Below are 56,348 nucleotides of genomic sequence, written 5' to 3'. Positions count from 1 at the left end.
CGACACGGTGCTGCAGGTACACCCGCAGCAGCTCCTTGAGGCCGAGGGTGCGCGGCTGACCGTCGACGAGCGCGACGTTGTTGATCGAGAACGACTCCTCGAGCGGGGTGAAGCGGAACAGCTGCTCGAGCACCGCGGCCGGGTCGAAACCGGTCTTCACGGTGACGACCAGCCGCAGACCGTTCTTGCGATCGGTCAGATCCTGCACATCGCTGATGCCCTGCAGTTTCTTCGCGCCTACCGCGTCTTTGAGCTTCTCGATGACGCGCTCGGGCCCGACCTGGTAGGGCAGCTCGGTGATGACGATGCCGGTCTTGCGCGGCCCGAGCGGTTCGATCGAGGTCTTCGCGCGCAGTCGGAAGGCCCCACGGCCCGACTCGTACGCGTCCTTGACGCCGTCGAGGCCCATCAGGATCCCACCCGACGGGAAGTCGGGGCCGGGCACGAACTCCCTCAGCTCGGCGGTGGTCGCCTCGGGGTTCTCGAGCAGGTGGGTGGCCGCCGCGACGACCTCGATGAGGTTGTGCGGGGCCATGTTCGTCGCCATGCCGACGGCGATGCCGCTGGCGCCGTTGACGAGCAGGTTGGGGAAGGCCGCCGAGAGCACGGCGGGCTGCTGGAACTGGCCGTCGTAGTTGGGCACGAAGTCGACGACGTCCTCGTCGAGGTTCTCGGTCATCGCCAGAGCGGATGCCGCCAGCCGCGCCTCGGTGTATCGGGATGCCGCCGGGCCGTCATCGAGCGAGCCGAAGTTGCCGTGGCCGTCGACGAGCGGCACGCGCAGCGCGAAGTCCTGGGCGAGGCGCACCAGGGCGTCGTAGATGGCGGAGTCGCCGTGCGGGTGCAGCTTTCCCATCACCTCGCCCACGACGCGGGCGCTCTTGACGTGGCCGCGATCGGGGCGCAGCCCCATCTCGGCCATCTGGTACAGGATGCGACGCTGCACGGGCTTCAGTCCGTCACGGGCGTCGGGCAGTGCGCGGGAGTAGATCACCGAGTAGGCGTACTCGAGGAACGAGCCCTGCATCTCCTGCGACAGGTCGATGTCCTGGATGCGCTCCTGGACGGGCTCGGATGACGAGGGCTTTGGCATGGACTTCCTGCAGGTCGCTCGGTGCGGACTCGCGACGGCGCTCGGGCGCGGCGCGTCGGGCCACCTGTGCGAGACTGACCCGGATGCCTCTCATCCTACCGACCAGCCTTGATTCGACGCGGAGCATCAGCGGGGTGGCGCCACAGCTTCTCGCCTCGCTGCGCGGCGGAACCGCCGACCTCCGCACGGTGCGCTCTGTCGTGCTGGTGGTCGTGGACGGGCTGGGCGCGCCGGCACTGCGCGCGCACGCCGGACACGCGCGCACACTGTCGTCGGCCATGGCGAAGAAGGACGTCGCGGGATCCGTGTTCCCCACCACCACGGCAGCCGCGCTGACCAGCCTGCTCACCGGGGCCGCTCCCGGAACGCACGGCCTAGTCGGCTACCGTGTGCGCGATCCGGAGTCCGACAGGCTGGTGAACCTGCTCAGCGGGTGGGAGGCCGCAGGCTGCGACCCCGTGCAGTGGCAGAGCAGCCCGACGGTCTTCGAGCAGGCCGCGGCCGCCGGGCATCCGGCGTTCGCCGTCGGGATCCCGGCCTACGCCGGCAGCGGATTCTCCCGAGCGACGCTGCGCGGCGCCGACTTCCGGTCGGCGCGCGGAGCGGCCGAGCGGGTGGAGCTGGCCTGGGAGCTCGCGGATGCTCACGACGGGGCCCTCGTGTACTGCTACCTGCCCGAGGTCGACAAGGCGGGCCATCGCCACGGCGTCGACTCGGCCGAGTGGGTCGCCGCCCTGGAGGATGTCGATGCCGCACTCGCGCGGCGGATCCCCGACGGGGTGGGGGTGCTGGTCACCGCCGATCACGGGATGATCGACGTGCCGCACCACCGGCAGCTCGTGCTGGATGCGGCGGGGGGCTGGCACGACGGCATCCGGCACATCGGCGGCGAACCGCGGATGCTGCACGTCTACACCGAGCCCGACGCTGACCAGGCCGGTCTGCTCTCGCGCTGGCGACGGGACCTGGGCGGTGCGGCCGACGTGGTCAGCCGCACCGAGGCGATCGATGCCGGACTGTTCGGACCGGTGGAGTCGGATGCCGTGCGCGAGCGCATCGGCGACCTGCTGGTGATCGCGCGAGGCAACGTCGCCCTCTACGACGCCGAGGCCGACGACCAGCGCGGGCGCGGCATGGTGGGCCAGCACGGTGCACTGACGCCGGAGGAGTGGCGCGTGCCGTTCATCAGACTCGGTGCCTTCCGGCGCTGAGGTGGTCGGGTCCCCGAGCCTGTCGAAGGGTCACTCGTCGGTGCGCGCTCCGAACACGATCTCGTCCCAGGAGGGCATCGCGTTGCGGCGCTTCCGGCGCCCGCTGGGCTGCTCGGCTGCCGGCTCCGGCTTCGCCTCGGACGGCTTGGCGTCGGACGCCTCGTCTGCGGGCTCGGCGAGCGCATCGAACAGAGCCAGCGGCGACGCGTCGTCATCGTCACCGCCGTCGAACAGCGGTGCGGACTCGCGCTGGCCGCGACGGCGGCGCAGCGCCTCGAGCAGGTCGGCGGTCTCGGAGCTGGTGCGGTGCTCCTCGGGGGCGCGGCGGGCGGCGGCATCCTGAACAGCGGCGCTGGAGTGCTCGGCGACCGGAGCCTCCTCGCTCTCCTCGGGCGGGGGCAGCAGACGCGGGCCGAAGGCGCCCGAGTCGAAGCGGCTCTCGTCCTTGTACGGCGAGACGCGCTCTGCCTCCACCGCGCGAAGGCGCGGGATGAGACCCTCGGGAAGCGAACCCTGCCGGGACAGCTGCGCGGCGTCGGCGTTGATCGGGGAGAGCGTGCTGCGGCGCGGGTCGAACGCCCAGCGCGCATCGTGCGCGACCTCGTTCGCCGTGAACTCGAGCTTGACCGTCCAGCCGGCCTCGTCCTTCCAGCTCGCCCAGCGCTCGTCGGACGCGGCCAGGTCGGAGAGCTTGGCGCGCACGGCGGAGCCGAAGGTGGGCTGGGCATCGGGCTCCACCTCGCTGCCGATCAGCACCGGCACGGCGAGAGCCTGGTTGACGATGTGCTCGCGTTCGGCGAGGACGGGGCCCTCGAAGCGCGCCACATCGGACTCGCTCACGCCGAGCAGCGCGGCGACCTCGACCGCAGTCAGGCCCGCGCGGATCTGCGCCTGGATGTCTCGCGGGCTCGCGGCCAGACGCGCCGGAGCGGGTTCGGCCTCGCGGGTCGCTCGACGCACTTCGCGATGCAGGACGTCGTCGATGGGCAGCGCGAAGCGCTGCCCGGACTCGGTCGCGAGGACGAGGACTCCCGCTTCCGTTCCGATGATGGTGACGTTTTCCATGCTGATGCCCCTCTGATGGGTGTGCATTCATGGTGTCACGCGCACGCTGATCGAGTGGGGAATACGGCGGGCGTGCCGCGAGTTTTCCCGACCGGGCCGACAGGCATTTGCTTATCGGCGCGCAGTCGTGCAAACTATGGCCCGCCGATCACCCGATATCGGATCCCCCCACCCCCCAGATCACACGCACCACGGAAGTGGAGAATCACCGCATGGCAACCGATTACGACGCCCCGCGCAAGAGCGAAGACGACTCCGAGTCGATCGAAGCCCTCAAGGAGCGCGTGCCGAACACCCAGTCCGGCGCCGGCGACGTCGAGGACTCGGACAACCCGACGGGGTTCGAGCTCCCCGGCGCCGACCTCTCCGACATGGAACTCGATGTCGTCGTGCTGCCCGCGCAGCAGGACGAGTTCACCTGCATGAGCTGCTTCCTCGTGAAGCACCGCTCGCAGCTCGACCACGACGGCGCGGACGGCCCGATCTGCAAGGAATGCGCCGCCTGATCACCGACACGCACGCGCCCCGGCCTGATGGCTCGGGGCGCGTTCTGCATTCCGGCGCGTCAGCGACGCTGTGCGCGCGCCGTCCTGATCGCCGCGGCGAGACGGTCGGGGGTGCGGGACGAGATCGTCCAGCTGTTCACCGGGTCGCCCGGATCGGTGATCGGCACGATCACGACGCCGTCGATGCCGCCGCGCAGCAGGTTCCAGCCGTCTCTCGCGATCTGATGCGTGCGCCGGGCCCTGGCCTCCTGGCCGGAGAACTCGCCGGGCTCGCCCAGCCAGGCCGCGTCGATGTGTGCGCGCCCCGCATGCAGCACGCCGTCGACCACGCGGATGGTGGGGGACAGGGCGATGCTCACGACCACCAGCACGAGCGAGACGGCCGCTCCGACGATCAGCGCGAGGCTCGGGTCGAGCGGTGTCAGCACGAGCGACACCATCGGCCCGGCGAGGGCGATGGTGATCAGCAGCGCCAGCCCGGGGGTCAGTCGCTCGCGGTACGTCTCGCGCGTAGCGGGGTGAAGGTTCTGCATTAGCCTCATGGGGTGACTCATTCCGTTGCCGTCCCCATTATCTCGGCGAACGTCCCGTTCTACGCGCACCCCGGAGATGCCGGGGCCGATCTGGTGTCGACCGAGGCGGTCCGGCTCGAGCCCGGTGAGCGGGCGCTGATCGGCACGGGCGTGCGCATCGCGCTGCCCGAGGGGTACGCGGCCTTCGTCGTGCCACGCAGCGGACTCGCCGCCAGGCACGGCATCACCGTGGTCAACTCGCCCGGCACCGTCGACGCGGGCTACCGGGGCGAGATCAAGGTCAGCCTGCTGAACACCGACAGCAGAGAAGCGTACGATGTGGCGGTCGGCGACCGCATCGCGCAGCTCATCGTGATGCCCGTCGTGCAGGCGCGTTTCGAACCCGTCGACGACCTGCCCGACAGCGTCCGCGGTGGCGGCGGATTCGGGTCGACCGGCTACACCCAGGGAAAGAGCGAATGACTGAAGAGATCGAACCCACGCTGAAGTCCGCACCGGCCGACCGGGCGACCGCCGGCCCGTTCGACGACAGCGAGGCGAACCCCGTGCGGCCGTACATCGACCTCGGCGGCATCAAGGTGCTGCCCCGGGAGGGTCTGAACCTGCGTCTCGAGGTCGAGGAGCAGAGCAAGCGGATCGTCGCGGTCGGCCTCGACTACGCCGGCTCGTCGCTGCAGGTGCAGCCGTTCGCGGCGCCGCGCTCGCGCGGGCTGTGGGATGAGACCCGCGTGCAGCTGCGCGACCAGATCCGCACGCAGGGCGGGCGGGTCGAAGAGCGCGAGGGCACGCTGGGCAAGGAGCTGCTCGCCGAGGTGCCTGCCACGGCGGCTGAGGGATCCGGCATGCGGCTGGCGAGATTCGTCGGCGTCGACGGACCGCGCTGGTTCCTGCGCGGAGTCATCGGCGGCGACGCCGCGTCCGACCCCGCCGCGGCCGAGCAGGTCGAAGATCTGTTCCGCTCGATCGTCGTCGTGCGAGGCGTGACGCCGATGCCGCCGCGTGACCTGATCCCGCTGAAGATGCCCTCCACGCCGGGATCGGCGTGACACCGGCCGACGACCGGGACGATTCGCCCGCCCCCGGGCATCCGGCATCCGAGCCGATCGGCTCCGCCGAGCCGACGGCGGCCGACGTGATCGGTGCCGCTCTCGGCGGTGCCGCGCGCCGGGCGGGTCTCAGCACGGAGACCGACGAGGGCGCCCACCGGGTCGTCTGGAGTGCGATGGGCGGCTGGCGCGGGATCGTCGAGTCGGTGCTGCCCAGCCTCGCGTTCGTGATCCTGTTCACTCTGCGCCCGGAGCCCCTGCTGCTCTCCCTCGGCGTGTCGGTCGGGATCGCCGCCGTGTTCACCGTCATCCGCCTCGTGCAGAAGTCGCCGCCCGCTGCGGCGTTCGGGGGCCTGGTGGCCGCGGGGGCGGCGGCGGGTCTGGCGCTGTGGACCGGACGCGGGGCCGACAACTTCGTGCCCGGTCTGATCACGAACGCGGTATACGGCACGGTGATGATCGTCGCGGCCCTCGTCGGCTGGTCGATCATCGGACTCGCGGTCGGCTTCCTGATGGGCGAGGGCACCGCGTGGCGCGGTGACCGTCGCAAGCGCCGCGCGTTCTTCTGGCTGGGGCTGGCCTGGGGCGCGCTGTTCCTGCTGCGACTGTCTGTTCAGCTGCCGCTGTACCTCACGGATCAGGTGACCCTGCTCGGCACGCTCAAGCTGGTCATGGGCCTGCCGCTCTTCGCGCCCATGGTCGCGGTGACATGGCTCGTCGTCCGCGCGCTCTACCGGCGCGCCGAGTAGCGGCGGACCGACGTCCGTTCTGGTAGATTTATCTTGACGTCAAGATAAATTGCTCATTTCCTCGAGTGGTCGTCCGACGCACACTGGTAAGGCAGGCCTTGCTAGCCGTCGCGATCACTCGGCGAGCAAGATGGAAGCGCCTGTCGCTCCCATCCGATCAGAAGGAGACGGATTCGTGTCCACGGTGAACAGCTTCGGTGCCAAGAGCACCCTGACAGTCGGCAGCACCGACTACGAGATCTTCCGCATCGACACGGTGCCTGGTCATGAGAAGCTCCCCTTCGCTCTGAAGGTGCTCCTCGAGAACCAGCTGCGCACCGAGGACGGCGCCAACGTCACGAAGGCGCAGATCGAGGCGCTCGGATCGTGGGACCCCGCAGCGGAGCCCGACACCGAGATCCAGTTCACGCCCGCCCGCGTGGTCATGCAGGACTTCACGGGTGTGCCCTGCATCGTCGACCTCGCCACCATGCGCGAGGCCGTCACGGCGCTCGGCGGCGACCCGAACCGCATCAACCCGCTCTCTCCCGCAGAGATGGTGATCGACCACTCCGTCATCGCCGACCTGTTCGGGCGTCCGGACGCGATCGAGCGCAACGTCGAGATCGAGTACCAGCGCAACGGCGAGCGCTACCAGTTCCTGCGCTGGGGCCAGACCGCGTTCGACGACTTCAAGGTCGTGCCCCCGGGGACGGGAATCGTGCACCAGGTGAACATCGAGCACCTGGCCAAGGTCATCTACGACCGCACCGTCGACGGCGTGCTGCGTGCATACCCGGACACGTGCGTCGGCACCGACTCGCACACCACCATGGTCAATGGTCTGGGCGTGCTCGGCTGGGGCGTCGGCGGCATCGAGGCCGAGGCCGCCATGCTCGGTCAGCCCGTGTCGATGCTCATCCCGCGGGTCGTCGGCTTCAAGCTGACCGGCGAGATCCCCGCCGGTGTCACCGCCACCGACGTGGTGCTGACGATCACCGACATGCTCCGCCAGCACGGCGTGGTCGGCAAGTTCGTCGAGTTCTACGGTGCCGGTGTCGCATCCGTCCCGCTCGCGAACCGCGCCACGATCGGCAACATGTCGCCCGAGTTCGGGTCGACCGCCGCGATGTTCCCCATCGACGACGTGACCCTCGACTACCTGCGCCTCACCGGCCGCGACGAGCACGCCGTCGACCTCGTCGAGCAGTACGCCAAGGTTCAGGGTCTGTGGCACGACGCCGACAAGGAGCCCTCGTACTCCGAGTACATGGAGCTCGACCTCTCGACGGTCGTCCCCTCGATCGCCGGACCCAAGCGCCCGCAGGACAGGATCCTGCTCTCCGAGGCGAAGCAGCAGTTCGAGAAGGACATCGTCAACTACGCGGAAGCCACCACCAGCGACGACATCGTCGACCTCGAGTCGAAGCACTCGTTCCCGGCATCCGACCCCGGTCAGGTTCCCGGCGAGGAATCGCCGACCACGCGCCCGGTGCACATCAACAGCGGCGCTCCGGCGAACGTCTCGCGCCCGGTGCCGGTCACCACGCCCGAGGGGCAGAAGTACATCCTCGACAACGGCGCCGTGACGCTCGCCGCGATCACCTCGTGCACCAACACGTCGAACCCGTCGGTGATGATCGCGGCCGGTCTTCTCGCCCGCAAGGCGCGGGAGAAGGGGCTGAAGCAGAAGCCGTGGGTCAAGACCACGCTCGGCCCCGGCTCGAAGGTCGTCACCGACTACTACGAGAAGTCCGGTCTCGACAAGGACCTCGAGGGTCTCGGCTTCTACACCGTCGGCTACGGCTGCACGATCTGCATCGGAAACTCCGGTCCGCTGATCGAAGAGGTGTCCGAGGCGATCAACGAGCACGACCTCGCGGTGACCGCGGTGCTCTCGGGCAACCGCAACTTCGAGGGCCGGATCAGCCCCGACGTGAAGATGAACTACCTCGCGAGCCCGCCGCTGGTGGTCGCGTACGCGATCGCCGGTTCGATGCACTTCGACTTCGAGACCGACCCGCTCGGCAAGGACGAGGCCGGCAACGACGTCTTCCTGAAGGACATCTGGCCGGCCCCCGAAGAGGTGCAGGAGATCATCGACTCGTCGATCTCGCGCGACCAGTTCATCAAGCAGTACGCCACCGTGTTCGACGGTGACGAGCGCTGGAAGAACCTGCCGACGCCGACCGGTCCGATCTTCGAGTGGGACGACGCGTCGACCTACGTGCGCAAGGCGCCGTACTTCGACGGCATGGAGCTGACCCCGGCCCCGGTCACCGACATCACCGGCGCGCGCGTGCTGGCGACGCTGGGCGACTCGGTCACCACCGATCACATCTCGCCGGCGGGCAACATCAAGGCGGGCACGCCGGCCGCGCAGTACCTCACCGAGCACGGTGTCGAGCAGCGCGACTTCAACTCCTACGGATCGCGTCGAGGCAACCACGAGGTGATGATCCGCGGCACGTTCGCGAACATCCGCCTCAAGAACGCGCTCGTCAAGGCCGTCAACGACGGGCAGCAGATCGAGGGCGGGTTCACCCGCGACTTCACCCAGGAGGGTGGTCCGCAGGCGTACATCTACGACGCGTCGCAGAACTACCAGGATCAGGGCATCCCGCTGGTGATCTTCGGCGGCAAGGAGTACGGTTCGGGCTCGTCGCGCGACTGGGCGGCCAAGGGCACCAACCTTCTCGGCGTCAAGGCGGTCATCACCGAGAGCTTCGAGCGCATCCACCGCTCCAACCTCATCGGCATGGGCGTCGTCCCGCTGCAGTTCCCGGCGGGCGAGACCTGGGAGTCCCTCGGGCTCGACGGCACCGAGGTCATCTCGATCGAGGGCCTGACCGCGCTCAACGAGGGCACCACGCCGAAGACGGTCAAGGTCACCGCCACCCCGAGCGAGTTCTCGGCCGAGGGGCGCGAGCCCATCACCTTCGACGCGGTCGTCCGCATCGACACACCCGGTGAGGCCGACTACTACCGCAACGGCGGCATCCTGCAGTACGTGCTGCGTTCGCTGGTCTGACGCGCGCCGACAGGGGTCCGGATGCTTCGGCATCCGGACCCCTGTCGCATCCGGAACGGCTCGGGACGCGTCGGCATCCGATGCCCGCGTCTGAACCCGAGATAGAATATCCGGATGTGCACGCCGTCCCCGGCGGGCGCCCGACATCGCGGAAGGACGTCCATGCCGATCCTGCCGAGCATCACCGGCCCCCGAGATCTCGATCGACTCTCCAGCGGGGAACTGGTCGAGCTGGCGGACGAGATCCGGGCCTTCCTCGTCGAGAACGTCGCTCGCACCGGCGGTCACCTCGGGCCGAACCTCGGCGTCGTCGAGCTCACGATCGCCCTGCACCGGGTGTTCTCCTCGCCCGATGACCCGATCATCTTCGACACCGGTCACCAGTCGTACGTGCACAAGCTGCTCACCGGGCGCCAGGACTTCTCGAGCCTGCGCTCCCGCGGCGGACTCGCCGGGTACCCGCAGCGTTCCGAGAGCGTGCACGATGTCGTCGAGTCGTCGCACGCGTCGAGCTCGCTGAGCTGGGCGGACGGGATCTCGCGGGCGCTCACCGCCACGGGACGGGCCGATCGGCACGTCGTGGCGGTCGTCGGCGACGGCGCACTCACCGGCGGGATGACCTGGGAGGCGCTGAACAACATCAGCGACGACAACGAGCGCAACCTCGTCATCGTCGTGAACGACAACGGCCGCTCCTACGCGCCGACGATCGGCGGAATGTCGCGCTATCTGAACCGGGTGCGCACCGCGGGCGTGTACCGCGAGATGCACCGAAAGTCCGACCGGCTGTTCCGCGCGTTCGGTCCGCTCGGGCGCGCGGTGTTCCGCGGCGTGCGCGGCGGCACTCACGGGTTCCTCTCGCGCTTCACGAACAACGTGGCGCTGTACTCCAACCTCGACATCAAGTACCTGGGGCCGGTGGACGGGCACGACGTCGACGCGCTCATCGAGACGCTGCGCTACGCCAAGGACTACGGCGCCCCGGTCATCGTGCACGCGATCACCGAGAAGGGCCGCGGCTACCAGCCCGCTCTCGACGACGTGGCCGATCAGTTCCACGCCGTCGGACGCATCGACCCGAAGACCGGCGGCGCGCTGTCGTCGTCGTCCGGCACGTCGTGGACCTCGGTCTTCTCGGACGCGCTCGTCGAGATCGGCGGTCGCGACGACAAGGTCATCGCGATGACCGCGGCGATGCTGCGTCCGACGGGCCTCGCCGCCTTCGCCGAGCGGTTCCCCGATCGGGTGTACGACGTCGGCATCGCCGAGCAGCACGCCGTCGCGTCCGCCGCAGGGCTCGCGTTCGGAGGCCTGCATCCCGTCGTCGCGATCTACGCCACCTTCATGAACCGCGCCTTCGACCAGGTGCTGATGGATGTCGCGCTGCACCGCGCCGGGGTCACGTTCGTGCTCGACCGCGCCGGTGTGACCGGCCCGGACGGGCCCAGCCACAACGGCGTGTGGGATCTGGCGATGCTGCAGATGGTGCCCGGCATCCGGATCGCCGCCCCACGCGACGCCGTGCGCCTGAGCGAATGCCTCGCCGAGGCGGTCACCGTCGACGACGCGCCCACGGTGATCCGCTACCCCAAGGGCGACGTGCCCGACCCGATCACGGCCATCGAGCGCCTCGCCGACGGCACCGACGTGCTCGCCCGCAGCGACGAGGAGGACGTGCTCATCGTCGCGATCGGCTCGTTCGCCGAGATCGCCGTGAAGATCTCCGAGCGGCTGCGCGAGCGAGGGATCGGCGTCACCGTGATCGACCCGCGCTGGGCGGTGCCCGTGCAGCCCGCGGTCGTGACACTGGCCGCGCGGCACCGTCTCGTGATCACCCTGGAGGACGGCATCCGCGTCGGCGGCATCGGCACGCGCGTGCGTCAGGTGCTGCGCGAGGCCGGGATCGACACGGGGGTCGACGAACTGGGCCTGCCGGACGAGTTCCTCGACCACGCGTCCCGCGAGCAGATCCTCGAGGATGCCGGTCTGACGATCGACAAGATCGCGGCCGACATCGTCGCGCAGGTGGGCGGAACACGCATCCCGGTCGCGAAGGCTCCCGGACAGACCGGGGCCATCGACCTCCCACTCATCCAGAAGCGCTGAGCTCGTCGAGCGTCCTCTCGACGATCTCGGTGACCGGCGAGAGCAGCGCAGCCCGCCGCGACGGCACGAGTCCCACGCGCAGCCGGCGCTCGAGCACGTCGTCGGCGCTGAGCGCGCCCTCTTCCCGCACGGCGTCGACCACATCCCGCTCGGTCGCCGCCACGCCGTCGATGAGGGGCGGCCCGGGGAGGCGCTCGGGCAGCGCCACGAGTCGCAGGGCCGCGGTGCGGGACGGGGCGGCATCGAGCCGGGCCAGACCGACCGCCAGATCGACGGCATCCTCGGCCATGCGTCGGTAGGTGGTCAGCTTTCCGCCCAGCACGCTCACGAACCCCTCGCCCGACTCGCTCACAAGATGCCGGCGGGAGACGTCTGCGGTGGCGGCATCCCCGCTGTCGACCAGCGGACGAAGACCGGCGAACGCCCCGAGAACCCGCTCGCGCGGCACGGGCGTGTCGAGCACGCGGTTCAGCGTGTCGAGCAGGAACGTGATCTCGGCATCGGTCGGCGCGGCGACATCCGGCACCGCACCGGGGGCGTCCTCGTCGGTCAGCCCGACGTAGACGAGCCCGTCGGCCTGCGGCAGGGCGAACACGTAACGGCTGATCGAGCCGGGATGCGGGATGGCGAGGGCGGCGGTGGGATGCCCGAGATCGGCGGCGTCGAGCACGATGTGCGTGCCGCGACTGGGCCGTACCCGGATCGCGTCGTCGAGTGAGCCCGCCCAGACACCGGTGGCGTTGATCACGGCGCGAGCGCGCAGGTGCAGACTCTCTCCGGTGAGCAGATCCTCGACATCGGCTCCGCGCGCGTGCAGCGCGCGGGCGCGCACCCGGGTGAGGATACTCGCGCCGAGCGCGGCCGCGGTGCGCGCGACGGTGACGACGAGGCGGGCATCGTCGTCGAGCTGTCCGTCGTACCCGACCATGCCGCCGCGAAGGCGATCCGCTGCCAGCGCCGGCACGAGGCGGCGGGCGTGGCGGGCGGACACGACATGCGGGGCGGGCAGGACGGTGCGAGGCGTGCGTGCGTGCACGCGCAGCGCGTCGCCGATCGCCATGCCCACGGCCCCTGCGCCGCGCTGCCGGAGGTCGACGCCGGGCGCGAACGGCATCAGCTGGGGGAGCGGGTGGGTGAGGTGCGGTGCGATGGCGGTCATCAGCAGGTGGCGCTCCATCGCACTCTCCCGGGCCGTCGCGATGTCTCCGGTCGCGAGGTACCGCAGACCGCCGTGCACGAGCTTCGAGCTGAACCGGCTGGTGCCGAAGGCGAGATCCTGCGCCTCGATCAGCACGACGCTCAGCCCTCGCGCCGCGGCATCGAGCGCCGCGCCGGCCCCCGTGATGCCCCCGCCGACGACGAGCACGTCGGCCGTGGTCTCGGCAGCCGCGGTGAGCTCGATCCGCCGTCGGGACGCGTTCAGAGCCGCGGTCGGTGCTCTCATGGCCGCAGCATCCCGTCGACGGCGGCGCGCAGCTCGTCGTCCCAGGCGTCGTCGCTGATCAGGTCGGCGACGGTGCCGTGCGACAGGATCGCGGACTGCGTCATGACCAGCAGCATCACGGCGATGTGTGCCGGATCGCCGGGTCGCACGGATCCGGCTGACTGCGCGGCGGAGACGGAAGCGGACAGCCAGCCGAGGATTGCGCGCTGGCTGGCACCGAACCGGTGCAGGGTGTACCGCGTGAAGATCTCCGGCTCGCGCTCGAGCAGCGCGGCGTACAGGGCATCCGATCGGAATGCGCGGGTGAACTCCTGCACGGCGGTGACCAGGGAGGGTCGGTCGGCGGCGATCGGGATGCCGTCGAGCAGGCGCAGCATGCGCCGCAGCAGCGTCGAGCGCACCACCTCGTCGGCGCTGGCCCAGCTGCGATACACAGTGGGGCGGCTGATCCCGGCGGTGCGCGCGAGTTCGGCGATCGCGAGCCCCCGCACGCCGCGCTGCGCGATCAGTCGCTCAGCGGCGTCGAGGATGCGATGCTGCATGGCGTCCCAGCCGGCCGGGTGACCGGCGGCCTTCAGCAGTTGACGATCTTCCATGATCTGTCACACTGTAACGCATGAGGTCCACGAGCGACACCGCTGTCGAGCCGCCCGAGATGCGCTGGAACGGGTGGGGCGACCCCGACGGTGCCGTCGGACTGCCCCGCGCGGTGCGCGCGCTGCTGCCTCTTCTGCTGGGCCGCGTGCCGCGGCCCGAGCCTGCGCCGGAGCTCGACGCGGTGCAGGTGGCACCCTCGCGCCTCTCCGACGACGACCTGGCGGCCCTGGCCGGTGTCGTCGGCGACGGCGGGGTCCGCACCGACGCCGAGTCCCGGGTGCGGCGCTCCGGCGGAAGATCCACGCCCGATCTGCTACACCGACGCGCCTCTCACCAGCAGGCGCCCGACGCGGTCGCGCGTCCCGCGACGCACGCCGAGGTCGCCGCGGTGCTGCGCGTCGCGCACGAGCGCGGTATCGCGGTCGTGCCGTTCGGCGGCGGGACGAGCGTGGTCGGCGGGGTCGACCCGGACGCCGGCCGTCACCACGCCGTGATCGCACTGGATCTCGCGCGGCTGCGCGGATTGGTCCACGTCGACGCGGTCAGCCGCGAAGCCGTGCTTCTCGCCGGCACGCGCGGCCCCGAAGCGGAGCGTCTGCTCGCAGAGCACGGCCTCGAGCTCGGGCACTATCCGCAGAGCTTCCGCTATGCCAGCATCGGCGGATTCGCTGCAGCGCGCTCGTCGGGCCAGAACTCCGCCGGGTACGGGCGATTCGACACCATGGTCACCGGACTGCGCATGGCGACGCCCACCGGAGACCTCGATCTCGGCCGCGCCCCCGGGTCGGCAGCCGGCCCCGACCTGACCCGACTGATGCTCGGCTCGGAGGGCGCATTCGGGGTGATCACCGAGGTGCGCGTGCGCGTGCACCCGACACCGGCAGATCGGATCGTCGAGTCGTGGACGTTCCCCGACTTCACCACCGGCGCGAACGCCCTGCGCGAGGTCGTGCAGCGCGGCGGCACGCCCACCGTCATCCGGCTCTCCGATGAGGCGGAGACCGGCGTGAGCCTCGCCCAGGTGGGACGCATCGGCAAGGTGCTCGCCAAGGGGGCGAGCGCGGTGACCGTGTTCGAAGGGGAGGATGCCGAGCACAGGCGAGCGCGCACCGCCGAGCTGCTCGCCGCAGCCGGCGGCACGAGCACCGGGCGCAGTGCTGCCGAGGAGTGGGCGAGAACGCGCTTCGACGGGCCGTACCTGCGTGACGCGCTGCTCGACGCGGGCGTGTTCTGCGAGACGCTCGAGACAGCGACCACCTGGGCGAATCTGCACCGGCTGCGCGCCGCGGTGACATCGGCTCTCAAGGACGGGTTCGCGGATGCCGGCGCCAAGAGCTTCGTGATGTGCCACATCTCGCACGTGTACCCGACAGGCGCCTCGCTGTACTTCACCGTGCTCGCCGGTGTCCGAGGCGACCAGCTGCGCACCTGGGACGCCGTCAAACGGCGCGTGGGCGACACGATCATGGCATCCGGCGGCACGATCACCCATCACCACGCGATCGGCCGCGATCACGCCGCCTGGCTGCCGCAGGAGATCGGCGAGACGGGCATCCGCATCCTTCGCGCGGTCAAACGCGAACTCGACCCGCACGGCGTCATGAACCCCAATGCGCTGATCCCCGAGGAACCATCCCGTGAATGAGCCCGTGCGCCTCGCGCTCATCGTGAACCCTCAGGCGGGCAAGGGCCACGGGGCGCGCGTCGGTGCCGAGGCCGAGGGAGCGCTGCGGGCGGCCGGAGCCGAGGTGACCGTCTTCACGGGACGATCCGCCGAGCAGACCCGCTCCCTCGCCCGCGGGGCGGTGCGCGCGGCGCCCGACGGGATCGTCGTCGTCGGCGGTGACGGCACACTGACCGGCATCGTCGACGTGCTCACCGAGACCGGACATCCGATCACGCTCGTGCCGGCCGGCACCGGGAACGACCTCGCCCGAGCGCTCGGCATCCCCACCGACGATCCGCGGAAGGCCGCACTCGTCGCGCTGAACGGGTCGGTTCGCACCATCGACCTCGGCACGATCGAGTCCCAGGGCGAGACGAGGGTGTTCCTCACCGTGGCGGCTCTCGGATTCGATGCGAAGGTGAGCGAGCGCACGAACACGCTGCGCTATCCGAGCGGTCGACTGCGCTACTACCTCGCGGTGATCGTCGAGCTCGTGCGGCTGCGTCCGATGGTGTTCCGGATATCCGTCGACGGAGGCGAGGAGCGCGTGCTGCCCGGCACCCTGCTGGCCGTCGGCAACACCCGCAGCTACGGTGGCGGCATGCCGATCTGCGCCGACGCCCGGGCGGACGACGGTCGGCTCGACGTCGTGCATGTCGCCCCGCTCACGCGCGCCCGGCTGATCCGCCTCTTCCCGCTGCTGCTGCGCGGGAGCCACCTGGGTCGCCCCGAGGTCTGGCGACTGCAGGCCACCTCGGTGCGGGTGTCCGCCCCCGACCTTGTCGTCTACGCCGACGGCGAGCGCGTCGGCGCCGGCGAATGCACCATCGGCGTCCGCCCGGCCGCCGTCACGATGATGACCCCGAGGGAGTGAGCGCATGCCGTACGACGAGGATGTCGTGATCGTGGGATCGGGCTTCGGCGGATCCGTTGCCGCCCTGCGGTTGGCGGAGAAGGGCTATCGGGTCCGCGTGTTCGAGTCCGGCCGACGGTTCGAGGACGACGAGTTCGCGAAGACGTCGTGGGACGTGCGTCGCTACCTGTGGGCGCCGAGGCTCGGGTGCTTCGGTGTGCAGCGCATCCATCGTCTGCCGCACGTCATGGTGCTCGCCGGGGCGGGCGTCGGCGGCGGGTCGCTCAACTACGCGAACACCCTCTACGAGCCGCCGCAGACGTGCTTCGCCGACCGGAACTGGCCCGCCGGCACCGACTGGCGAGGCGAGCTCGCGCCGCACTACGCGACGGCGAAACGCATGCTGGGCGTCGTCGACGAGTACCCGCACACCGGCCCGGTCGAGCGCATCATGGCCGGTGCAGCGGACGATCTCGGGGTCGGGGGCACGTTCCGTCGCGCTCCGGTCGGGGTCTTCCTGGGCACGCCCGGGGTGCGGGTGCCGGATCCGTTCTTCGACGGCGAAGGGCCGGATCGCACCGGATGCACGCTGTGCGGCAACTGCATGATCGGCTGCCGGGTCGGCGCGAAGAACACTCTTCCGAAGAACTACCTCGCCCTCGCCGAAAGGCGCGGTGCGCGGATCGATGCGCTGCGCACCGTGGTCGAGGTACGCGAGGATCCGCGCGGCGGCTATCTCGTCACCACCGAGCGCACGGGTGCGTGGCTGCGCCGCAGGCGGCAGACCGTCCGCGCCGAGCAGGTGGTGCTCGCGGCCGGCACGTGGGGCACGCAGCAGCTGCTGCACCGCATGCGGGCGTCGTCGGCGCTGCCGCGCATCTCGGACGCCGTCGGCCGGCTCACCCGCACCAATTCGGAAGCGCTCGACGGCGCGGTGGCGACCAGGGTGCCGCCAGCTGCGGGTTACGCCCATGGCGTGGCCATCACCACCTCGTTCCACGTCGACGAGCGCACGCACGTCGAGAACGTGCGCTACGGTCCCGGCTCGAATCTGATGGGCCTGCTCGCGACGGTGCTCGTCTCCGGCGACCGCTCCCTCGGTCGCAGGATCGGGTCGCTGGTCTCCGAGCTCGTCAGGCATCCGGTGCGCCAGCTCCGCCTCGCAGGCCTGCACCGGTGGAGCGAGCGGGGGATCATCGCGCTGGTGATGCAGACCGAGGACAACTCGCTCACCCTGTCGCTGCGCCGCCGGTTCGGCCGCGACGTGCTGACCAGCCGGCAGGGACACGGCGCGCCGAACCCGTCGCATCTGCCGCAGGCGCATCGGGCCGTGGCGGCCATCGCCGGGCGGATGCAACAGGAGACGGGTGTGCGAACCGAGCCGCGCGGATCGTGGCCGGAGGTGTTCGGCATCCCGCTGACCGCGCACTTCCTCGGCGGCGCCGTCATCAGCGACTCACCCGACCGGGGCGTCGTGGATCCGTGGAACCGCGTCTGGGGGCATCCGGGCGTCCATGTCGTCGACGGGGCGGCCGTTCCGGCGAATCCCGGCGTGAACCCGTCCCTGACGATCACCGCGATCGCGGAGCGGGCCTTCGCGCACTGGCCGCGTCGCGGCGAGGCGGACCAGCGGCCCGCACAGGTCGGCTGAGCGCAGCCCCCGAACGCAGACAGGGGCCGCACCCGAAGGTGCGACCCCTGTACGAACCAGCGTCAGCGGTGTGCGATGCCGCGGATCGGCGGGTTGTGGAACGTGCCGCCGAAGACGCGCTCCGACGCACCCTCGCGGTCGAGGTACGGCGAGGCGCCGCCGTCGATGAACGGCCAGCCGGCACCGAGGATCAGGCAGAGGTCGATGTCCTCCACCTCGGGCACGACGCCCTCATCGAGCATGAGGCGGATCTCCTGCGCCAGGCCGTCCTGCACACGCTGCAGGATGGTGGCCGCGGATGCCGGAGAGCTGCCGACGTGACCCTTGAGCACCTTCTCGGCGCCCTTGGTCCAGCCGGTGACCCGTCCGCCCTTGTCCTTATCGACGACGGCATCCAGCTCGGCGAGAGCGTGGAAGTTCTCGTTCGCGTAGAAGCGGTCGGGGAAGTGGCGCACCATGGTGTCCTGCACGTGGGCGGCGACCTTCCAGCCGACCAGGTCGATCAGCTGGAACGGTCCCATCGGCAGGCCGAGCGGGCCGAATGCGCTCTCGACGTCGGCGATGGGTGTGCCCTCGTAGACCGCGCGTGCCGCCTCGCCCATGACCTTCGCCAGCAGGCGGTTCACGACGAAGCCGGGAGCATCCGCGGTCAGGACGGCGTTCTTGCCCAGGCCCTTCGCGACGACGAACGCCGTCGACAGGGCTGCCTCTGCGGTGTGCGGCGTCTTCACGATCTCGATCAGCGGCATGACCGCGACCGGGTTGAAGAAGTGGAAGCCGACCAGACGCTCGGGGTGCGCGAGCGTCGAGCCGATCTCCTCGACCGACAGCGATGAGGTGTTGGTCGCGAGGATCGCGTCGTCGGCGATGATCTTCTCGATCTCGCCGAAGACCTGCTGCTTGACGCCGACCTCCTCGAACACGGCCTCGATGACGAAGTCGCAGTCGGCGTAGAGCGACTTGTCGGTCGTGCCGGTGACGAGCGAGCGCAGCTTGTTGGCGGTGTCGCCGTCGAGGCGGCCCTTCTGCTCGAGCTTACCGATCTCGTCATGGATGTACGCCACGCCCTTGTCGACGCGCGCCTGGTCGAGGTCGGTGATCAGCACCGGCACCTGCAGCCTGCGCACGAACAGCAGCGCGAACTGGCTGGCCATCAGGCCCGCACCGATGATGCCGACCTTGGTCACCTTCTTCGCGAGCGTCTTGTCGGGAGCGCCGACGGGGCGCTTGGCACGCTTCTGCACGAGGTCGAAGGCGTACATCGACGCGGCGAACTGATCACCGGCGACGAGATCGGCCAGAGCCTCGTCCTCACGGGCGAAGCCCTCGGCCTTCGTGCCGCTCTTCGCCTTGTCGAGCAGGTCGAGAGCGACGTAGGGCGAGCGGGGCACGGTGCCGATCTTCGATTCGAGCATGCCGCGGGCCGTCTTGATCGCGATCGGCCACTTGACCGTGCGCTCGATCCTGCCCGGCTCGTTCCTGCGCTCGACCTTCTTGCCGCCGAGCACCGCGTCGGCCCAGGCCAGTGAGCTCTCGAGGAACGTGGAGGCGGGGAAGACGGCATCCATCAGACCCAGCTCGAACGCCTGCTGCGGCTTGAGCATGCGGTTCTGCTTGAGCGGGTTGGAGACGACCACCTCGAGGGCCTTCTCGATGCCGATGAGGTTCGGCACGAGGTAGGCGCCGCCCCAGCCGGGGATGAGACCGAGGAAGACCTCGGGCAGTGCGAGCGCCGCGGCGGACGCATCCACCGTGCGGTAGGTGGAGTTCAAGGCGATCTCCATGCCGCCGCCGAGCGCGAGCCCGTTGACGAACGCGAACGATGGCACACCGAGCTCGGACAGCGAGCCGAGCACCTTGTGCCCGAGCTGCGCGATCAGGCGTGCGTTGTCCTTGGATCCCACCCGGCTGATGTCGGACAGGTCGGCGCCGGCGGCGAGGATGTACTGCTTGCCGGTGATGCCGACCGCCTGGATCTCGCCGGCGGCCGCGCGGGCCTTCAGCGTGTCGAGCGTCTCACCCAGCTCGATGAGCGTGGCGGGACCCAGCGTGTTGGGCCGGGTGTGGTCGCGACCGTTGTCGAGGGTGATGAGGGCGAGCACCTTGCCCGAGGCGAGACGGATGTCCCGAACGGGGGAGTGCGTGACGACCTCGCCGTCGGCGAGGACGGAGAGCGGCGTGAAATCGACGCCGGCGTACTGCTCGGTGATCGTGTCGGCCATCGCGGTCACTTCCTCTTCTTGCCGTCGTAGAACGGGTTCTCCCAGATGACCGAGCCGCCCTGGCCCAGGCCGACGCACATGGCGGTCAGGCCGTAGCGCACGTCGGGTCGCTCGGCGAACTGCGCGGCGAGCTGGATCATCAGTCGGACTCCGGATGCCGCGAGCGGGTGTCCGAGCGCGATCGCGCCCCCCCACTGGTTGACGCGCGGGTCGTCGTCGGCGATCCCGAAGTGGTCGAGCAGTGAGATGACCTGGATCGCGAACGCCTCGTTCAGTTCGAACAGTCCGATGTCGGAGATGTCGAGACCGGCCTTCTTCAGCGCCTTCTCGGTCGACGGGATCGGGCCGATGCCCATGATCTCGGGCTGCACGCCGGCGAAGGCGAACGAGACCATCTTCATCTTCGGTGTGAGTCCGAACTCCTTCACGGCGCCGCCGCCGGCCAGCAGCGACATCGTCGCTCCGTCGGTGAGCGGCGAGGAGGTGCCCGCGGTGACGCGTCCGTGCGGACGGAACGGCGTCTTCAGCGCGGCGAGGTCCTCCATCGTGGTCTGCGGGCGACGGCCCTCGTCCTCGGTGGCCAGGCCCCAGGCGCCGTCGGCGCCCTTGATCGCGACCGACACGAGGTCGGGCTGGATCTTGCCCGCGTCGTAGGCGGCCTGCACCTTGTGCTGGCTGAGCATGCCGAAGCGGTCGGAGCGCTCTTTGGTGAGGTGCGGGAAGCGGTCGAAGATGCGCTCGGCGGTGACACCCATGTTGAGCGCGCCCGGGTCGACCATCTTCTCGGCGACGAAGCGCGGGTTCGGGTCGGCGTTGCCGCCGATCGGGTGGTGGCCCATGTGCTCCACGCCGCCGGCCAGGGCGAAGTCGTACATGCCGACGCCGATGGACGCTGCCATCGTGGTGACGCTGGTCATCGCGCCGGCGCACATGCGCTCGACGGCGAGACCGGGGACGGTCTGCGGAAGGCCGGCGAGGATGGCGACCGACCGGCCGAGGGTGAGACCCTGGTCGCCGGTCTGCGAGGTCGCGGCGATCGCGACGTCGTCGATGCGGTCGGCCGGCACGGCGGCGTTGCGCTCCATCAGCCCGATGGTCGCCTTGACGGCGAGGTCATCAGCGCGGGTGTTCCAGTACATGCCCTTTTCGCCGGCGCGCCCGAAGGGGGTGCGCACTCCATCGACGAAGTAGACGTCCGAGATCTCGGCCACTCTGCCTCCATAGGTTGGGGTTCTCGTCCAGCCTAGGAGCGCGGTTCGAGCGCCCGGAATCGGTTGGATCGAACCTACGAAGCGTTCGGGAACCCCTCGACAGCCGTTTGCGGCCCCTCTACAAACGCATCAACGATCTTCTGTGCGGTATGCGCAACCTGCCAGGGGCGAGCGCCGAGCTCGAGCAGCACGGCGCCGACCGACTCCGCGCTGAGGTCGGCGGGCGGCTGCCAGGCGACCCGGCGCAGGTGCTCGGGGGTGAGCAGGTTCTCGGTCGGCATGTGCAGCTCTTCGGCGAGGGCCTCGACCACGGGACGGGCAGCCTTCAGCCGCAGGTCGGCGTCGGGATTGCGGTCCGCCCAGGAGCGGGGCGGCGGCAGGGCATCGCTCGGCACGCGCTCGCGAGGCAGATCCTCGGTGGTGCGACCTCGCTCGATCGCCGCCCACCAGCGATCGATCTGGGTCCGGCTCGCACGCCCGGTGAACTCCTTGAGCCCGGCGAGCTCCTGCTTCGACCGCGGCGCGGCCAGCAGGGCGGCGAGCAGCGACCGATCGGGCACGAGCCGACCGGGCGAGACGTCGACCTGCTCGGCGTACTGCTCGCGCGCCGTCCACAGCTCACGGGCCACAGCCAGCTGACGGGCGCCGCGCACCTTGTGCAGGCCGCTCAGCCGTCGCCATGGCTCTTCGCGGGGCGGTTTCGGCGAGCGGTGCAGCGTCGCGGCGAACTCCTCCGCGGCGATCTCGGACTTGCCGGCGGCCTCGAGCTCGTCGACGAGCACATCGCGCACGTCGACGAGGTGCAGGACGTCGAGCGCCGCGTACTCCAGCCACGGGCCGGGCAGCGGCCGGGTCGACCAGTCGGCGGCGGAATGCGCCTTCGCGAGGGTGATGCCCAGGGTGTGCTCGACGACCGCCGCGAGCCCGAAGCCGTCGCTGCCCAGCAGTCGCGAGGCGAGCTCGGTGTCGAAGATCCGCGCGGGCTCGAGATCCAGCTCGCGCAGGGACGGCAGATCCTGGCTGGCGGCGTGGAACACCCATTCGGCGTCGCCGATGGCATCCTGAAGCGGCTGGAAGCCGTCGATCGCGGGCGGATCGAACAGGAACACCCCCGCGTCGCGGCGGAACACCTGCACCAGATACGCGCGCTGGGAGTAGCGGAATCCGGACGCCCGCTCCACGTCGACGGCCACCGGGCCCGAGCCCTGCGCGAGCGTCTCGACCGCCTTCTCGAACTCCGCCCGGTCGTCGATCACGGAGAATTCAGCCACGTGCGCCCTTTCTCGCGCCGAACACGGCGACGTCCTCTGATCCGGGCGGGAGCCCCGCGAGCATCCCGACCAGCTCCGCCCATGCTTCCACATGCGGACGCAGCGGGGCATCCGGGGTCCACGACGCGCGAAGCTCGATCTGCGCCCCGTCGCCTTCGGCGGCCAGAGCGCCGAACCCCTTCGAGAGCATCTTCGTCGAGGTGCCCGACGCCGAGTGATATGCGGCCTCGCGTGAATCGAGCGCGTCCACCAGCCACGACCAGGCGACGTCAGCCAGCAGCGGGTCGGTGCCGATCTCGGGCTCGAGCGGAGCCTGCGCGAACGCCACGATGCGCCAGGCGCCGCCCCAGGCATCCGGTTCGTCCGGATCATGCAGCAGCACGAAGCGGCCGGTGCCGTACACCGAGTCACCGTGATCGTCGGGTCGCACGTCGGCCGCGAGGGCCAGGGCGAAGGGCGCGAGCCCGGCGGGTGACGGGATCTCCCGCACGACGATGTCGGTGCGGAACGCCGTCTCACGAAGCTCTGCCGCCGCTGCATCGAACAGCGCTGCGGCATCCGGGTGTGCGCTCACGTGGACAGGCTAGAGTCGGGAGGCGATGAAGAGTCTCAGGCACGCCGTAGCCTTCGCCGTCCCCGCTGCCATCGCCGCCGGAGCCGCGGCAGGCGCAGCCGCCGTCCTCGCGACGGCCCGTCGCGTGGTGATGCCCTCGGTGCGTCGCAACGACACGCAGATCCTCGCCGTCGACACCGGCGCGCAGACCATCGAGCTCTCGCGCACGCCCGACACCGAGCTGCCCGGCCGGTACGGCCTGTTCACCACCGGCACCTACGGCTACGTCAAGCTCGGGGCGGTGCTCAGCGCAGACGCCGCGAGCGTGCGCCGCAAGCTGCTGACGCAGATCGAGCCGGGCGCCCGCGTCGACCGCGACGCCGCGTTCAGCGGCTGGTACCACGTCTCACCGAGCGAGCTGCACCTGCCCTGGGAGAGCGTGCTCATCGGATCGCCCGCCGGTCCCTGCCCTGCGTGGCTGTTCCCGGCCGACTCCTCGACGTGGGTGATCCAGGTGCACGGACGCGGCACGGTCCGCTCGGAGTGCCTGCGCGCTGTGCCCGTCATGAACACGCTGGGGCTGCCGACCCTGGTCGTGTCGTACCGCAACGACGGCGAGGCGCCGCCCACGCGCGGCGGCAGCTACGCGCTCGGCGCGTCGGAGTGGCGCGACGTCGACGGTGCGATCGGCTACGCGCTGCGGCAGGGCGCGCAGCGCGTCGTGCTGATGGGCTGGTCGATGGGCGGGGCCATCGCGCTGCAGACGGCCGTCTCGTCCGAGCATCGGGATGCCATCGCCGGCGTCATCCTCGAGTCGCCGGTCGTCGACTGGCGCACGGTGCTGCGCTTCCAGGCGCGCGAGGCGGGACTGCGCGAACCGCTGCCCGGGCTCGCGATGGGAGCGCTGGGGAACACGTTCCTCGCCCGGCTCAGCGGAGCCGAGGCGGCGATACCGTTCGACCGACTCGACATGGTCGCCCGCGCCTCCGAGCTCGCCGCCCCGATCCTCATCCTGCACAGCGACGACGACGGGTTCGTGCCGGCGGACGCCTCGCACGCCCTGGCCGAGGCCCGACCCGACCTCGTGACGATGCCCGAGTTCCACGTCGCGCGGCACACCAAGATCTGGAACTACGACGAGGACGGCTGGTCGGCGGCGATCACCGAGTGGATGACGGCGCAGAACCTCGTCTGACCTCCCGCGTCGTGCCGAGCTCGTGTCGTCAGCGCTTGGCTTCGACCTGACGCTTCGCGCGCATCAGCATCCCGGTCATACCGCCGATCCGCAGCGGCGAGACGAGACGCGTCAAGCCGATGCTCTGCGGGTAGTCGTTGGGCACCGCGAGCACCTCGTCGGGTGTGAGGCCCGTCAGGCCCTGCGCGAGGATGCTCGCGAAGCCGCGTGTCGTCGGGGCCTCCGGCGGCGCCGTCGCGTGCATGGTGACGACGCCGTCGGTGACCTCGACGTAGATGTAGACGGGGGACTGGCACTCGGCCACACGCTCGGTCATCTCGGGATGGGCCGCGATCTCGTCGGAGACGGGAGGCAGGCCGTTCGCGAATTCGAGCAGCAGCTCGAGCCGGTCGGGCTCGGGCAGCTCGAGGAACTCGTCGCGGAACTCGGCGAGGGTGGCGGGGACGTGCGTGTCAGTCATCCCTGCCATCATCCCATCCCGACGCGGGACAGGACGCTCAGAGCGTGCCGGGCTCGCTGCCGCTGACGATCGGCACGCGCACGGCGCTGCCCCACTCCGTCCACGAGCCGTCGTAGTTGCGGACCTTCTCGATCCCGAGAAGGTGCTTCAGCACGAACCAGGTGTGGCTGGAGCGCTCACCGATGCGGCAGTAGGCGATGACGTCGTCGGCGTCCTGGATGCCGGCCTCGTCGCGGTAGATCGCCTCGAGCTCGGCGCGGGGCTTGAAGCCGCCGTCCTCGGCGACCGCACGCCCCCACGGCACGCTCTGCGCGGTGGGGATGTGACCGGCGCGCAGGCTGCCCTCCTCCGGATAGGCGGGCGCCGTGGTCCGCTCGCCGTTGTACTCCTCGGGCGAGCGCACATCGATCAGCGGGCCCGTGCCGATGAACGCCAGCACGTCGTCCTTGTAAGCGCGCAGCTGCGAGTCGTCGCGCTCGACGACGGGGTACTCGGTGGCCGGGCGCACGGTCTTGTCGGTGGTGATCTCGCGTCCCTCGGCGATCCAGAGGTCGCGGCCGCCGTCGAGCAGACGCACGTCCTCGTGGCCGAACAGCGAGAACACCCACAGCGCGTAGGCGGCCCACCAGTTGTTCTTGTCGCCGTAGATCACCACGGTGTCATCGCGCGCGATGCCCTTGCGGCTCAGCAGCTCGGCGAAGCCCTCGCCGTCGACGTAGTCGCGCACGACCGGGTCGTTCAGCTCGGTGTGCCAGTCGATCTTCACCGCACCGGGGATGTGCCCGGTCTCGTAGAGCAGCACGTCCTCGTCGGATTCCACGACCACCAGGCCGGGGGTGCCGAGCCGGGCGGCGAGCCATTCTGTCGTCACGAGGCGGCCGGGGGCGGCGTACTCGGCGAACTTGGGCGATGACGTGTCGTGATCGACGGCCACGGATGCTCCTCAGGGGTCGGACTCGGGTGGGTATGCGACGGCGTAAAGTTGAGCCGTCCCCTATGACGATAGATCCCCTGGCGCGCACCCGCATCCGGATCGTAAGACTATGACCTCAGGAACGTGATGACCCAGCAGATCAGCACGGGCGTCGTGCACCTCACCGAGCGCACGCCCGTCGTGACCGGAACCGAGATGCTGGCGAGCCTCGTCCCTCCTCCCCAGTTCGACGAGGCGACCTTCGACAGCTACCGCGCGGACGACCGCTACCCGTCGCAGGAGGCGACCAAGCAGCTGCTGCAGCGCTTCGCCGGCAAGGCGGACGCGCCGACGAAGAAGGTGGGCCTATTCCGCCGGGCGCCGAAGGAGACGCCGATGAAGCCCGGCGTGTATCTCGACGGCGGGTTCGGCGTCGGGAAGACTCACCTGCTGGCATCCGTCTACCACGCTCTGCCCGCCCGCCGGAAGTACTTCGGCTCGTTCATCGAATACACGGCCCTCGTCGGTGCGCTCGGGTACAAGAACACGGTCGATCTGCTGCGCGGCGCCGACCTGCTGTGCATCGACGAGTTCGAACTCGACGATCCCGGCGACACCATGGTGATGACGCGGCTGCTGGGCGAGCTCGTGGCGTCGGGCACGAAGCTGGCGGCGACCTCGAACACCCCGCCCAATGCGCTGGGCGAGGGCCGCTTCGCCGCCCAGGACTTCCTGCGCGAGATCCACGCGATGTCCGAGAGCTTCGAGACGCTGCGCATCGACGGCGTCGACTACCGGCAGCGCGCACTCGACGGCAGCGCGGTCGTCTCCGACGACGAGCGCTACACGCAGGTCATCGAGACCGCCTCGGCGTCCGGCGCCGCATCCGACGACGAGTTCGCCGCGCTCATCCGGCACCTGGCGCAGGTGCATCCGTCTCGCTACATCCGCCTGATCGACGGGCTCTCACTGGTCGGGCTGCGCGACGTGCGCACGCTGACCGACCAGTCCGAGGCGCTGCGCTTCGTCGCGTTCGTCGACCGGGTGTACGACGAGCAGCTGCCGATCGTCGCCACGGGCGTGCCGCTGGATCAGGTCTTCGCCGACGAGATGCTCGCCGGCGGCTACCGCAAGAAGTACCTGCGCGCGATCTCGCGTCTGAACGCGCTGACCCACTCCGCCGCCTGACGACGTCGGGTAACACGATCGTCACATCCCCCGCCGGGGTGTAACACCCCGGCAACACAGCGCGCCGTCGCCGGAAACATCGCCCGCGCAGACTGACCTCGTTCGTTCTACGGAGGAGGTTTCGACATGGATGCCACAGGCAACGTCTCGTGGGTGATTACCGCGACCGCGCTCGTGCTGCTGATGACGCCGGGGGTGGCGTTCTTCTACGGCGGCCTCGTGCGGGCGAAGAGCGTCGTCAGCATGATGATGATGAGCTTCGGCGCGATCGGCCTGATCGCGGTGCTCTGGGTGCTGTACGGGTACTCGATGAGCACCGTGTCGTCGCCGTCGCACTTCGCCGGGGATCCGTTCGCGGATCTCGGGCTGGCAGCGGCCGCCTCGGCACCGGATGCCAACGTCGCCCTGCTCGGCGTCGCCTACGGCGCGACGTTCGCGATCATCACCGTCGCGCTCATCTCGGGGGCGATCGCGGATCGCGCACGGTTCGGACCGTGGCTGATCTTCGTGGGTGTCTTCGGCACGATCGGGTACTTCCCGATCGCGGCCTGGGTGTGGGGCGGCGGGTGGATCATGCACCTGGGCACCATCTTGTTCGGTCAGGACAGCGGTGTCGCCGTGATCGACTACGCCGGCGGCACGGCGGTGCACATCAACGCGGGCGCCGCAGCCCTCGCCTTGGCGCTCGTGCTCGGCAAGCGGATCGGGTTCGGGCGTGAGCTGAGCAAGCCGCACAACGTGCCGCTGACGCTGCTCGGCGCGGCGCTGCTGTGGTTCGGCTGGTTCGGCTTCAACGCGGGAGCCGAATGGCTCTCGGACGACATGGGCGGCGTCGGCCTGATCGCGATCAACACGCTCGGGGCCGCTGCCGCCGGCATCCTCGGCTGGGTGCTCGTCGAGAAGCTGCGGGTCGGCAAGCCGACCTCGGTCGGCGCGGTGTCGGGCCTGGTCGCCGGCCTCGTCGCGATCACGCCGTCGTGCGCCGATCTCACCCCGGGCTGGGCGCTGCTGCTGGGGGCTCTCGCGGGTGCATGCTGCGCGCTGGCCGTCGAGCTGAAGTTCCGTCTCGGCTTCGACGACTCGCTGGACGTCGTCGGTCTGCACCTGGTCGGCGGCCTGCTGGGCACGCTCTACCTCGGCTTCTTCGCGACCGGACAGGGCCTGTTCACGGGGGGCGATGCGCGACTGCTGGCCGTGCAGGCGATCGCCGCCGGGGGAGTGATGCTGTACTCGTTCGTCATCGCGTACACGATCGGGTTCGTCATCGAGAAGACCATCGGGTTCCGCGTCACGCAGGACGACGAGGTCGCCGGCGTCGACCTCGCGGTGCACGGCGAGGCGGGCTACGCGCTCGCGCGATGACCGGCGGCTAGGGTGAGCGGGTGAGCTCGAGCAGCAGGTTCCTCTCGGTCATCGTCGACATCCTCGGCAGGGCGCTGTCACGCAGCGGCGGGGGCGGGCACCAGACCCGCCCCCGCCCGCGTGCCACGCTCCGCCGCGACGGTGCCGGCGGCGGGCAGCACACGACCGCCGATGCGGGACGGATGCCCGGATCCGAGACCGTCCGGATCGATCCCGACCGTGTCCGCGACGTGAGCGTCGGCTACTCGCCGTCGCGAAACGGCCTGCCCGACTCCGGGGAGATCATCTGGACCTGGGTGCCGTACGAGGAGGACGACGGACGAGGAAAAGACCGCCCTGTGCTCGTGATCGGCCGGCAGAGCGCCGACCGGGTGTACGCGGTGCGGATGACGAGCACCCGACATGATCGCGATCGCGACTTCATCTCGATCGGCTCGGGCGGCTGGGATTCGCGGGGGCGCGAATCGTGGGTCGACATCGAGCAGCTGTACAGCGTGCACGACGACGGGATGCGTCGGGAGGCCGCCGTCCTCGACGCCGGTCGCTACGGCCGCGTGGCGCACGCCCTCATCGGCCGCTACGGGTGGGCACGCGCCTGACCGCGGGTGAGTCCCTGACACCCCCGCCCGCGGCTTCCGTCGGATCACCCCAGCGCGGCGGCGAGCGCCTCGGGGGCGGTCGGATGCCGGAACTCGAACCCGGTGCGGGTGAGCGCGTCGGGTACGGCGTCGGCATCCGCCAGCAGCAGGGAGTCGGCGGCTGCGCGACCGAGGCCCAGGCGCAGCGCCCACGCCGGTGCGGGGACGAGATACGGCCGACGCATGAGGGATGCCAGGGAGCGCCCGATCCCGCTTGCGGTCGCGCGATGCGGCCCGGTGAGGTTCACGGGGCCGTGGATGTCGGAGTCGATCACGTGCCGGATCGCGCGGATCTCGTCGTCCAGGGAGATCCACGGCCACACCTGCCGGCCGGAGCCGAGTGGGCCGCCGAGCCCGAAGCGCGTGAGCGCGATCATGGGCTTCAGCACGGCATCCGGATGCAGGATCGGCGCGGTGCGCAGCAGCGCGACTCGCGTGACTGCCGCCGCACGCATGGCCTCCCGCTCCCATTCCGCGCAGAGGTCGGCGAGGAAGGTCTCGCCGGGCGCGGCCGTCTCGTCGAGACGCGTGCCGGGCTGGTCGCCGTAATAGCCGACGGCGGATGCCGACAGCAGAGCCGGAGCGTCGGTCTTCAGGGCGAGCAGCGCATCGGCGAGCACCGAGGTCGGTTCCATACGCGACTTTCGCAGCGTGTCGCGGTAACGCGCGCCCCACGGCAGCCGGCCGATGCTGGCGCCGTTGAGGTTGACGACCGCCGCCGCGCCCGCCAGTGTGTCGGGATCGAGTGGGCGGCCGGTGAGCCACTCCACCTCATCGCCGCTGCGGGCGGGGCGCCGCACCAGGTGCACCACGCGGATGCCGTCCGAGCGGAGCGATCGCGTGAGTGCGCCGCCGATCAGGCCGCTCGCTCCGGAGATGACGATGCGTGAATCGGTCATGTGCGCCACCGTTCTGGGTACGTCCGGGATCGTGCGCCGGTGAACCCGATCATAGGGTGCCGCCGACGACGGACGCATGCGCCGGGTGCGTCGCATCGGGGTTCAGCACGACCTTGATGCAGCCGTCCTCCTTGCGCTGAAACGCACGGTAGAGATCGGGCGCGTCGTCGAGGGGCGCGCGGTGTGTGACGAGATCCATCACGCCCAGCGGATCGGCGTCGTCCTCCACGAGGGGCAGGATCTCATCGGTCCAGCGCTTGACGTTGCACTGGCCCATGCGCAGCGCGATCTGCTTGTCGAACATCGTCTTCATCGGCAGGATGTCGGCGTCGCCGGCGTACACCCCGCTCAGCGACACCGTGCCGCCCCGGCGGACCAGGTCAATGGCGGCGTGCAGTGCGGCGAGGCGGTCGATGCCGGCGTGCTCGAGCATCGGCCGCGACAGCGGGTCGGGCAGCAGCCCGACAGCCTGCTGCACCAGTGATGTCGCCGGGCTGCCGTGCGCCTCGAGTCCGACCGCGTCGATCACCGAGTCGGGGCCCCGGCCTGCGGTGAGATCCCGGAGATGCCCGACGGTGTCGTCGTCGAGGTCGAACACCTCGACGTCATGACGCGCAGCCATGGCGCGGCGCTCGGCAACCGGGTCGACGGCCAGCACGCGGTGCCCGCGGAAGCGGGCGATGCGCGCGGCGAACTGCCCGACCGGCCCGAGCCCGAGCACGACGACGGTCCCGTCGGCGGGGACGTGCGCGTACTCGACCCCCTGCCACGCGGTGGGCAGGATGTCGCTGAGGAACAGGTAGCGATCGTCGGGCAGGTCGCCGCCGACCTTGACGTGGTTGTAGTCCGCCAGCGGGACGCGCAGATACTCCGCCTGCCCGCCGGGAACCTGCCCGTATAGCTTCGTGTATCCGAACAGCGCGGCGCCGCTGCCGTACTCGCGCACCTGGGTGGTCTCGCACTGCGACTGCAGCCCGCGCCGGCAGTACCAGCAGACGCCGCACGAGATGTTGAACGGGATGACCACGCGGTCACCCGGCGACAGGTTCACGATCGCGGAGCCGACCTCGACGACCTCGCCCATCGTCTCGTGGCCGAGTATGTCGCCCCGGTCGATGAACGGTCCGAGCAGCTCGTACAGGTGCAGATCCGAGCCGCAGATGGCGGTGGAGGTGACGCGGATGATGGCGTCGGTCGGCTCGAGGATGCTCGGGTCGGGCACCTGCTCGATGCGGACATCGCGCTTGCCGTGCCAGGTCAGTGCCTTCATGAGCTGCTCCTCTGCTCGTCGTTCTCGTGCTGATGTGCGGTTGAGTCCTGCTGGGCGGCTGCGGCGTGCACGCAGCCGCCCGAGGCGGGCATGGTGGGCAGCCGACGCCGGTCGACGTCGAGGCCTTGGGGCGAGATCTGCACCCGCGGGTCGCTGAGAACGGCGATGGCGGCGGAGAGGCCGGCGATCGCGAGCTTCTCACCGGGGCAGCGGTGGCCGGTGGCGACATCGGCGCCGCCGTGCGGGATGAACGCGGGGATCGCTTCGTAGTCGGGCCTGTGAGTGAACCGCTCCGGCCGGAACTCGCCGGCATCGTCCCAGGAGGCGTCGTCGAGATCGGTGCCCAGGATGTCGATGACGACCCGCCCGCCGGCCGGAACCTGCTGACCGTCGAAGTCGATGTCGGTGATCGCGCGCGCGGGCAGCATCGGCACGAACTCAGAGGTGCGGCGGATCTCCTGCGCGAACGCCACCGCGAGCGGCCCGCCGACGAGCTGTCCGCTGCGTGCTGTCTCGGCGTGGATGCGCAGGCGCCAATCGGGGTTCTCGAGCAGCCGCTTGGCCGCGTAGGCGACGAAGCGGGCGACGGCGATGAGGGGACGGATGCTGTTCTGCAGCTCGACACCCGCCAGGTGCTCGGGGAGCAGCCGTCCGTCCGGCCCGCGGTGCCAGGCCCACTCGTGCAGCGCCGTGCCCGCCGGCGGCAGGAGCCGGCCCGCGCGCACGTCGTGGATCAGCCGGGCGGCACGTCGATCCGACCACACGCGGTTGAACAGGGCGGCCGCGAAGGCGGGGGAGAGCGGGCGGCCGAAGCCGTCGACGATCTGGGCGAGCCGGGACGCCCACCTCGTGCGCGCGTCGTCGGAGCCGGGAAGGCCGGCCCACTGCATCCCGGCGCGACCGAAGGCCCCGACCGCGGCGTCGTACGCGGTGCGGTCGCCGCCGGCGATCCACTCGTCGAGCTCGCGCTGCCACTCGCGCTCGAGCGCGGGCTTCAGGCGTTCCACCTGCTCGTCTTCGTAGGCGATATCGACGAAGGTGGCCTTGCGATGACGGTGATCCGCGCCGTCGAGGCTGTGCACCGAGCCGTGCCCGAACAGGGTCTCCTGCACGAAGCGCGGCATGGCGCCGTGACGGGCGACGCGGCTCTCGTCGTAGAACAGGTTCACGCCCTCGCCGCCGCGCACGAACATCGCCCGGTGCCCGAGCAGCCGCATGGGCGCGGCGCGCGCGCCATCTCTCACGCGTGACCAGATGCGGGCGCTGAGGTCGTAGCCGTGCACGAGCAGAAGGGGAGCGTCGTCTGAGATCCGATCAAGCATGCTGCCAGCCTGATCACCGCATGCGGATGTGTGAACGGGGGCGCGTTCCGCCGGCGTTTGTGCTACGAGCCATGCCGGTCGATCCCCCGGGAGGCGAACGACGAAGCCCCGTCAGGTCTCTGACGGGGCTTCAGGTGGTGGGCGATGCCGGACTCGAACCGACGACCTCTTCCGTGTGAAGGAAGCGCGCTACCAACTGCGCCAATCGCCCTTGTGGAGTTGTGTCGTGCACGGTGGCACAGTCAGAAAGCATACCCGATCCGCGCACCCGCCCCGACACCGCGCGACGGGCCGGGCGTGGCGTCTCGGGCTGCACGGGCGGACACGCCCGGCGACGCGGAGCGGTTTGGCGATGCGCCGATCCTGGGCTAATGTATTTCAAGTGCCCGGGACGCCGGAAACGACAACAGAATATGCGGATGTAGCGCAGTTGGTAGCGCATCACCTTGCCAAGGTGAGGGTCGCGAGTTCGAGTCTCGTCATCCGCTCGAGTGCAGGAGCCCCCTTCAGGGGGTTTCAGCATGTGGGTTCGAATCCACCTCGCGGTGGCGTGGCCGAGAGGCTAGGCACCGGCCTGCAAAGCCGTTTACACGGGTTCGAATCCCGTCGCCACCTCTCTGACAACTGAACAGCCTTCTAGGCGCGATTGGCGCAGCGGTAGCGCGCTTCCCTGACACGGAAGAGGTCACTGGTTCGATCCCAGTATCGCGCACAGACAGAAACCCCCGGACCAGTCCGGGGGTTTTCTCGTTTCCGAGGCCGACCGAGCGTCGCGCGTCTTGCGGGTCGACCGTGCGAGCGCAACCCCCTCTTCCATGTCAGACAAGGTGATTACGGTCGCTGGCATGACCACAGGGCAGACGCAGCACGCGATCATCGTGATCGACGACGACGACAGCATCCCCCTGGGGCGCGATCAAGACATCGGCGAGCTCAAGAGCCGCATAGAGCACGCCGCGGCGAACAGCAGGTTCGTCGACTTCCGCACCGCGGAAGGAGCGGAAGTCTCGGTTCTGCTGTCACCGCACAGTCGCGTGCGCATCGCGATGCTGCCACACCGTCTCGAGGTGCTCGACCCCGTGCAGACCGGCGGATTCGACGATCTGCCGGCCGATCTGCTCTAGCATCCTCGACAGCGCGCGGCTCAGCGCGACCGGCGCATCTGGTCGTACGCGGCGAGCGCCGCCTTGCGCGTCTCGCCGAGGTCGACGATCGGCTCGGCCGGGGCATCCCGAGCCCACTGGCTGACATACAGACCGTCGCGATCGAACTTCTTGGCCTGCAGCTCCGGGTTGAAGACGCGGAAGTAGGGGGCGGCGTCGGCGCCGGAGCCGGCGACCCACTGCCAGTTGAACGGGTTGGAGGCGTCGTCGGCGTCGACCAACGTGTCCCAGAACCACTCCTCGCCGCGGCGCCAGTCGATGAGCAGGTTCTTGATGAGGAACGACGCGGTCACCATGCGCACCCGGTTGTGCATGAACCCGGTATGCCAGAGCTCGCGCATCCCGGCATCCACCAGGGGGATGCCCGTCCCCCCGCGCTGCCACGCGGCCAGATGCGTCGGCTTGAGGCGGGGCCAGGGGAACGCGTCGAACTCGGCGCGTAGGTTGCGGGTGGCGAGGTGGGGGAAGTGGAACAGCGTGTGCCAGGCGAACTCCCGCCAGCCGATCTCGGAGAGGAAACGTCCCGCGCCCTCATGCTCGGTCGCCGCGTGCCAGACGGTGAACGGGCTCAGCTCGCCCCACCGCAGCCGCGGCGACAGCAGCGAGGTGATGCCGGCCGCCGGCTCGTCGCGGGTGGTGTCGTAGTGCGCGAGGTCGTCGCGGAGGAACTCCCGCAGCCGTGCACGCGCGGCCGGCTCGCCCGGCTCCCACCTCTCGCGCAGCCCGCCCGCCCAGTCGGGTGCGGTCGGCAGCAGCGACCAGTCATCGAGATCGTCGGATGCCGGGATGCGGGCCGGTCCGTCCATCTCCCGCGGCTCCGGCAGGGGAGCGCGTGGTGTGGGAAGGGCCAGGCAGGCGCGCCAGAACGGCGTGAACACCGAGAAGTGCGTTCCGCTTCCGGTGCGCGCGGTCCACGGCTCGAAGAGCAGGGATGCGGCGAACGAGCCCACCTCGATGCCGCGTTCGCGCAGATCCGTCTTGATCCGCGTGTCGACGTCGCGCTGCGGACCGCCGTAGCGGCGGTTCCAGAACACCGCCCCGGCGTCGGTCTGCGCGACCAGCCCGGCGATCACCGGTGCCGCAGGGCCGCGGCGCAGCACGAACGCTCCGCCGCGCTCGATCACCCGATCGCGCAGTGAGGCGAGCGAGTGGTGCAGCCACCAGCGGGCGGCGCCCCCGAGCATCCGGAATCCGGGGGATTCCTCGTCGAGCACGTACACCGCGATGATCGGCTCGTCGCGGTCGATCGCCGCTCGCAGCGCGGGGTTGTCTGCCAGGCGCAGGTCGTCGCGGAACCACACGATCGTGGGGGAGGTCATGCGCACAGCATTCCAGACGCCGCGGACGGATGGCATCGGTCGCACGGTTCGAGTCGCCGAGTCAACCCCCTACGGCCACGGCACCGCCCCGCCGTAGTGTCGTCGTATCGAAGCTCGCGTGAGCTTCAGAATAGAAAGGAGCGGTCATGAACCCTCTTCTCATCATCATCGCGGTGATCGCGATCATCCTGGCAATCACGGGTGGACTGGTACAGTCCCTGAACTTCCTGCTGTGGGTCGGACTGGTCCTTCTTGCGCTCGCTGTCATCGCGTGGCTCATCAGGGCGGTCTCGGGTCGTAACACGAGCGTGTGACCTCCGACCCCGCGTCGATCCTCAACGGGTAAACGATCGGCGCCCGGCCCCGGTGCGCAGAGCAGGCGCTCGCACACCGGGGCTTTCCCGTGTCCGCAGGGCGGATGCGGGATGCCGGTATCCGGCGGCGTAGACTTCGGGGCATGGAATCCGCGTCGACCGCTCTCGTGACCTCTGTCACCGGTGTCGGCGCGCGAACTACGGGCGCCTGAGCGGGCAGGGCGCGTTCGCGCCTGCAGCTGAGTCGTCTGTTCCATCGTCTATCTGGAGAAACCCGTGTCAGACATCGCCCAGCCCAGCGCCGACAAGCGCGACGGCTTCGCCCTGTTCACCGATCGTTCCGTCATCGCCATGCGGGTGAACGGCGAGCCCAAAGACCTTGCCGCGATCGTGACCGACCGCGACATCGTCGAGCCGATCAGCATCGACAGTCCCGAGGGACTCGCCATTCTGCGTCACTCGACGGCGCACGTGCTGGCGCAGGCGGTGCAGCGCATCCGTCCGCAGGCGAATCTCGGGATCGGCCCGCCCATCACCGACGGCTTCTACTACGACTTCGGCGTCGACACCCCTTTCACGCCGGAGGATCTCAAGGCCATCTCGAAGGAGATGCAGCGCATCATCCGCGAGGGTCAGCGCTTCACCCGCCGCGTCGTCACGGAGGACGAGGCGCGCGCGGAGCTGGCGAACGAGCCGTTCAAGCTCGAGCTGATCGACCTCAAGGGCCCTTCGACAGGCTCAGGGGCCCAAGAAGGCTCAGGGGCCCAGGAGATCGCCGAGGGGGCTTCGGCCGAGATCGGCACCGGTGAGCTGACGATCTACGACAACGTCACCAAGGACGGCGAGGTCGCCTGGAAGGACCTCTGCCGCGGTCCGCACGTGCCCAGCACGCGCATGATCGGCAACGGCTGGGACCTCACTCGCGTCGCGGCCGCCTACTGGCGCGGCAGCGAGAAGAACCCGCAGCTGCAGCGCATCTACGGCACCGCGTGGCCGACGAAGGACGAGTTGCGCGCCTATCAGGAGCGGCTGGCCGAGGCTGAGCGCCGCGACCACCGCAAGCTCGGCGTCGAGATGGACCTGTTCTCCTTTCCCGACGAGATCGGCTCGGGGCTGGCGGTGTTCCATCCCAAGGGCGGGATCATCCGCTACGAGATCGAGGAGAACCTCCGCCGGCACCTGCTGCGCAACGGCTACGAGGTGGTGAACAGCCCGCACATCACCAAGAAGGATCTGTTCATGACCTCCGGTCACCTGCAGACCTACTCCGAGGGCATGTTCCCCCCGATGCACCTCGACGAGGCGCGCGACGACGAGGGCAACATCACCCGCCAGGGCCAGGACTACTACCTGAAGCCGATGAACTGCCCGTTCCACAACCTCATCTTCCGGGCGCGCGGACGCAGTTATCGCGAGCTGCCGCTGCGGATGGCGGAGTTCGGCACCGTGTACCGCTACGAGAAGAGCGGCACGCTCTCGGGTCTCACCCGCGTGCGCGGACTCACGCAAGACGACGCGCACATCTACGTCACGCAGGATCAGGTGCGCGACGAACTCGCGACGAACCTGAACCTCGTGCTCACGCTGCTGCGCGACTACGGTCTGAACGACTTCTACCTCGAGTTGTCGACCAACGAAGAGGGCAACGACAAGTTCCTCGGCGAGCCCGAGCAGTGGACCACCGCGATCGACACTCTGCGCGAAGTCGCTCTCGAATCCGGCCTCGAACTGGTCGCCGATCCGGGCGGCGCGGCGTTCTACGGGCCGAAGATCTCGGTGCAGGCGCGCGACGCGATCGGCCGCACCTGGCAGATGTCGACCATCCAGCTCGACTTCAACCAGCCCGAGCGGTTCGAGCTCGAGTACACCGGCCCTGACGGGCAGAAGCACCGTCCGGTGATGATCCACCGCGCGCTGCTCGGATCGGTCGAGCGGTTCTTCGCGATCCTGCTGGAGCACTACGCCGGAGACTTCCCGCTGTGGCTGGCGCCTGTTCAGGTGATGGGCGTGCCGGTCGCGGATCAGTACGCGGAGTACCTCGACGGCGTGGTCGGTCAGCTGCGGGAGGCCGGTGTGCGTGCCGATGTCGACCACTCGGACGACCGGATGCAGAAGAAGATCCGCAACCACACCACGGCGAAGGTTCCGGTGATCCTCATCGCCGGAGAGCAGGATCGTGCCGCCGGCACGGTCTCGTTCCGCTTCCGCGACGGGTCGCAGGAGAACGGCGTGCCCGTCGCGGATGCCGTGTCCCGCATCCGCACGGCGATCGCCGACCACGCGCGCGTCATGACCTCGGAGGACCTGGCTTGACTGAGCTCGAGGACGGAACTCGTCTGGCCGGAGTGCCCGACGAGTTCCAGCGGCTGTGGACCCCGCACCGGATGGCGTACATCCAGGCGGGACCGCAGCCCCTGCGCGATCAGTGTCCGTTCTGCGAGGCTCCGAAGCATCCGGACGAGGAGCGCCTGATCGTCGCGCGCGGCGAGACCGCGTTCGTCGTGCTCAACCTGTTCCCGTACAACTCGGGGCACCTGCTCGTGTGCCCGTACCGCCACATCGGCACGTACGATCAGGCGACGCCGGAGGAGGTCGCCGAGATCGGCGCGCTCACGCAGACCGGCATGCGCGTGCTGCGCGAGGTCTCGCGGTGCGACGGCTTCAACCTGGGCATGAACCAGGGCGAGGTCGCCGGGGCCGGCGTCGCCGCGCACCTGCACCAGCACATCGTGCCGCGGTGGGCGACCGACTCCAACTTCTTCCCGATCATCGCGAAGACCAAGGCGCTGCCGCAGCTGCTCGACGAGATCCGCGAGGCGGTCGCGAATGCGTGGCCCGGCCCTTCGGCAGGCTCAGGGGCCCAGGAGGGCTGAGGGGGCTCAGGGCCCTTCGGCAGGCTCAGGGGCCCAGCGTGGGGGGGGGGGGGGGGTTCAGGGCCCTTCGGCAGGCTCAGGGACCCATTAAGCGTGGAGGGTCAGCGCACGCGGCGTGCGGTGAACTGCATGCGCGGGTTCGCGTAGGCCTCCTGCGACTCGACGAGACGCAGTTCGCGGTCGCCCGCGTCAAGGGTGTTCTGCAGCAGGTCGAACACGCTCGACAACGTGCGCTCGAGTGCGACCCTGATGTCGCCCGTCGACGTGAGGTGCGCGGTGAACAGCGCCGCGGTCACATCTCCGGATCCGTTCGCCTTCAGCGGCAGATGCGGGGTCGCGACCAGCCAGGCACCCGTGGCATCGGCGGCGAGCATCTCGATCGTGCCCTCCTCGCGGTCGGGGCGCTCGACCGAGGTCACGAGCACCGTCGACGGCCCCATCGCCATCGCGGCGTCGACCGAGGCGAGCGTGGAGTCGAGGTCAGCCGGCTCGGTGCCGGTGAGGAAGCCCAGCTCGAACTGGTTCGGGGTGATGATGTCGGCGACCGGCACGACCTTGTCACGCAGGAGCACGGGGATCGCGGGGGCGACGAAGCATCCGGACTTCGCGTTTCCCATCACGGGGTCGCAGGCGTACACGGCATCCGGATTGGCGGCCTTCACGCGCGCGACGGCGTCGATGATGACGTCGGCGATGCCCTCGCCGCCCTGGTAGCCGCTGAGCACCGCGTCGATCTGACCGAAGACTCCGCGCTCCTCGATGCCGGTGACGACCTCGCGCACATCGGACGGATCGATCATCGGTCCGCGCCACGCGCCGTAGCCGGTGTGGTTCGAGAAGTTCACCGTGTACACCGGCAGCACGTCGATGCCGAGGCGCTGCAGCGGGAAGACGGCGGCCGAGTTTCCGACGTGTCCGTGTGCGACGGCCGACTGGATCGAGAGGATCTTCATCCTGTCATCCTCTCACTGTGGCGGCGGCCAGATCGTCGACGAGGCGGGCAGCCTCGGCATCCGTCAGGTCGTGCACGGTGAGGCGCAGATGTTGCGACGGACCCGCGGTCTCGTCGAGCAGGAACTCGTCGCCGGGGCGGGCGAGCCAGCCGCGTCGCATCAGCCGCTCGGCGGCGACGCGGGCGGTCGTGTCGAGCCGAACCCACAGGCTGAGGCCGTCGTTCGACACGGTCGTGATGCCTCGGGCTGTCAGCGCCCCGGTGAACGCCAGGTTGCGCGCGGCGTAGTGGGCGGCCGCTCGCGAGATCTGCGCACGCGCGTGGGCATCGGTGAGCTGGGCGTGCGTGAGCCGCTGCAGCAGGTGGCTCACCCATGTCGTGCCCGGGCTGAGCCGCATCGCCAGACGCTCGGCGGTGGTGGGGTCGGTGCCCGCCAGCGCCAGGCACATGTCGGGGCCCAGGAACTTCGACACCGAGCGGATCAGCGCGTACCGGCGGTGCGTCGCGGAGATCAGCGAGGCGTACGGGTGCGGCGAGAGCAGGGAGAAGTGATCGTCTTCGATGATGAGCACGTAGGGGTGATCGGCGAGCACCTCGCGCAGCGCTGCGGCACGCCCGGGGGAGAGGCTCACGCCAGTGGGGTTCTGCGCTCGAGGGGTGCTGATCACGGCACGCACTCCCGCATCGAGTGCGGCACGCAGTCCGTCGACCGTCATGCCCTCCTCGTCGACCGCGACCGGCACGGCACGGTAGCCGCCGAGACGCACGGTGTGGATGCTGGAGAGGAAGCACGGATCCTCCAGCGCAACGGCGTCGTCGCGCATGAGCGCCTGCGCGAGCAGCCGCTCGACGGCATCCACGGCGCCGCTGGTGACGACGACGTGCAGATCGTCGCGGGGGAGGTCGGCGAGCATCCATTCCCGCGTCCAATGCTCGAGCTCGGCGTCGATCACCGGCTCGCCGTACAGCACGGGCCGCCCGACGATCCGCCCCAGCGCGGGCGTCGGATCGGGGATCAGTGCGGGGTCGGGGTTTCCGGATGCCACGTCGCGCAGCACCGTGTCGGCGACGCCCTCCTGCGCGACGGGCGCACCCCCGGCGATCACCGTTCCCGCGCGTCCTCGCGAGACGACGAGACCCGCCTGCGCGAGCTGGCGGTATGCGGCCACGGCCGTGTTCCGGTTCACCCCCAGCGTCGTCGCGAGCTCGCGCACCGGGGGCAGCGGATCGCCGGGCCGCAGCGCTCCGCGCTCGCGCAGCCCCCGCACGCTGTCGGCGATCTCGGCGGCGGAGGTCCCGGTGATCATGGCGTCCATTCCCCGATTGTATGGTGCTATCGTTTGGCATAGGCCAAAGAGCGGATTGTCACAACGAGGAGTGATCATGGCATCCACCGACAACAACCCCACCACCGGATCGCAGCGTGTGAAGCGCGGTCTCGCCGAGATGCTGAAGGGCGGCGTCATCATGGATGTCGTCACCGCCGAGCAGGCGAAGATCGCCGAAGACGCCGGTGCCGTCGCCGTCATGGCCCTCGAGCGCGTGCCCGCCGACATCCGCGCCCAGGGTGGCGTGTCGCGCATGAGCGACCCCGACATGATCGACAGCATCATCGACGCCGTCTCGATCCCCGTCATGGCGAAGGCCCGTATCGGCCACTTCGTCGAGGCGCAGGTGCTGCAGGAGCTCGGCGTCGACTACATCGACGAGTCCGAGGTGCTCTCGCCGGCCGACTACGTGAACCACATCGACAAGTGGCCCTTCACCGTGCCGTTCGTGTGCGGTGCGACCCACCTGGGCGAGGCGCTGCGCCGCATCACCGAGGGTGCGGCGATGATCCGCTCGAAGGGCGAGGCGGGCACCGGCGACGTCTCCGAGGCGATGAAGCACATCCGCAAGATCCGCGGGGAGATCGCCGCCCTCGGCGCCCTGTCGAAGGACGAGCTGTACGTCGCCGCGAAGGAGCTGCAGGCGCCCTACGAGCTGGTGGCCGAGATCGCCGAGACGGGAAAGCTGCCCGTCGTGCTCTTCGTCGCTGGTGGCGTCGCCACCCCGTCTGATGCCGCGATGATGATGCAGCTCGGCGCCGACGGCGTGTTCGTCGGGTCGGGCATCTTCAAGTCGGGTGACCCCGTCGCCCGCGCGAAGGCGATCGTCAAGGCCACCGCGTTCTACGACGACCCGAAGGTGATCGCCGAGGCGTCGCGGGGCCTCGGCGAGGCGATGGTCGGCATCAACGTGTCCGACCTGCCTGCGCCGCACCGCCTCGCCGAGCGCGGCTGGTGACGATGCCACGCGTCGGGGTGCTCGCGCTGCAGGGGGACGTGCGCGAGCACGTCACCCTGCTCGAGCACCTCGGCGCGGAGGTCGTGCGCGTGCGCCGACCGGAGGAGTTCGCCGCCGTCGAGGGTCTCGTCATCCCCGGCGGCGAATCGAGCGTGATCGACAAGCTCACCCGCATGTTCGCCCTCGCCGAGCCGATCCGCGCGGCGATCCGCGACGGGATGCCGATGTTCGGCACCTGCGCGGGACTGATCATGCTCGCCGACCGCCTCGTCGACGCGATCGAGGGGCAGCAGACCTTCGGCGGTCTCGACGTCACCGTGCGCCGCAACGCCTTCGGCCGGCAGGTCGACTCGTTCGAGGGTCCCGTTCTCGTGCCGGCCCTCGGCGGCGAGCCCGTGCACGCCGCATTCATCCGCGGTCCGGTGGTCGAGACGGTGGGTCCGGATGCCACGGTGCTGGCGTCGCTCGACGACGGCACCGTCGTCGCCGTCGAGCAGGGAAACCTGCTCGGCATCAGCTTCCATCCGGAGATCTCCGGCGAGCCGAGGTTTCACGAGCGCTTCCTGCAGCGCGTCGCCGCGCGGCGCTGAGCCGGTCAGCCCCGGCTGTGCGCCTGCACCCCGGCGATCAGAGGCCGGAAGGCGTCGACGGTGCGCGCGATATCAGCGGACGTCGTCGCCCAGGACGACATCGAGCAGCGCAGGGCTGTTCGACCGCGCCACTCAGCACCGGTCACGGCCGCTGTCCCGTCCGCGAGGATCGCCTCGCCGAGCGCGCGAGTGGCGGCATCCGACTCCAACCGGAACATGACCTGCGTGTAGACGACGTCGTTGAGCACCTCCACGCCGGGGATGTCCGCGAGCCCCACGGCCATCGCGACGGCGTTGGTGTGCAGCCGGTCGACCAGCTCCGCCACGCCCGAGCGGCCGAGACTGCGCAGCACCGCCCACGCAGGGACCCCGCGCGCGCGACGGGAGAGCTCAGGGGTGACATCCCAGGGATCCAGCCCCGAATAGATCAGGTAGTCGCCGCCGGTGCGGAACGCGGCGATCGAGTCGGCCGGATCGCGCACGATCGCCATGCCGCAGTCGTACGGCACGTTGAGCGTCTTGTGCGCATCGGTCGCCCAGGAATCCGCCTGCGCCATCCCGGCTGTCAGGTGCCGCAGTGACGGAGATGCCGCCGCCCACAGCCCGAACGCGCCATCGACATGCACCCACGCGCCGTGCCGCTTCGCCACCGGGATGAGCGCCTGGAAGTCATCGAACGCGCCGGTGTGCACCTCGCCGGCCTGCAGGCACACGATCAGCGGACCCTCTCCGTCGGCGAGCGCTGTCTCGAGCGCCTCCACGCGCATGCGTCCCTGGTCGTCGGCGCCGACGATGGTGATCTCGTCGGTGCCGAAGCCGAGAAAACGCAGCGCCCGATCGATGGATCCGTGACGATCCGCGCCCACCACGACCCGCAGGGGAGGGGAAGACCTCATTCCCCGCGTCGGGAGATCCCATCCTGCCCGGGCGAGCACGGCGGTGCGGGCGGCATTCAGGCACGTGAAGTTGGCGACCTGTCCGCCGGTGACGAAACCTACGCTCGCGCCCTCCGGCAGGCCGAGCAGCCCCAGCATCCACTCTCCTGCGGCACGCTCCATCGCGACGGTCGCCGGCGTCAGCCTCGACGAACCCGAGTTCTGATCCCACGCCGACACCAGCCAGTCCGCGGCGAGTGCAGCCGGATGGGTTCCGCCGATCACGAAACCGAAGAACCTCCCGCCCGGTATCGCGACCAGACCGGGATCGGCGAGCCGTGCCATCGCCTTGATCACGGATGCCGGATCCGCGCCGTGCTCGGGCAGCGCACCGCCGAATGTGCCGAGCATCTCCGCCAGATCGGCACGAGGCCAGACCGGGCGCTCACCGAGCGTGCGCAGAAACTCCGTCGCGAGTCGATGCGCTGCGCTGAGAGCACGTTCCCGCGCGTCCATGGCGCAAATCCTCGCACCGGGCGGGGCGCGCGACAAGAGCATCTCGGAGCGTATGCGCGGCCGTTCGATAGAATGGACGTCGCCCTGGAGGCGACTCCGGGCGCAGACGACGAGCGGAGAGACATGTCCGGGCATTCCAAGTGGGCCACGACCAAGCACAAGAAGGCGATCATCGACTCGCGCCGTGCCAAGTCGTGGGCGAAGCTCATCAAGAACATCGAGGTCGCCGCGAAGCTCGGCGGACCCGACCAGGCCGGCAACCCGACGCTGTTCGACGCGGTGCTCAAGGCGAAGAAGATGTCGGTCCCGAAGGACAACATCGACCGCGCGGTCAAGCGCGGGGCGGGCATCGGCGGGGAAGCCGTCGAGTACACCTCGATCATGTACGAGGGATACGGCCCCAACGGCGTCGCCCTGATGATCGAGTGTCTGACCGACAACAAGAACCGCGCCGCCGCCGAGGTGCGCACCGCCCTGACCCGCAACGGCGGCTCGCTCGCGGATCCCGGGTCGGTCGCCTACAACTTCACCCGCAAGGGCGTCATCGTCGTCGGCGGAGAGGGCACCACCGAGGACGACGTGATGATGGCCGCCCTCGAGGCCGGCGCGGAAGAGGTCGAGCCGCACGCCGAGGGCTTCCAGGTGATCGCCGAGGCGACCGACCTGGTGGCCGTGCGCACCGGGCTACAGGAGGCGGGCATCGACTACGACTCGGCCGACGTCGAGTTCGTGCCGAACCTCAAGGTCGAGATCGATGCCGACACGGCCCGCAAGGTGTTCCGCCTGATCGACGCGCTGGAGGACAGCGACGACGTGCAGAACGTGTTCGCGAACTTCGACCTGACACCCGAGGTGCAGGCCGAGCTCGAGAACGACGACGAGGAGTAGTCCTTCGGCGGGCTCACGACCCCAGGGTGGGGCTCAGGCACCCAGGATGAGGCTCAGGAACCCAGGATGAGAGTTCAGGAGCCAGGCTGAGGTCAGGAACCCATGATCTGAGGCCCCGGGCGCGCCTGCGCCCGGGGCCTTTCCCATGCTCCTAGCCTGGTGGAGTGAGCTCTCTGCGCGTCCTCGGCATCGACCCCGGCCTCACCCGCTGCGGCATCGGGATCGTCGACGTCGACCGTTCGCGCCGGGCGTCGCTCGTGCACGTCGGCGTCGTGCGCACCCCGGTCGATGCCGACCTGTCGACGCGGCTGGCGGCGGTGGCGGCCGGCATCCGCGCGGCGATCGACGAGCACCGGCCCGCCGCGGTGGCGGTCGAGCGGGTCTTCGCCCAGCACAACGTCCAGACCGTGATGGCCACGGCCCAGGCATCCGGCGTCGCGCTGCTCATCGCCGCGGAGGCGGGCCTGCCCGCCGCGACCCACACTCCCAGCGAGGTGAAGGCGGCCGTCACCGGGTACGGCTCGGCCGACAAGCGTCAGGTGCAGTCGATGATCGCGCGGATCCTGCGACTAGATGCCCCGCCGCAGCCCGCCGATGCCGCCGACGCCCTCGCGATCGCCCTGTGCCACGCGTGGCGTGGCGGCCCGGCCGCAGCGGCGGTCGGCGCGACCCTCACTCCGGCTCAGCAGGCGTGGGCCGACGCCGAGCGCGGCGCGCGCGGCCCTTCGCGAACGCTGCGCGCCCGTGTCGGTCGAACGGATGTACGACCTGCTCGGTAGGCTGGGCACATGATCTCGTCTCTGCGCGGCACGGTGCTGCACGCCGACTCGACCCACGTCGTCATCGAGACCGGCGGCGTCGGATTCTCGGTCTTCGTCCCCGCAGATGTGGCGCACACCGCGGTGATCGGCGACCAGCTGCGGCTGCACACCAGCCTGATCGTGCGAGAAGACGCTTTGACCCTGTTCGGCTTCAGCGACCGCGACGAGCTCGAGATCTTCGGGCAGCTGCTCAGCGTCACCGGCGTCGGGCCGAAGTCGGCGCTGGGCGTGCTCTCGCACCTCACCGTCGACCAGATCGCCGAAGCCGTCACCGCCGAAGACGACGCTCCGTTCCGGCGCGTCTCCGGCATCGGCCCGAAGACCGCCAAGCTCATCGTCGTGCAGCTGGCCGGCAAGGTGACGCCGCGCGTGGCATCCGCCCCTGCCGGTGCACCCGCCACCGCCACCGTCGATCAGGTCGCCGCCGCGCTGGTCGGCCTGGGCTGGTCGGAGAAGATCGCAGCCGAGGCCGCCGCGCAGTCGGCGGAGGATGCCACCGACGCCGAGCGCGAGTCGGTTCCGGCGCTGCTGCGCCGCACGCTCGCCGGGATGGGACCGGGTGCCAAGCGTGGCTGACACCTCACGCGACGCGGGCGAGGCGCTCGACGAGACGGAGCTTGCGATCGAGGGCGCGCTGCGGCCGACGAGCCTCGACGAGTTCGTCGGGCAGCCCAAGGTGCGCGGTCAGCTGCAGCTGCTGCTCGAAGCCGCGCGCATCCAGGAGCGTCCGGCCGACCACATCCTGCTCGCGGGCCCGCCCGGGCTCGGCAAGACCACCCTCGCGATGATCGTCGCGCACGAGAGCGGCCGGCCGCTGCGGCTGTCGAGCGGCCCCGCCATCCAGCACGCCGGCGACCTCGCCGCACTGCTGTCGAGCCTCACGCCGGGCGAAGTGCTGTTCATCGACGAGATCCACCGCATGGCGCGCTCCGCCGAAGAGATGCTGTACCTCGCGATGGAGGACTTCCGCATCGACATCATGGTCGGCAAGGGGGCCGGCGCCACGAGCATCCCGCTCGACCTCGCTCCCTTCACGATGGTCGGCGCGACGACCCGCTCGGGTCTGCTGCCCAACCCGCTGCGCGACCGCTTCGGATTCACCGGCCACCTCGAGTTCTACGACGACGACGATCTCGAACGGGTGATCGCGCGCTCGGCGAACGTGCTCGGCGTGCGGCTGCCCGATGACGCGCTCAGCGAGATCGCACGACGCTCGCGCGGCACTCCGCGCATCGCGAACCGGCTGCTGCGCCGCGTGCGCGACTACGCCCTGGTGCACGGCGGCGGCGCCGCGGCGTCGATCTCCGACGTGCGGGCCGCGCTCGAGCTGTACGACGTCGACGCCATCGGCCTCGACCGGCTCGATCGCGCCGTGCTCGAGGCGCTCGTGCTGCGGTTCCGCGGCGGGCCGGTGGGGCTCAGCACGCTCGCCGTCGCGGTCGGCGAAGAGGCCGAGACCGTCGAAAGCGTCGTCGAGCCGTACCTCGTGCGCATCGGATTCCTCGGACGCACGCCGCGTGGGCGGATCGCGATGCCGGAGGCGTACCGGCATCTCGGCATCAGTCACCCCGACGGCGTGGCATTGTTCGATGACCTATAATCGCTGAAGCTTCCCTGAACCCTTGTGCGCTCATCGGCGTGCGCTCTTCGAAAGGCCCATCCCCATGGAAATCATCCTCTTCGGTCTTCTCGGCGTGATGCTCGTGTTCATGTTCGTGAACACCCGCAAGCGCCAGAAGCAGATGAAGGAGCAGCAGGAGGAGAAGGCCACCAAGACCGTCCCCGGCGTCAAGGTGCTGCTGCAGGGCGGCCTGTACGGCACCGTCGTCTCGTACGACCCGGTCGACCTCGACAAGCCCGCTAAGATCGAGATCGCGCCCGGCGTGGTCATCGAGGTGCACAGCCAGGCCATTCTCCGCCTCGTCGAGGACACCCCGGAAGAGGACGTGGTCGTGGATGCGCCGGTGGCCGACATCGACGCAGCGCCTGTTCGGGAGCGCACCGACGACATCGAGTCGATCCAGGTCGAGACGCCGGAAGAGACCAAGGCGCGCCTCGAGCGCAACGACGAGAACTGACGCGCCGGGTCCGGCACCTCACTCGAAAGCGGAACTCAGTGGCATCATCATCTCCGACTCGCCACGCGTGGCGCGTCCTCCTCGGCCTGCTCATCGTCACGGCGGTGCTGTTCGGCATCAACGCGCTCGGCGTCTACGTCTTCAAGACGGATGCCGGCAAGCCTGCCAGCTCGTGGGCTCCTGAGCTCGCACTCGACCTGCAGGGCGGAACGCAGATCATCCTCGGCGCCGAGTCGCCCGACGGCGCCGCCCCCACCGAGGACCAGCTAAACCAGGCGGCCGCAATCATCCGCCAGCGTGTCGACGCCTCCGGCGTCGCCGAGGCCGACATCACCACCGAGGGCGGCCGCAACATCGTCGTCCAGATCCCCGGTGCCGCCGACCAGGCGACGCGGGATCGCATCCAGGCCAGTGCCAAGCTCGAGCTGCGTCCGGTGATCCTGGCGACGGATCCTGCGACCTCGTTCGTCGGCGAGGACGGAAACGAGACTCCGTATCCGTCCCCGGATGACGCGATGAACGCGACGCCCACGGCCAAGCCGACCGATGCGTCTGACCCGAACTGGGCGACCGAGAAGCAGATCGCCGAGCTGCAGTCCTACGATTGCTCCGCCGAGCACGACTCGACGAACGCGCCGGAGGACGAGCCACTCATCGCGTGCGAGGAGAACGGCAGCGCCAAGTACCTCCTCGGGCCGGTCGAGCTCGACGGCACCGTGATCGACGACGCCACCGCCGGGCGCGAGCAGCAGAGCGGCCGCTGGACGGTCAACCTCGTCTTCGACGCAAAGGGCACCGAGATCTTCGGCAAGGTCAGCCAGCGGCTGAATGCCAACCGTCTCGCGCAGCAGTCGCCGCGCGACCAGTTCGCTTTCGTGCTCGACGGCAAGGTGCTCTCCGCACCGACCATGCAGGCCGTCATCCTCAACGGCAAGCCCAGCATCTCGGGCAACTTCACCCAGGAGAGCGCGAAGGCCCTCGCCGACCAGCTGCGCTACGGCGCGCTGCCGCTCAGCTTCACCGTCGAGAGCTCCGACACCATCTCGGCCACACTCGGCTCGCAGCAGCTCGAGATCGGCCTCATCACCGGCCTCATCGGTCTGGGGCTCGTCGCGCTGTACTCGCTGATCACCTATCGAGCGCTCGGCTGGGTGATCATGGCATCCATCGGCGTGATGGGCGTGCTCACCTACATCGTCATCGCCATCCTCGCGTGGCGGATGGGCTTCCGGCTCTCGCTCGCGGGCGTCGCCGGTCTGATCGTGTCGATCGGATTCACGGCCGACTCGTTCATCGTGTACTTCGAGAGGATCCGAGACGAGCTGCGCGACGGAAAGTCGATCGTCGCCGCCGTCGAAGACGGCTGGGGGCGCGCGAAGCGCACCATCTACATCTCGAAGTCGATCAACGTCCTCGCCGCCGTCGTGCTGTACGTGCTGGCCGACGCGACGGTCAAGGGCTTCGCGTTCACGCTGGGGCTGACGACGCTCATCGACGTGTTCATCTTCGTGATCTTCACCCACCCGGTCATGCAGCTGCTCGCGCGCACCCGCTTCTTCGGCGGCGGGCACAAGCTGTCGGGTCTCGACCCGCACGCGCTCGGCGCCGTCTACCGGGGCCGTGCGCAGTTCCGCGACGTGCGCACCGGCTCGTCCGGGCGTGCCGCCCGCAACAAGGGCGCGCGCGGCGAGGCCGAGAAGCGGCAGACCATCGCCGAGCGCAAGCGCGCTGAGGCTCTCGCAGGATCCAAGGATGCCGGAAAGGACTCCGACGCCTGATGTTCTCCATGAATGAGTTCGGCAACAACCTCTACTCGGGCAAGACCTCCTTCCCGTTCGTCGGCAGGCGCCGACTGTGGTTCATCATCGCGATCCTGCTGGTCGTCGGCTCGGCCCTCGTGCCGCTCGTGCGTCCGGTGCAGTTCTCGATCGAGTTCACCGGCGGATCGCAGTTCGTCGTGTCGGCTCCCGCGTCGACCGATCAGGCGCTGGCGACCGACGCGGTGCGCTCGGTCGTGCCGAACGCGGCCGCCAAGGTGGTCACGGTCAACAACCGCGACGTGCGGGTGCAGACCGACCAGATGACCCCGAACGAGACGCAGGAGGTCAAAGCGGCGCTCGCTGACGCGTACGACGTGAAGGCCGACGAGATCACCGACTCGTTCATCGGGCCCGCCTGGGGCGAGAACGTCACCCGCCAGTCGCTGTGGGGCCTGGCGATCTTCCTCGCGCTGACCTTCCTCATCCTGGCGATCTACTTCCGCACGTGGAAGATGTCGGCGGCTGCCATCGTCGGTCTGCTCGACGTGCTGCTGATCACGGTCGGCGTGTACGCCCTCGCCGGGTTCGAGATCTCGCCGGCGGCGGTGATCGGTTTCCTGACGATCCTGGCGTACTCGCTGTACGACACCACGGTCGTGTTCGACAAGATCCGCGAGAACACGACAGAAGACGTGAATCAGACGTCGCGCACCTTCGGCGAGTCGGTGAACCTGGCCGTGAACCAGACCCTGATCCGATCGATCAACACGTCGGTCGTCGCGGCTCTGCCGGTCGGTGCGATCCTGTTCATCGGCTCCCTGTGGTTCGGCGCCGAGACCCTCACCGACATCTCGCTGTCGATCTTCGTCGGCATCATCGTCGCCACCTACTCGACGCTCTTCGTCGCCGCGCCCCTCTACTCGCTGTTCCGCGAGAAGGAGCCCGACATCGTCGCGCACGACGCCAAGGTGCACGAGGCGCGCGAGCGCGCTGTCGCGACGGTGTGATCGCTCGCGCGCGGCCGGCGACGAGCCCGGCCGCGCGTAGGATGATCTGATCGGGAACGGGAGCAGATGATGGCGGACTCGCAGGCGTCAACGCAGGTGTCGAGCCTGCGCCGGCTGGTGCCGCGCATCTTCTCGCGCGCACCCAGGGTCAACGATCTCGACAACCTGATCCGCACCGTCCGTGCGAACCACCCGCGCGGTGATCTGCCCATCATCGAGCGCGCCTACCGGGTCGCCAAGGAGAAGCACGAGGGTCAGTTCCGCCAGAGCGGCGAGCCGTACATCACGCACCCGCTCGCCGTGGCGCAGATCCTCGCAGAGCTCGGCCTGGGGCCGCGGGCCATCGCCGCGGCGCTGCTGCACGACACCGTCGAGGACACCGGCTATGCGCTCACCGAGCTGACGGCCGAGTTCGGCGACGAGGTCGCCATGCTCGTCGACGGCGTCACCAAGCTCGACAAGGTCAAATACGGCGAGAGCGCGCAGGCCGAGACGGTCCGCAAGATGATCGTGGCGATGTCGAAAGACATCCGCGTGCTGCTGATCAAGCTCGCCGACCGGCTGCACAACGCGCGAACCTGGGGCTTCGTGCCGCCCGAGAAGTCGGCGCGCAAGGCCAAGGAGACCCTCGAGATCTACGCGCCGCTCGCACACCGGCTCGGCATCCAGACGATCAAGTCCGAGCTCGAGGATCTCTCGTTCGCGGTGCTGCACCCGAAGATCTACGCCGAGATCAACAGCCTCATCGCGCAGCGCACGCCGCAGCGCGAGAAGTACCTGCACAGCGTCGTCGAGTCGATCAACGAGGATCTTCGCGAACTGCGCATCCGGGGCAAGGTGGTCGGCCGACCCAAGCAGCTGTACTCCGTCTACCAGAAGATGGTCGTGCGGGGACGTGAGTTCGACGACATCTACGACCTGATCGGCATCCGCGTGCTGGTGAACTCGGTGCGCGACTGCTACGCCGTGCTCGGCGCGATCCACGCCCGCTGGACCCCGCTGCCCGGCCGGTTCAAGGACTACATCGCCACCCCGAAGTTCAACCTGTATCAGTCGCTGCACACGACGGTCATCGGCCCGTCCGGCCGCACGGTCGAGATCCAGATCCGCACGCACGAGATGCACCAGCAGGCCGAGTTCGGCGTCGCAGCGCACTGGATGTACAAGGAGCGGATGAACGGCGGGAAGGTGGATGCCCGCGCCGCCGACGCCGACATGGCCTGGCTCGCGCACATCTCCGACTGGCAGGCCGAGACGGCCGACCCGAGCGAGTTCCTCGACTCGCTGCGCTTCGAGATCGGCGCGAAGGAGGTCTACGTCTTCACCCCGAAGGGGCGCGTCATCGGCCTGCCCACCGGGGCGACGACGGTCGACTTCGCGTACGCCGTGCACACCGAGATCGGGCACCGCACGATGGGCGCCAAGGTCAACGGGCGCCTGGTGCCGCTCGAGACCGAATTGAAGAGCGGCGACGTCGTCGAGGTGTTCACCTCGAAGAACCCCGACGCCGGCCCCAGCCAGGACTGGCTGAGCTTCGTCAAGAGCACCCGCGCGCGCAACAAGATCCGCGGGTGGTTCACGAAGGAGCGCCGCGAAGAGGCGATCGAGCAGGGCAAGGAGTCGATCGCCCGGGCGATGCGCAAGCAGAACCTGCCCCTGCAGCGGCTCATGAACCAGGAGTCGTTCGCCGAGGTCGCACGTCAGCTGCGCTACGAGGACGTCTCCGGGCTGTACGCCGCGGTCGGCGAGGGGCACGTATCGACGCAGTCGGTGCTCGAGAAGGTCACCGCCCTCGTCGCCGCCGATGAGGACACCAGCACCGGCGCCATCGAGCTGCCCGGCCTCGCCGCGCCGCGCGAGGCGCGCACGAGCGACTCCGGAGTGCTGGTGCGCGGTGCATCGGACATCCTCGTCAAGCTCGCCCGCTGCTGCACTCCCGTTCCCGGAGACCCCATCGTCGGCTTCGTCACACGGGGCAGCGGCGTCTCGGTGCACCGTCAGGACTGCGTGAACGTCAAGGCGCTCGGCTCCGACCCCGAGCGCTTCATCGAGGTCGAGTGGGCGCCCACGACCAAGAGCGTGTTCCGGGTGCAGATCCAGGTCGAGGCGCTCGACCGCTCGGGCCTGCTCTCGGATGTGACCCGCGTGCTCAGCGAGCACCACGTCAACATCCTCTCGGCCACCGTGACGACGACGGACGAGCGGCTCGCGCTCAGCAGGTTCGTCTTCGAGATGGGCGACTCGGTGCACCTCGACCGGGTGCTCAACGCCGTCCGTCGCATCGACGCGGTCTACGACGTGTACCGCGTCACGACGTCCTGACCCGCCCAGCCGTCGAGGATCCGTCTGGCGTGGATGGCGCCGGGGCGTCTTCCCAGCGGCAGCACGCGAGTGCGAACAGCGTCGGCCAGGCCGGGCGAGATGCGCACCAGTGCGTGCAGCCACACCTCGTCCTCGCTGCTGCGCGCCGAGCTGAGCAGCAGCGACACGGCCGTCGCCTCCCGCGTCTGAACCCAGAGGCCGGCGATCGACTCGATGTCCGCGTCTGCCAGCCGCCTCTCGTGGTACATCACGCGCGTCGACGGGTCGATGCGCTGTCGACTGGCGCTGATCCGCGACACGTGATGCACGCGCGGCGGAGCATCGCCCGCTCCGTGCACCCAGGCGGCGCTCACCCCGCTCACGGCGGTGCCCGGCGGGACGAGCGAAGACAGGCTCAGGGCTCTCGCCCCCGCGCCTTCGACGGTGTCGGCCGGCATGTACCCCTCACCGACCTCGACGACGACGCCGTCGAGGCGTGCCGCGCTGAGCTCGGGGAGGCTCAGCCGGTCACCCGGACGGTAGAACAGAGCGGGATGCACGCTGAACAGTATGAGCCGCGACGCCCTCCAGGAGGACGACGCGGCTCATACTGTGGATAACGGCGGGTTCCGGTTCGCTGCGCGAATCAGCCGCCCAGGGCGCTCAGCCAGGAGCGACGCGCGGCCAGGGCCTCGGTGGCCTCCTTGATCGCGCGCTTGTCGCCGGTCTTCTCGGCCGCGGCGAGCTCGGCCTCGAGCTTCTCGATGGCCTCGAGCAGCTGCGAGCTCATGTCGTTCGCACGAGCCTTCGTCTCGGGGTTGTTCTTCTTCCAGTCGACGTCCTCACGCGTCTTGAGGGCCTGCTCGATCGAGCGCATGCGGTCATCGAGCGCACGCTCCTTCTCGCGCGGGAAGATGCGGCCGACCTCGTCCCACTGACGCTGGATGCGCGTGAGCAGGGCGCGGGCGCGCTTGAGGTTCGGCTCGTCGGCGACGGCCTTCGCCTCTTCGAGCAGCGCCTCGCGGGCTTCGATCTTCGGAGCCGAGTCGGCCTCTTCTGCAGCGGCCTGCTCGGCGCGTGCCGAGTACAGCGCGTCGCCGGCCGCCTTGAACCGGGCCCACAGGGCGTCGTCGGCCTTGCGGCCGGCGCGACCGGACGCCTTCCACGCGTCGAGCAGGTCGCGATAGGCGGGGATGCCGTCGACACCGCGGGGGGCGAGCGCCTCGGCACGCTCGACGAGACGCGCCTTGGCGTCACGAGCGGTGCGGTGCGCGTCGTCGAGTTCGGAGAAGAACGCCCGGCGTGCCTTGTCGACCGTCGTGCGTGCGTCGCGGAAGCGCTTCCAGAGCTGCTGCGCCACGCCCTTGGGCAGGCGCGGGGCGTTCTGCTGGTGCGCCTGCCAGGCGTCGAAGAGCTCGGTCATCTCTGCAGTGACCTGCTTCCACTGCACCTTCGACAGATCGCGCGAGGCGATGGCCTCGGCCTTCTCGACGATCGCGGTGCGCTCGGCGATGGCGGCGTCCAGCGCCTCCTTCGCGGCCGCGGACTCGCGGGCCGCAGCGTCGGCGAGCGACGCGAGGAGCGTCTCGATGCGCTCTCGCAGCGAGACCAGATCGCCCACCGCCGCGGCGTCGGTCGCCTCGTTCTTCAGGTGCGTGGCCTGCTTGGTCAGGTCGGATGCCGATGCGCCGCCGCTCTGCGCACGGGTCTCGAGGGTTCCGAGCTTGACGGCGAGGTCGTCGTACTTGCGGGCGTAGTACGCCAGCGCCTCTTCCGCTGTGCCGTCGGGGTACTGTCCGACCGGACGCCAGTCGTCTCCCTCGCGCACCTCGACCGTGCCGTCCTCCGTGACGCGACCCCATTCGGCCGCGTCCGAGGCGATCGGCGCGACGACGGGAGCGGCCGCAGCCGCCGGGGCCGCGGCGGGCATCGGCTTGCGCGGCGGAACCGGAACGGGCGGGCCCGGGACGGGAGGGGTGGGCGTGGGGGCGTCGTTGTCAGACACGATGTTCTCCTTGCGCGGTCGCTCCGCGGGAGGGGGAAAGGACGCTGCTCAGCCTAGTTCACTCGCCCGGCGTCTGCGTCGGCTCGGGACTGGGCGTCGCGTCCGGAGAGGTGCTCGCGGACGGGCCGGGAGACGGCGTCTGCGTCGGGGTCGACCTCTCAGACGGCGTGGGCGTCGGCGCGGTCACCTGCGCGTGCACCGCCTGGCTCGCGACGGCGCCCACCACGATGAGCGAGCCGACGACCGCCGCCACGATCGTGTCGCGCCGGCGACGACGGATGATCTTCGCGTTCCACTCCCGGCGAGCGGCGTACAGCCGGGCGCGCTCGGCGTCGGTACGGGTGCGCTGGGGAGCGCGGGAACCGCGTGCTGCCATGGGATGTCCTCCTGATCCGATCGTGAGCGAGCCTACCCGGGCACCGCCCGGTGTCCGTCCCGCCGACTAGCCTGGACGGATGACCTCCGCGCCGCTCCTGTCGGGACAGACCCCGCTCGCCGTGCGCATGCGACCGATCTCACTCGACGAGGTGGCCGGGCAGCAGCACCTGCTGCGAGCCGGATCGCCGATCGTCGCCCTCGCCGATCCGGATGCCAAGGCTCCCGGCGCGGTCTCCATCATCCTGTGGGGACCGCCCGGCACCGGCAAGACGACGCTCGCGCAGGCGATCGCCCGATCGTCGGGGCGCCGATTCGTCGAGCTGTCGGCGATCACCGCGGGTGTGAAGGACGTGCGCGAGGTCATGCAGGAGGCGGTCACGCAGCGCGACCTGTACGGACAGACGACGATCCTCTTCCTCGACGAGATCCATCGTTTCACGAAGGCGCAGCAGGATGCCCTTCTGCCCGGTGTCGAGAACGGCTGGGTCATCCTCATCGCGGCGACCACCGAGAATCCGTCCTTCTCGGTGATCTCGCCGCTGCTCTCGCGATCGCTGCTGCTGACGCTCACGCCCCTCACCGACGACGACATCGGCCTGCTTCTCGACCGGGCGGTCGGCGATGCGCGGGGCCTTGCCGGGGCGGTCGCGGTCTCAGACGACGCCAGAGCCGCGCTGATCAGACTCGCCTCCGGCGACGCTCGCCGCGCTCTCACCGGCTTGGAGGCGGCGGCGGCGGTGGCCGTCTCGAAGCACGAGGAGGGCGAGGAGACCCTCGTCTCGGACGAAGACGTCGCCCAGGCCGTGGATCGCGCGCTGCTGCGCTACGACCGGCAGGGCGACGAGCACTACGACGTGATCAGCGCCTTCATCAAATCGATCCGCGGTTCGGACCCGGATGCCGCGGTGCACTACCTGGCGCGCATGATCGAGGCGGGGGAGGACCCGCGCTTCATCGCCCGCAGGCTGGTCATCTCCGCCGCCGAGGACATCGGCCTCGCCGACCCGCAGGCGCTGAGCATCGCGACGGCGGCGGCGGACGCCGTCGCCTTCATCGGGATGCCCGAGGGGCGCATCCCTCTGGCCGAGGCCACCATCTACCTCGCGACGACCGCGAAGTCCAACGCCGCCTACACGGCGATCAACCAGGCGATCGCCGACGTGCGGGCGGGCGGGTTCGGACGCGTGCCGATCCACCTCCGAGACGCGCACTACGCGGGCGCGAAGCGCCTCGGGCACGGCAAGGGCTACCGCTATCCGCACGACAGCGACGCGGGCATCCTCCCGCAGCAGTACCTTCCCGACGAGCTCGTCGGGCGCCGCTACTACGAGCCGAAGAACCTCGGCGCCGAGCGCGACATCGCGCCGCGGCTGGAGCGGATCCGGAAGATCCTCCGCGACCGCTGAGACGCTCAGCCCGATCTGTTAGCATTGACCGGCTCGAAACCGAGTTTTCGGGCATCCCTCTCTCCTGCACCACTTCCTGTCGCGCCCCGGCGTGCGCGACGAGAAGGAGGAAGCGAGGCGATACGCCCGTGAGGCGCGAAAGTCGCGTCCACGTCACGGAAGGAACACTTCGTGGTCACGAAGTCCCAGGACCGCCGCAAGGTCCGTCTCAGCCGTGCGCTGGGAATCCCGCTCACCCCGAAGGCCGCCCGCTACCTCGAGAAGCGTCCCTACGCTCCCGGTGAGCACGGCCGCACCAAGCGCAAGGCCGACAGCGACTACGCCGTCCGTCTGCGTGAGAAGCAGCGTCTGCGCGAGCAGTACGGCATCCGCGAGAAGCAGCTGCGCATCGCGTTCAACGAGGCCCGCCGCAAGGACGGCCTGACCGGTGAGAACCTGGTCGAGCTGCTCGAGATGCGTCTCGACGCGCTCGTGCTGCGTGCCGGCTTCGCCCGCACCACCGCGCAGGCTCGTCAGCTGGTCGTGCACCGTCACATCCTCGTCGACGGTCAGCTCGTCGACCGCCCGTCGTTCCGCGTGAAGCCGGGTCAGCTCATCCACGTCAAGCCGAAGAGCGAAGGCACCGAGCCGTTCCAGGTCGCGGCAGCCGGCGGTCACGCCGAGGTGCTTCCCCCGGTTCCGGGCTACCTCGAGGTCGAGCTCGACAAGCTGCAGGCACGCCTGGTGCGTCGCCCGAAGCGCGCCGAGGTCCCCGTGACCTGTGAAGTGCAGCTCGTCGTCGA

At 69.8% G+C, this 56,348-nt stretch carries 51 protein-coding genes and 4 tRNA genes (2 of these 55 running past the window's edge); 33 read left to right on the top strand and 22 right to left on the bottom strand.

Going from position 1 to position 56,348, the window contains the following annotated elements; translation table 11 throughout:
• On the bottom strand, positions 1 to 1,093 hold the start of the coding sequence (locus tag ACWIDW_RS02765; protein ID WP_454122765.1) for a DNA gyrase/topoisomerase IV subunit A. It extends 1,346 nt beyond the left edge of the window; the window shows 1,093 of its 2,439 coding nt (coding positions 1–1,093); it begins with the start codon at positions 1,091 to 1,093; its stop codon lies off the left edge, out of view.
• A gap of 83 nt (positions 1,094 to 1,176) precedes the next feature.
• On the opposite strand from ACWIDW_RS02765, the gene ACWIDW_RS02760 reads away from it, so the two are divergent.
• Positions 1,177 to 2,304, top strand: coding sequence for an alkaline phosphatase family protein (locus ACWIDW_RS02760; RefSeq protein ID WP_454122764.1), 1,128 nt, complete (start codon positions 1,177 to 1,179; stop codon positions 2,302 to 2,304).
• Positions 2,305 to 2,334: 30 nt separating this feature from the next.
• On the opposite strand, the gene sepH is transcribed toward ACWIDW_RS02760, so the two are convergent.
• A complete protein-coding gene (gene sepH / locus ACWIDW_RS02755) occupies positions 2,335 to 3,369 on the bottom strand; it encodes a septation protein SepH (protein ID WP_454122763.1) in 1,035 nt (344 codons plus the stop codon).
• Positions 3,370 to 3,581: 212 nt separating this feature from the next.
• Between sepH and ACWIDW_RS02750 the strand changes: the two genes are divergently transcribed.
• Positions 3,582 to 3,875, top strand: coding sequence for a DUF4193 domain-containing protein (locus ACWIDW_RS02750; RefSeq protein WP_313356014.1), 294 nt, complete (start codon positions 3,582 to 3,584; stop codon positions 3,873 to 3,875).
• A 59-nt stretch (positions 3,876 to 3,934) separates the two neighbouring features.
• Here the strand turns inward: ACWIDW_RS02750 and ACWIDW_RS02745 are convergent, their stop codons facing one another.
• Complete coding sequence (locus ACWIDW_RS02745) at positions 3,935 to 4,417, bottom strand: DUF3093 family protein (protein ID WP_454122761.1); 483 nt, start codon at positions 4,415 to 4,417, stop codon at positions 3,935 to 3,937.
• A gap of 3 nt (positions 4,418 to 4,420) precedes the next feature.
• On the opposite strand from ACWIDW_RS02745, the gene dut reads away from it, so the two are divergent.
• The 5 genes from dut to dxs all read left to right on the top strand — a co-directional run bounded on the left by dut (position 4,421) and on the right by dxs (position 11,319).
• The gene (gene dut, locus ACWIDW_RS02740; RefSeq protein ID WP_454122760.1) at positions 4,421 to 4,870 is read left to right on the top strand and encodes a dUTP diphosphatase; all 450 of its coding nucleotides are present in this window, start codon (positions 4,421 to 4,423) and stop codon (positions 4,868 to 4,870) included.
• Positions 4,867 to 5,454, top strand: coding sequence for a DUF3710 domain-containing protein (locus tag ACWIDW_RS02735; RefSeq protein ID WP_454122758.1), 588 nt, complete (start codon positions 4,867 to 4,869; stop codon positions 5,452 to 5,454). The genes dut and ACWIDW_RS02735 overlap by 4 nt, the downstream gene beginning before the upstream one ends.
• Entirely contained in the window at positions 5,451 to 6,203 is a 753-nt protein-coding gene (locus tag ACWIDW_RS02730) for a DUF3159 domain-containing protein (RefSeq protein ID WP_454122756.1), read from the top strand. The genes ACWIDW_RS02735 and ACWIDW_RS02730 overlap by 4 nt, the downstream gene beginning before the upstream one ends.
• 130 nt (positions 6,204 to 6,333) lie before the next feature.
• Positions 6,334 to 9,213 carry an aconitate hydratase gene (locus ACWIDW_RS02725; protein ID WP_454122754.1) on the top strand — a complete coding sequence of 960 codons (2,880 nt, stop codon included), beginning with the start codon at positions 6,334 to 6,336 and terminating at the stop codon, positions 9,211 to 9,213.
• A 162-nt stretch (positions 9,214 to 9,375) separates the two neighbouring features.
• Positions 9,376 to 11,319, top strand: coding sequence for a 1-deoxy-D-xylulose-5-phosphate synthase (gene dxs, locus ACWIDW_RS02720; protein WP_454122753.1), 1,944 nt, complete (start codon positions 9,376 to 9,378; stop codon positions 11,317 to 11,319).
• Here dxs and ACWIDW_RS02715 read toward each other — a convergent pair.
• Together ACWIDW_RS02715 and ACWIDW_RS02710 are read right to left on the bottom strand one after the other, a co-directional pair.
• The gene (locus tag ACWIDW_RS02715) at positions 11,303 to 12,763 is read right to left on the bottom strand and encodes a glycerol-3-phosphate dehydrogenase/oxidase (protein WP_454122751.1); all 1,461 of its coding nucleotides are present in this window, start codon (positions 12,761 to 12,763) and stop codon (positions 11,303 to 11,305) included. The genes dxs and ACWIDW_RS02715 overlap by 17 nt on opposite strands.
• A complete protein-coding gene (locus ACWIDW_RS02710) occupies positions 12,760 to 13,359 on the bottom strand; it encodes a TetR/AcrR family transcriptional regulator (RefSeq protein WP_454122749.1) in 600 nt (199 codons plus the stop codon). Before ACWIDW_RS02710 ends, ACWIDW_RS02715 begins: the two co-directional genes overlap by 4 nt.
• 20 nt (positions 13,360 to 13,379) lie before the next feature.
• Here ACWIDW_RS02710 and ACWIDW_RS02705 point away from each other — a divergent pair, with 20 nt between their 5' ends.
• The 3 genes from ACWIDW_RS02705 to ACWIDW_RS02695 are packed head-to-tail and all read left to right on the top strand — an operon-like array spanning position 13,380 to position 17,530.
• Positions 13,380 to 15,005 (top strand): FAD-binding oxidoreductase, encoded by a 1,626-nt coding sequence (locus ACWIDW_RS02705; protein WP_454122747.1) that lies wholly within the window; start codon positions 13,380 to 13,382, stop codon positions 15,003 to 15,005.
• The gene (locus ACWIDW_RS02700) at positions 14,998 to 15,900 is read left to right on the top strand and encodes a diacylglycerol/lipid kinase family protein (protein ID WP_454122745.1); all 903 of its coding nucleotides are present in this window, start codon (positions 14,998 to 15,000) and stop codon (positions 15,898 to 15,900) included. Before ACWIDW_RS02705 ends, ACWIDW_RS02700 begins: the two co-directional genes overlap by 8 nt.
• Before the next feature lie 4 nt (positions 15,901 to 15,904).
• The gene (locus ACWIDW_RS02695) at positions 15,905 to 17,530 is read left to right on the top strand and encodes a GMC oxidoreductase (protein ID WP_454122743.1); all 1,626 of its coding nucleotides are present in this window, start codon (positions 15,905 to 15,907) and stop codon (positions 17,528 to 17,530) included.
• Positions 17,531 to 17,592: 62 nt separating this feature from the next.
• Here the strand turns inward: ACWIDW_RS02695 and ACWIDW_RS02690 are convergent, their stop codons facing one another.
• The 4 genes from ACWIDW_RS02690 to ACWIDW_RS02675 all read right to left on the bottom strand — a co-directional run bounded on the left by ACWIDW_RS02690 (position 17,593) and on the right by ACWIDW_RS02675 (position 22,808).
• Positions 17,593 to 19,752, bottom strand: coding sequence for a 3-hydroxyacyl-CoA dehydrogenase NAD-binding domain-containing protein (locus ACWIDW_RS02690; protein ID WP_454123246.1), 2,160 nt, complete (start codon positions 19,750 to 19,752; stop codon positions 17,593 to 17,595).
• 5 nt (positions 19,753 to 19,757) lie between these two features.
• A complete protein-coding gene (locus ACWIDW_RS02685; RefSeq protein ID WP_313356979.1) occupies positions 19,758 to 20,963 on the bottom strand; it encodes a thiolase family protein in 1,206 nt (401 codons plus the stop codon).
• 74 nt (positions 20,964 to 21,037) lie between these two features.
• A complete protein-coding gene (locus tag ACWIDW_RS02680; RefSeq protein ID WP_454122741.1) occupies positions 21,038 to 22,234 on the bottom strand; it encodes a ribonuclease D in 1,197 nt (398 codons plus the stop codon).
• A complete protein-coding gene (locus tag ACWIDW_RS02675) occupies positions 22,227 to 22,808 on the bottom strand; it encodes a DUF3000 family protein (protein WP_454122739.1) in 582 nt (193 codons plus the stop codon). Before ACWIDW_RS02675 ends, ACWIDW_RS02680 begins: the two co-directional genes overlap by 8 nt.
• A gap of 25 nt (positions 22,809 to 22,833) precedes the next feature.
• On the opposite strand from ACWIDW_RS02675, the gene ACWIDW_RS02670 reads away from it, so the two are divergent.
• A complete protein-coding gene (locus ACWIDW_RS02670) occupies positions 22,834 to 23,982 on the top strand; it encodes an alpha/beta hydrolase family protein (RefSeq protein ID WP_454122737.1) in 1,149 nt (382 codons plus the stop codon).
• Positions 23,983 to 24,010: 28 nt separating this feature from the next.
• Here ACWIDW_RS02670 and ACWIDW_RS02665 read toward each other — a convergent pair whose 3' ends face one another.
• Complete coding sequence (locus ACWIDW_RS02665) at positions 24,011 to 24,442, bottom strand: SufE family protein (protein ID WP_454122735.1); 432 nt, start codon at positions 24,440 to 24,442, stop codon at positions 24,011 to 24,013.
• Positions 24,443 to 24,479: 37 nt separating this feature from the next.
• Positions 24,480 to 25,376 (bottom strand): sulfurtransferase, encoded by an 897-nt coding sequence (locus ACWIDW_RS02660; RefSeq protein ID WP_454122733.1) that lies wholly within the window; start codon positions 25,374 to 25,376, stop codon positions 24,480 to 24,482.
• Positions 25,377 to 25,502: 126 nt separating this feature from the next.
• On the opposite strand from ACWIDW_RS02660, the gene zapE reads away from it, so the two are divergent.
• From zapE to ACWIDW_RS02645, 3 genes are all read left to right on the top strand, one after another.
• Positions 25,503 to 26,543: a cell division protein ZapE gene (zapE, locus tag ACWIDW_RS02655; RefSeq protein ID WP_454122731.1), complete on the top strand. Its 1,041-nt coding sequence runs from the start codon at positions 25,503 to 25,505 to the stop codon at positions 26,541 to 26,543.
• A gap of 126 nt (positions 26,544 to 26,669) precedes the next feature.
• A complete protein-coding gene (locus ACWIDW_RS02650; RefSeq protein ID WP_454122729.1) occupies positions 26,670 to 27,905 on the top strand; it encodes an ammonium transporter in 1,236 nt (411 codons plus the stop codon).
• 20 nt (positions 27,906 to 27,925) lie between these two features.
• Positions 27,926 to 28,504 (top strand): type II toxin-antitoxin system PemK/MazF family toxin, encoded by a 579-nt coding sequence (locus tag ACWIDW_RS02645; protein WP_454122727.1) that lies wholly within the window; start codon positions 27,926 to 27,928, stop codon positions 28,502 to 28,504.
• A gap of 44 nt (positions 28,505 to 28,548) precedes the next feature.
• Here the strand turns inward: ACWIDW_RS02645 and ACWIDW_RS02640 are convergent, their stop codons facing one another.
• From ACWIDW_RS02640 to ACWIDW_RS02625, 4 genes are all read right to left on the bottom strand, one after another.
• On the bottom strand, positions 28,549 to 29,442 hold the full coding sequence (locus ACWIDW_RS02640; RefSeq protein WP_454122726.1) for a TIGR01777 family oxidoreductase: 894 nt from the start codon (positions 29,440 to 29,442) through the stop codon (positions 28,549 to 28,551).
• 49 nt (positions 29,443 to 29,491) lie between these two features.
• Positions 29,492 to 30,712, bottom strand: coding sequence for a zinc-dependent alcohol dehydrogenase (locus ACWIDW_RS02635; RefSeq protein WP_454122725.1), 1,221 nt, complete (start codon positions 30,710 to 30,712; stop codon positions 29,492 to 29,494).
• On the bottom strand, positions 30,709 to 32,034 hold the full coding sequence (locus ACWIDW_RS02630; RefSeq protein ID WP_454122723.1) for a cytochrome P450: 1,326 nt from the start codon (positions 32,032 to 32,034) through the stop codon (positions 30,709 to 30,711). The genes ACWIDW_RS02635 and ACWIDW_RS02630 overlap by 4 nt, the downstream gene beginning before the upstream one ends.
• Before the next feature lie 135 nt (positions 32,035 to 32,169).
• A tRNA-Val gene (locus ACWIDW_RS02625) sits at positions 32,170 to 32,245 on the bottom strand.
• Between the two features lie 204 nt (positions 32,246 to 32,449).
• Between ACWIDW_RS02625 and ACWIDW_RS02620 the strand changes: the two genes are divergently transcribed.
• The 4 genes from ACWIDW_RS02620 (at position 32,450) to ACWIDW_RS02605 (ending at position 33,158) form a co-directional block, all read left to right on the top strand.
• Positions 32,450 to 32,522, top strand: a tRNA-Gly gene (locus tag ACWIDW_RS02620).
• A gap of 56 nt (positions 32,523 to 32,578) precedes the next feature.
• Positions 32,579 to 32,649: transfer RNA gene (locus ACWIDW_RS02615), tRNA-Cys, on the top strand.
• A 25-nt stretch (positions 32,650 to 32,674) separates the two neighbouring features.
• Positions 32,675 to 32,746, top strand: a tRNA-Val gene (locus ACWIDW_RS02610).
• A 133-nt stretch (positions 32,747 to 32,879) separates the two neighbouring features.
• On the top strand, positions 32,880 to 33,158 hold the full coding sequence (locus ACWIDW_RS02605) for a hypothetical protein (protein ID WP_454122721.1): 279 nt from the start codon (positions 32,880 to 32,882) through the stop codon (positions 33,156 to 33,158).
• Between the two features lie 20 nt (positions 33,159 to 33,178).
• Here ACWIDW_RS02605 and ACWIDW_RS02600 read toward each other — a convergent pair whose 3' ends face one another.
• Positions 33,179 to 34,516, bottom strand: coding sequence for a cryptochrome/photolyase family protein (locus ACWIDW_RS02600; protein WP_454122720.1), 1,338 nt, complete (start codon positions 34,514 to 34,516; stop codon positions 33,179 to 33,181).
• A 146-nt stretch (positions 34,517 to 34,662) separates the two neighbouring features.
• On the opposite strand from ACWIDW_RS02600, the gene ACWIDW_RS02595 reads away from it, so the two are divergent.
• The 3 genes from ACWIDW_RS02595 (at position 34,663) to ACWIDW_RS02585 (ending at position 37,703) form a co-directional block, all read left to right on the top strand.
• The gene (locus ACWIDW_RS02595) at positions 34,663 to 34,830 is read left to right on the top strand and encodes a hypothetical protein (RefSeq protein WP_177243763.1); all 168 of its coding nucleotides are present in this window, start codon (positions 34,663 to 34,665) and stop codon (positions 34,828 to 34,830) included.
• A gap of 351 nt (positions 34,831 to 35,181) precedes the next feature.
• Positions 35,182 to 37,143, top strand: coding sequence for a threonine--tRNA ligase (gene thrS / locus ACWIDW_RS02590; RefSeq protein WP_454123244.1), 1,962 nt, complete (start codon positions 35,182 to 35,184; stop codon positions 37,141 to 37,143).
• Positions 37,140 to 37,703 (top strand): HIT family protein, encoded by a 564-nt coding sequence (locus tag ACWIDW_RS02585; RefSeq protein WP_454122719.1) that lies wholly within the window; start codon positions 37,140 to 37,142, stop codon positions 37,701 to 37,703. Before thrS ends, ACWIDW_RS02585 begins: the two co-directional genes overlap by 4 nt.
• Before the next feature lie 101 nt (positions 37,704 to 37,804).
• On the opposite strand, the gene pdxY is transcribed toward ACWIDW_RS02585, so the two are convergent.
• Together pdxY and ACWIDW_RS02575 are read right to left on the bottom strand one after the other, a co-directional pair.
• Positions 37,805 to 38,656 carry a pyridoxal kinase PdxY gene (gene pdxY / locus ACWIDW_RS02580; protein ID WP_454122717.1) on the bottom strand — a complete coding sequence of 284 codons (852 nt, stop codon included), beginning with the start codon at positions 38,654 to 38,656 and terminating at the stop codon, positions 37,805 to 37,807.
• A gap of 4 nt (positions 38,657 to 38,660) precedes the next feature.
• Entirely contained in the window at positions 38,661 to 39,971 is a 1,311-nt protein-coding gene (locus ACWIDW_RS02575; protein WP_454122715.1) for an aminotransferase class I/II-fold pyridoxal phosphate-dependent enzyme, read from the bottom strand.
• Positions 39,972 to 40,038: 67 nt separating this feature from the next.
• Between ACWIDW_RS02575 and pdxS the strand changes: the two genes are divergently transcribed.
• Both pdxS and pdxT read left to right on the top strand, forming a co-directional pair.
• On the top strand, positions 40,039 to 40,941 hold the full coding sequence (gene pdxS / locus ACWIDW_RS02570; RefSeq protein WP_454122713.1) for a pyridoxal 5'-phosphate synthase lyase subunit PdxS: 903 nt from the start codon (positions 40,039 to 40,041) through the stop codon (positions 40,939 to 40,941).
• A 2-nt stretch (positions 40,942 to 40,943) separates the two neighbouring features.
• Complete coding sequence (gene pdxT, locus ACWIDW_RS02565; protein WP_454123242.1) at positions 40,944 to 41,531, top strand: pyridoxal 5'-phosphate synthase glutaminase subunit PdxT; 588 nt, start codon at positions 40,944 to 40,946, stop codon at positions 41,529 to 41,531.
• Between the two features lie 5 nt (positions 41,532 to 41,536).
• Here pdxT and ACWIDW_RS02560 read toward each other — a convergent pair whose 3' ends face one another.
• Complete coding sequence (locus ACWIDW_RS02560; RefSeq protein ID WP_454122711.1) at positions 41,537 to 42,922, bottom strand: pyridoxal phosphate-dependent decarboxylase family protein; 1,386 nt, start codon at positions 42,920 to 42,922, stop codon at positions 41,537 to 41,539.
• 123 nt (positions 42,923 to 43,045) lie between these two features.
• Between ACWIDW_RS02560 and ACWIDW_RS02555 the strand changes: the two genes are divergently transcribed.
• From ACWIDW_RS02555 to ACWIDW_RS02520, 8 genes are all read left to right on the top strand, one after another.
• On the top strand, positions 43,046 to 43,810 hold the full coding sequence (locus ACWIDW_RS02555; RefSeq protein WP_454122709.1) for a YebC/PmpR family DNA-binding transcriptional regulator: 765 nt from the start codon (positions 43,046 to 43,048) through the stop codon (positions 43,808 to 43,810).
• Between the two features lie 164 nt (positions 43,811 to 43,974).
• Positions 43,975 to 44,589 carry a crossover junction endodeoxyribonuclease RuvC gene (gene ruvC, locus ACWIDW_RS02550; protein WP_454122707.1) on the top strand — a complete coding sequence of 205 codons (615 nt, stop codon included), beginning with the start codon at positions 43,975 to 43,977 and terminating at the stop codon, positions 44,587 to 44,589.
• Between the two features lie 9 nt (positions 44,590 to 44,598).
• Positions 44,599 to 45,207, top strand: coding sequence for a Holliday junction branch migration protein RuvA (gene ruvA / locus ACWIDW_RS02545; protein WP_454122705.1), 609 nt, complete (start codon positions 44,599 to 44,601; stop codon positions 45,205 to 45,207).
• Positions 45,200 to 46,231 (top strand): Holliday junction branch migration DNA helicase RuvB, encoded by a 1,032-nt coding sequence (ruvB, locus tag ACWIDW_RS02540; RefSeq protein ID WP_454122703.1) that lies wholly within the window; start codon positions 45,200 to 45,202, stop codon positions 46,229 to 46,231. Before ruvA ends, ruvB begins: the two co-directional genes overlap by 8 nt.
• A 64-nt stretch (positions 46,232 to 46,295) precedes the next feature.
• Positions 46,296 to 46,709: a preprotein translocase subunit YajC gene (locus ACWIDW_RS02535; protein WP_454122701.1), complete on the top strand. Its 414-nt coding sequence runs from the start codon at positions 46,296 to 46,298 to the stop codon at positions 46,707 to 46,709.
• Positions 46,710 to 46,747: 38 nt separating this feature from the next.
• On the top strand, positions 46,748 to 48,487 hold the full coding sequence (gene secD, locus ACWIDW_RS02530) for a protein translocase subunit SecD (protein ID WP_454122699.1): 1,740 nt from the start codon (positions 46,748 to 46,750) through the stop codon (positions 48,485 to 48,487).
• A complete protein-coding gene (secF, locus tag ACWIDW_RS02525) occupies positions 48,487 to 49,476 on the top strand; it encodes a protein translocase subunit SecF (RefSeq protein ID WP_454122698.1) in 990 nt (329 codons plus the stop codon). Before secD ends, secF begins: the two co-directional genes overlap by 1 nt.
• Positions 49,477 to 49,545: 69 nt before the next feature.
• Positions 49,546 to 51,798 carry a RelA/SpoT family protein gene (locus ACWIDW_RS02520; protein WP_454122696.1) on the top strand — a complete coding sequence of 751 codons (2,253 nt, stop codon included), beginning with the start codon at positions 49,546 to 49,548 and terminating at the stop codon, positions 51,796 to 51,798.
• Here ACWIDW_RS02520 and ACWIDW_RS02515 read toward each other — a convergent pair.
• The 3 genes from ACWIDW_RS02515 to ACWIDW_RS02505 form a co-directional block, all read right to left on the bottom strand.
• Positions 51,768 to 52,337 carry an SAM-dependent methyltransferase gene (locus ACWIDW_RS02515; RefSeq protein WP_454122694.1) on the bottom strand — a complete coding sequence of 190 codons (570 nt, stop codon included), beginning with the start codon at positions 52,335 to 52,337 and terminating at the stop codon, positions 51,768 to 51,770. The genes ACWIDW_RS02520 and ACWIDW_RS02515 overlap by 31 nt on opposite strands.
• A gap of 86 nt (positions 52,338 to 52,423) precedes the next feature.
• Positions 52,424 to 53,782, bottom strand: a complete 1,359-nt coding sequence (locus tag ACWIDW_RS02510; RefSeq protein ID WP_454122692.1) for a DUF349 domain-containing protein — start codon at positions 53,780 to 53,782, stop codon at positions 52,424 to 52,426.
• A 58-nt stretch (positions 53,783 to 53,840) separates the two neighbouring features.
• Complete coding sequence (locus ACWIDW_RS02505; RefSeq protein WP_454122691.1) at positions 53,841 to 54,158, bottom strand: hypothetical protein; 318 nt, start codon at positions 54,156 to 54,158, stop codon at positions 53,841 to 53,843.
• Between the two features lie 79 nt (positions 54,159 to 54,237).
• Between ACWIDW_RS02505 and ACWIDW_RS02500 the strand changes: the two genes are divergently transcribed.
• The gene (locus tag ACWIDW_RS02500) at positions 54,238 to 55,566 is read left to right on the top strand and encodes a replication-associated recombination protein A (protein WP_454122689.1); all 1,329 of its coding nucleotides are present in this window, start codon (positions 54,238 to 54,240) and stop codon (positions 55,564 to 55,566) included.
• Between the two features lie 171 nt (positions 55,567 to 55,737).
• Positions 55,738 to 56,348, top strand: partial view of a 30S ribosomal protein S4 gene (gene rpsD, locus ACWIDW_RS02495; protein WP_204937314.1) — the 5' portion only. 19 nt of this gene lie beyond the right edge of the window; only the first 611 of its 630 coding nucleotides appear in the window; the start codon lies at positions 55,738 to 55,740; its stop codon lies beyond the right edge, outside the window.

The sequence above is a fragment of the Microbacterium sp. NPDC055312 genome, assembly GCF_053645675.1.
The sequence above is the reverse complement of the archived record's forward strand: the minus strand, read 5'-3'. Positions and strand labels throughout refer to the sequence as shown.

Excerpts from the sequence above, each read along its gene's own strand:
- ACWIDW_RS02630 (WP_454122723.1), bottom strand. The coding sequence starts at position 32,034 with ATGCTTGATCGGATCTCAGACGACGCTCCCCTTCTGCTCGTGCACGGC.
- sepH (WP_454122763.1), bottom strand. The coding sequence starts at position 3,369 with ATGGAAAACGTCACCATCATCGGAACGGAAGCGGGAGTCCTCGTCCTC.
- ACWIDW_RS02715 (WP_454122751.1), bottom strand. The coding sequence starts at position 12,763 with ATGAGAGCACCGACCGCGGCTCTGAACGCGTCCCGACGGCGGATCGAG.
- ACWIDW_RS02535 (WP_454122701.1), top strand. The coding sequence starts at position 46,296 with ATGGAAATCATCCTCTTCGGTCTTCTCGGCGTGATGCTCGTGTTCATG.
- ACWIDW_RS02750 (WP_313356014.1), top strand. The coding sequence starts at position 3,582 with ATGGCAACCGATTACGACGCCCCGCGCAAGAGCGAAGACGACTCCGAG.
- ACWIDW_RS02635 (WP_454122725.1), bottom strand. The coding sequence starts at position 30,712 with ATGAAGGCACTGACCTGGCACGGCAAGCGCGATGTCCGCATCGAGCAG.
- thrS (WP_454123244.1), top strand. The coding sequence starts at position 35,182 with ATGCGGGTGAACGGCGAGCCCAAAGACCTTGCCGCGATCGTGACCGAC.
- pdxT (WP_454123242.1), top strand. The coding sequence starts at position 40,944 with ATGCCACGCGTCGGGGTGCTCGCGCTGCAGGGGGACGTGCGCGAGCAC.
- ACWIDW_RS02555 (WP_454122709.1), top strand. The coding sequence starts at position 43,046 with ATGTCCGGGCATTCCAAGTGGGCCACGACCAAGCACAAGAAGGCGATC.
- ACWIDW_RS02605 (WP_454122721.1), top strand. The coding sequence starts at position 32,880 with ATGACCACAGGGCAGACGCAGCACGCGATCATCGTGATCGACGACGAC.
- ACWIDW_RS02560 (WP_454122711.1), bottom strand. The coding sequence starts at position 42,922 with ATGGACGCGCGGGAACGTGCTCTCAGCGCAGCGCATCGACTCGCGACG.
- dxs (WP_454122753.1), top strand. The coding sequence starts at position 9,376 with ATGCCGATCCTGCCGAGCATCACCGGCCCCCGAGATCTCGATCGACTC.
- ACWIDW_RS02735 (WP_454122758.1), top strand. The coding sequence starts at position 4,867 with ATGACTGAAGAGATCGAACCCACGCTGAAGTCCGCACCGGCCGACCGG.
- ACWIDW_RS02745 (WP_454122761.1), bottom strand. The coding sequence starts at position 4,417 with ATGAGGCTAATGCAGAACCTTCACCCCGCTACGCGCGAGACGTACCGC.
- ACWIDW_RS02575 (WP_454122715.1), bottom strand. The coding sequence starts at position 39,971 with ATGGACGCCATGATCACCGGGACCTCCGCCGCCGAGATCGCCGACAGC.
- ACWIDW_RS02595 (WP_177243763.1), top strand. The coding sequence starts at position 34,663 with ATGAACCCTCTTCTCATCATCATCGCGGTGATCGCGATCATCCTGGCA.
- ACWIDW_RS02760 (WP_454122764.1), top strand. The coding sequence starts at position 1,177 with ATGCCTCTCATCCTACCGACCAGCCTTGATTCGACGCGGAGCATCAGC.
- ACWIDW_RS02710 (WP_454122749.1), bottom strand. The coding sequence starts at position 13,359 with ATGGAAGATCGTCAACTGCTGAAGGCCGCCGGTCACCCGGCCGGCTGG.
- ACWIDW_RS02670 (WP_454122737.1), top strand. The coding sequence starts at position 22,834 with ATGAAGAGTCTCAGGCACGCCGTAGCCTTCGCCGTCCCCGCTGCCATC.
- secF (WP_454122698.1), top strand. The coding sequence starts at position 48,487 with ATGTTCTCCATGAATGAGTTCGGCAACAACCTCTACTCGGGCAAGACC.
- ACWIDW_RS02640 (WP_454122726.1), bottom strand. The coding sequence starts at position 29,442 with ATGACCGATTCACGCATCGTCATCTCCGGAGCGAGCGGCCTGATCGGC.
- ACWIDW_RS02500 (WP_454122689.1), top strand. The coding sequence starts at position 54,238 with ATGACCTCCGCGCCGCTCCTGTCGGGACAGACCCCGCTCGCCGTGCGC.
- ACWIDW_RS02695 (WP_454122743.1), top strand. The coding sequence starts at position 15,905 with ATGCCGTACGACGAGGATGTCGTGATCGTGGGATCGGGCTTCGGCGGA.
- ACWIDW_RS02690 (WP_454123246.1), bottom strand. The coding sequence starts at position 19,752 with ATGGCCGACACGATCACCGAGCAGTACGCCGGCGTCGATTTCACGCCG.
- ACWIDW_RS02650 (WP_454122729.1), top strand. The coding sequence starts at position 26,670 with ATGGATGCCACAGGCAACGTCTCGTGGGTGATTACCGCGACCGCGCTC.
- ACWIDW_RS02705 (WP_454122747.1), top strand. The coding sequence starts at position 13,380 with ATGAGGTCCACGAGCGACACCGCTGTCGAGCCGCCCGAGATGCGCTGG.
- zapE (WP_454122731.1), top strand. The coding sequence starts at position 25,503 with ATGACCCAGCAGATCAGCACGGGCGTCGTGCACCTCACCGAGCGCACG.
- pdxY (WP_454122717.1), bottom strand. The coding sequence starts at position 38,656 with ATGAAGATCCTCTCGATCCAGTCGGCCGTCGCACACGGACACGTCGGA.
- ACWIDW_RS02600 (WP_454122720.1), bottom strand. The coding sequence starts at position 34,516 with ATGACCTCCCCCACGATCGTGTGGTTCCGCGACGACCTGCGCCTGGCA.
- pdxS (WP_454122713.1), top strand. The coding sequence starts at position 40,039 with ATGGCATCCACCGACAACAACCCCACCACCGGATCGCAGCGTGTGAAG.
- ACWIDW_RS02725 (WP_454122754.1), top strand. The coding sequence starts at position 6,334 with ATGGAAGCGCCTGTCGCTCCCATCCGATCAGAAGGAGACGGATTCGTG.
- ACWIDW_RS02665 (WP_454122735.1), bottom strand. The coding sequence starts at position 24,442 with ATGACTGACACGCACGTCCCCGCCACCCTCGCCGAGTTCCGCGACGAG.
- ACWIDW_RS02505 (WP_454122691.1), bottom strand. The coding sequence starts at position 54,158 with ATGGCAGCACGCGGTTCCCGCGCTCCCCAGCGCACCCGTACCGACGCC.
- ruvA (WP_454122705.1), top strand. The coding sequence starts at position 44,599 with ATGATCTCGTCTCTGCGCGGCACGGTGCTGCACGCCGACTCGACCCAC.
- ACWIDW_RS02520 (WP_454122696.1), top strand. The coding sequence starts at position 49,546 with ATGGCGGACTCGCAGGCGTCAACGCAGGTGTCGAGCCTGCGCCGGCTG.